The 57,671-nt window shown below is 35.7% G+C and carries 60 protein-coding genes (1 of these 60 running past the window's edge); 21 read left to right on the forward strand and 39 right to left on the reverse strand.

Features of this window, described 5'->3' with window-relative positions; genetic code table 11:
* Positions 1 to 313 precede the first annotated feature (313 nt).
* The gene (locus Q9B79_RS24985) at positions 314 to 670 is read left to right on the forward strand and encodes a YgzB family protein (RefSeq protein WP_000025063.1); all 357 of its coding nucleotides are present in this window, start codon (positions 314 to 316) and stop codon (positions 668 to 670) included.
* A gap of 204 nt (positions 671 to 874) precedes the next feature.
* On the opposite strand, the gene perR is transcribed toward Q9B79_RS24985, so the two are convergent.
* The 6 genes from perR to Q9B79_RS25015 form a co-directional block, all read right to left on the reverse strand.
* Entirely contained in the window at positions 875 to 1,303 is a 429-nt protein-coding gene (perR, locus tag Q9B79_RS24990) for a peroxide-responsive transcriptional repressor PerR (protein WP_000237828.1), read from the reverse strand.
* A 297-nt stretch (positions 1,304 to 1,600) separates the two neighbouring features.
* Positions 1,601 to 2,056, reverse strand: coding sequence for a thioredoxin-dependent thiol peroxidase (gene bcp / locus Q9B79_RS24995; protein WP_306188567.1), 456 nt, complete (start codon positions 2,054 to 2,056; stop codon positions 1,601 to 1,603).
* Positions 2,057 to 2,100: 44 nt separating this feature from the next.
* A complete protein-coding gene (locus Q9B79_RS25000) occupies positions 2,101 to 2,505 on the reverse strand; it encodes a potassium channel family protein (RefSeq protein WP_000964347.1) in 405 nt (134 codons plus the stop codon).
* Positions 2,506 to 2,577: 72 nt separating this feature from the next.
* On the reverse strand, positions 2,578 to 3,363 hold the full coding sequence (locus Q9B79_RS25005; protein WP_016078606.1) for an ABC transporter permease: 786 nt from the start codon (positions 3,361 to 3,363) through the stop codon (positions 2,578 to 2,580).
* Positions 3,364 to 3,367: 4 nt separating this feature from the next.
* A complete protein-coding gene (locus Q9B79_RS25010) occupies positions 3,368 to 4,159 on the reverse strand; it encodes an ABC transporter permease (protein WP_000521523.1) in 792 nt (263 codons plus the stop codon).
* Positions 4,152 to 5,165, reverse strand: coding sequence for an ABC transporter ATP-binding protein (locus tag Q9B79_RS25015; RefSeq protein ID WP_306188570.1), 1,014 nt, complete (start codon positions 5,163 to 5,165; stop codon positions 4,152 to 4,154). The genes Q9B79_RS25010 and Q9B79_RS25015 overlap by 8 nt, the downstream gene beginning before the upstream one ends.
* 121 nt (positions 5,166 to 5,286) lie before the next feature.
* Here Q9B79_RS25015 and hemL point away from each other — a divergent pair, with 121 nt between their 5' ends.
* The 3 genes from hemL to Q9B79_RS25030 all read left to right on the forward strand — a co-directional run bounded on the left by hemL (position 5,287) and on the right by Q9B79_RS25030 (position 12,573).
* A complete protein-coding gene (gene hemL, locus Q9B79_RS25020) occupies positions 5,287 to 6,591 on the forward strand; it encodes a glutamate-1-semialdehyde-2,1-aminomutase (RefSeq protein ID WP_306188572.1) in 1,305 nt (434 codons plus the stop codon).
* Positions 6,592 to 6,787: 196 nt separating this feature from the next.
* A complete protein-coding gene (locus Q9B79_RS25025) occupies positions 6,788 to 11,224 on the forward strand; it encodes a glutamate synthase-related protein (protein WP_306188574.1) in 4,437 nt (1,478 codons plus the stop codon).
* Positions 11,225 to 11,484: 260 nt separating this feature from the next.
* On the forward strand, positions 11,485 to 12,573 hold the full coding sequence (locus Q9B79_RS25030) for an aromatic acid exporter family protein (protein WP_016078602.1): 1,089 nt from the start codon (positions 11,485 to 11,487) through the stop codon (positions 12,571 to 12,573).
* Between the two features lie 13 nt (positions 12,574 to 12,586).
* Here Q9B79_RS25030 and Q9B79_RS25035 read toward each other — a convergent pair whose 3' ends face one another.
* The 4 genes from Q9B79_RS25035 to Q9B79_RS25050 all read right to left on the reverse strand — a co-directional run bounded on the left by Q9B79_RS25035 (position 12,587) and on the right by Q9B79_RS25050 (position 15,904).
* Positions 12,587 to 14,347: an ABC transporter ATP-binding protein gene (locus Q9B79_RS25035; RefSeq protein ID WP_306188577.1), complete on the reverse strand. Its 1,761-nt coding sequence runs from the start codon at positions 14,345 to 14,347 to the stop codon at positions 12,587 to 12,589.
* Positions 14,348 to 14,401: 54 nt separating this feature from the next.
* Complete coding sequence (gene ntdP / locus Q9B79_RS25040; RefSeq protein ID WP_000506628.1) at positions 14,402 to 14,932, reverse strand: nucleoside tri-diphosphate phosphatase; 531 nt, start codon at positions 14,930 to 14,932, stop codon at positions 14,402 to 14,404.
* A 241-nt stretch (positions 14,933 to 15,173) separates the two neighbouring features.
* Positions 15,174 to 15,434, reverse strand: coding sequence for a YgaB family protein (locus tag Q9B79_RS25045; RefSeq protein WP_000997584.1), 261 nt, complete (start codon positions 15,432 to 15,434; stop codon positions 15,174 to 15,176).
* 188 nt (positions 15,435 to 15,622) lie between these two features.
* Positions 15,623 to 15,904: a gamma-type small acid-soluble spore protein gene (locus tag Q9B79_RS25050; RefSeq protein ID WP_000039045.1), complete on the reverse strand. Its 282-nt coding sequence runs from the start codon at positions 15,902 to 15,904 to the stop codon at positions 15,623 to 15,625.
* Between the two features lie 124 nt (positions 15,905 to 16,028).
* Here Q9B79_RS25050 and Q9B79_RS25055 point away from each other — a divergent pair, with 124 nt between their 5' ends.
* A complete protein-coding gene (locus tag Q9B79_RS25055; protein WP_000275446.1) occupies positions 16,029 to 16,253 on the forward strand; it encodes a hypothetical protein in 225 nt (74 codons plus the stop codon).
* A 33-nt stretch (positions 16,254 to 16,286) separates the two neighbouring features.
* On the opposite strand, the gene mutY is transcribed toward Q9B79_RS25055, so the two are convergent.
* Positions 16,287 to 17,384, reverse strand: a complete 1,098-nt coding sequence (gene mutY, locus Q9B79_RS25060) for an A/G-specific adenine glycosylase (RefSeq protein WP_306188581.1) — start codon at positions 17,382 to 17,384, stop codon at positions 16,287 to 16,289.
* Between the two features lie 149 nt (positions 17,385 to 17,533).
* Between mutY and Q9B79_RS25065 the strand changes: the two genes are divergently transcribed.
* Positions 17,534 to 18,514 carry a metal-dependent hydrolase gene (locus Q9B79_RS25065; RefSeq protein WP_000379126.1) on the forward strand — a complete coding sequence of 327 codons (981 nt, stop codon included), beginning with the start codon at positions 17,534 to 17,536 and terminating at the stop codon, positions 18,512 to 18,514.
* A 24-nt stretch (positions 18,515 to 18,538) separates the two neighbouring features.
* Here Q9B79_RS25065 and Q9B79_RS25070 read toward each other — a convergent pair whose 3' ends face one another.
* A complete protein-coding gene (locus Q9B79_RS25070) occupies positions 18,539 to 18,805 on the reverse strand; it encodes a YfhJ family protein (RefSeq protein ID WP_000998158.1) in 267 nt (88 codons plus the stop codon).
* Positions 18,806 to 18,926: 121 nt separating this feature from the next.
* Here Q9B79_RS25070 and Q9B79_RS25075 point away from each other — a divergent pair, with 121 nt between their 5' ends.
* Both Q9B79_RS25075 and Q9B79_RS25080 read left to right on the forward strand, forming a co-directional pair.
* Complete coding sequence (locus Q9B79_RS25075) at positions 18,927 to 19,085, forward strand: small, acid-soluble spore protein K (protein ID WP_000517891.1); 159 nt, start codon at positions 18,927 to 18,929, stop codon at positions 19,083 to 19,085.
* Positions 19,086 to 19,122: 37 nt separating this feature from the next.
* The gene (locus tag Q9B79_RS25080; RefSeq protein WP_000122093.1) at positions 19,123 to 19,275 is read left to right on the forward strand and encodes a YpzG family protein; all 153 of its coding nucleotides are present in this window, start codon (positions 19,123 to 19,125) and stop codon (positions 19,273 to 19,275) included.
* Positions 19,276 to 19,339: 64 nt separating this feature from the next.
* On the opposite strand, the gene Q9B79_RS25085 is transcribed toward Q9B79_RS25080, so the two are convergent.
* Both Q9B79_RS25085 and recX read right to left on the reverse strand, forming a co-directional pair.
* Positions 19,340 to 19,657, reverse strand: coding sequence for a YfhH family protein (locus Q9B79_RS25085; RefSeq protein ID WP_001057032.1), 318 nt, complete (start codon positions 19,655 to 19,657; stop codon positions 19,340 to 19,342).
* 10 nt (positions 19,658 to 19,667) lie between these two features.
* On the reverse strand, positions 19,668 to 20,480 hold the full coding sequence (gene recX, locus Q9B79_RS25090) for a recombination regulator RecX (RefSeq protein ID WP_306188587.1): 813 nt from the start codon (positions 20,478 to 20,480) through the stop codon (positions 19,668 to 19,670).
* An 81-nt stretch (positions 20,481 to 20,561) separates the two neighbouring features.
* On the opposite strand from recX, the gene Q9B79_RS25095 reads away from it, so the two are divergent.
* From Q9B79_RS25095 to Q9B79_RS25110, 4 genes are all read left to right on the forward strand, one after another.
* On the forward strand, positions 20,562 to 21,467 hold the full coding sequence (locus Q9B79_RS25095) for a TIGR01777 family oxidoreductase (RefSeq protein WP_306188589.1): 906 nt from the start codon (positions 20,562 to 20,564) through the stop codon (positions 21,465 to 21,467).
* Between the two features lie 139 nt (positions 21,468 to 21,606).
* Positions 21,607 to 22,737 (forward strand): amidohydrolase, encoded by a 1,131-nt coding sequence (locus Q9B79_RS25100; protein ID WP_306188591.1) that lies wholly within the window; start codon positions 21,607 to 21,609, stop codon positions 22,735 to 22,737.
* A 241-nt stretch (positions 22,738 to 22,978) separates the two neighbouring features.
* Positions 22,979 to 23,536, forward strand: coding sequence for a GNAT family N-acetyltransferase (locus tag Q9B79_RS25105; RefSeq protein WP_000914736.1), 558 nt, complete (start codon positions 22,979 to 22,981; stop codon positions 23,534 to 23,536).
* 110 nt (positions 23,537 to 23,646) lie between these two features.
* Positions 23,647 to 23,766: a YfhE family protein gene (locus Q9B79_RS25110; RefSeq protein ID WP_000358480.1), complete on the forward strand. Its 120-nt coding sequence runs from the start codon at positions 23,647 to 23,649 to the stop codon at positions 23,764 to 23,766.
* A 363-nt stretch (positions 23,767 to 24,129) separates the two neighbouring features.
* Here Q9B79_RS25110 and Q9B79_RS25115 read toward each other — a convergent pair whose 3' ends face one another.
* From Q9B79_RS25115 to Q9B79_RS25175, 12 genes are all read right to left on the reverse strand, one after another.
* Positions 24,130 to 25,296 carry a diglucosyl diacylglycerol synthase gene (locus Q9B79_RS25115; protein WP_306188594.1) on the reverse strand — a complete coding sequence of 389 codons (1,167 nt, stop codon included), beginning with the start codon at positions 25,294 to 25,296 and terminating at the stop codon, positions 24,130 to 24,132.
* A gap of 412 nt (positions 25,297 to 25,708) precedes the next feature.
* Positions 25,709 to 26,440 carry a pyruvate formate-lyase-activating protein gene (gene pflA / locus Q9B79_RS25120; protein WP_306188596.1) on the reverse strand — a complete coding sequence of 244 codons (732 nt, stop codon included), beginning with the start codon at positions 26,438 to 26,440 and terminating at the stop codon, positions 25,709 to 25,711.
* A gap of 69 nt (positions 26,441 to 26,509) precedes the next feature.
* Entirely contained in the window at positions 26,510 to 28,759 is a 2,250-nt protein-coding gene (gene pflB / locus Q9B79_RS25125) for a formate C-acetyltransferase (protein ID WP_306188599.1), read from the reverse strand.
* Between the two features lie 338 nt (positions 28,760 to 29,097).
* Entirely contained in the window at positions 29,098 to 30,645 is a 1,548-nt protein-coding gene (locus Q9B79_RS25135; protein ID WP_306188671.1) for a glycosyltransferase family 2 protein, read from the reverse strand.
* Complete coding sequence (locus tag Q9B79_RS25140) at positions 30,638 to 31,603, reverse strand: NAD-dependent epimerase/dehydratase family protein (RefSeq protein WP_306188600.1); 966 nt, start codon at positions 31,601 to 31,603, stop codon at positions 30,638 to 30,640. Before Q9B79_RS25140 ends, Q9B79_RS25135 begins: the two co-directional genes overlap by 8 nt.
* Positions 31,600 to 32,841 carry a nucleotide sugar dehydrogenase gene (locus tag Q9B79_RS25145; protein WP_306188602.1) on the reverse strand — a complete coding sequence of 414 codons (1,242 nt, stop codon included), beginning with the start codon at positions 32,839 to 32,841 and terminating at the stop codon, positions 31,600 to 31,602. The genes Q9B79_RS25140 and Q9B79_RS25145 overlap by 4 nt, the downstream gene beginning before the upstream one ends.
* Positions 32,834 to 34,378 (reverse strand): glycosyltransferase family 2 protein, encoded by a 1,545-nt coding sequence (locus Q9B79_RS25150; protein ID WP_306188604.1) that lies wholly within the window; start codon positions 34,376 to 34,378, stop codon positions 32,834 to 32,836. Before Q9B79_RS25150 ends, Q9B79_RS25145 begins: the two co-directional genes overlap by 8 nt.
* A 13-nt stretch (positions 34,379 to 34,391) precedes the next feature.
* On the reverse strand, positions 34,392 to 34,586 hold the full coding sequence (locus Q9B79_RS25155; RefSeq protein ID WP_000899469.1) for an LSm family protein: 195 nt from the start codon (positions 34,584 to 34,586) through the stop codon (positions 34,392 to 34,394).
* 16 nt (positions 34,587 to 34,602) lie between these two features.
* Complete coding sequence (locus Q9B79_RS25160) at positions 34,603 to 35,004, reverse strand: LSm family protein (RefSeq protein WP_306188606.1); 402 nt, start codon at positions 35,002 to 35,004, stop codon at positions 34,603 to 34,605.
* A gap of 237 nt (positions 35,005 to 35,241) precedes the next feature.
* Positions 35,242 to 36,486 carry a serine hydrolase domain-containing protein gene (locus Q9B79_RS25165; RefSeq protein WP_306188608.1) on the reverse strand — a complete coding sequence of 415 codons (1,245 nt, stop codon included), beginning with the start codon at positions 36,484 to 36,486 and terminating at the stop codon, positions 35,242 to 35,244.
* Positions 36,487 to 36,737: 251 nt separating this feature from the next.
* The gene (nagE, locus tag Q9B79_RS25170) at positions 36,738 to 38,231 is read right to left on the reverse strand and encodes an N-acetylglucosamine-specific PTS transporter subunit IIBC (RefSeq protein WP_306188611.1); all 1,494 of its coding nucleotides are present in this window, start codon (positions 38,229 to 38,231) and stop codon (positions 36,738 to 36,740) included.
* Positions 38,232 to 38,372: 141 nt separating this feature from the next.
* Positions 38,373 to 38,486, reverse strand: coding sequence for a transcriptional regulator (locus tag Q9B79_RS25175; RefSeq protein ID WP_306188612.1), 114 nt, complete (start codon positions 38,484 to 38,486; stop codon positions 38,373 to 38,375).
* 69 nt (positions 38,487 to 38,555) lie between these two features.
* On the opposite strand from Q9B79_RS25175, the gene glsA reads away from it, so the two are divergent.
* Positions 38,556 to 39,485, forward strand: a complete 930-nt coding sequence (gene glsA / locus Q9B79_RS25180) for a glutaminase A (RefSeq protein WP_001149853.1) — start codon at positions 38,556 to 38,558, stop codon at positions 39,483 to 39,485.
* Positions 39,486 to 39,659: 174 nt separating this feature from the next.
* The gene (locus tag Q9B79_RS25185) at positions 39,660 to 40,001 is read left to right on the forward strand and encodes a DUF3969 family protein (RefSeq protein WP_000766602.1); all 342 of its coding nucleotides are present in this window, start codon (positions 39,660 to 39,662) and stop codon (positions 39,999 to 40,001) included.
* 21 nt (positions 40,002 to 40,022) lie between these two features.
* On the opposite strand, the gene Q9B79_RS25190 is transcribed toward Q9B79_RS25185, so the two are convergent.
* Both Q9B79_RS25190 and ytaF read right to left on the reverse strand, forming a co-directional pair.
* Positions 40,023 to 40,181 carry a hypothetical protein gene (locus tag Q9B79_RS25190; protein WP_000532411.1) on the reverse strand — a complete coding sequence of 53 codons (159 nt, stop codon included), beginning with the start codon at positions 40,179 to 40,181 and terminating at the stop codon, positions 40,023 to 40,025.
* A gap of 115 nt (positions 40,182 to 40,296) precedes the next feature.
* Positions 40,297 to 40,908, reverse strand: coding sequence for a sporulation membrane protein YtaF (gene ytaF, locus Q9B79_RS25195; protein ID WP_306188614.1), 612 nt, complete (start codon positions 40,906 to 40,908; stop codon positions 40,297 to 40,299).
* 129 nt (positions 40,909 to 41,037) lie between these two features.
* Between ytaF and Q9B79_RS25200 the strand changes: the two genes are divergently transcribed.
* Complete coding sequence (locus Q9B79_RS25200; RefSeq protein ID WP_306188615.1) at positions 41,038 to 41,691, forward strand: helix-turn-helix domain-containing protein; 654 nt, start codon at positions 41,038 to 41,040, stop codon at positions 41,689 to 41,691.
* Between the two features lie 99 nt (positions 41,692 to 41,790).
* On the opposite strand, the gene Q9B79_RS25205 is transcribed toward Q9B79_RS25200, so the two are convergent.
* From Q9B79_RS25205 to Q9B79_RS25215, 3 genes are all read right to left on the reverse strand, one after another.
* Complete coding sequence (locus Q9B79_RS25205; protein WP_306188617.1) at positions 41,791 to 43,065, reverse strand: acetylornithine deacetylase; 1,275 nt, start codon at positions 43,063 to 43,065, stop codon at positions 41,791 to 41,793.
* A gap of 106 nt (positions 43,066 to 43,171) precedes the next feature.
* Entirely contained in the window at positions 43,172 to 44,593 is a 1,422-nt protein-coding gene (locus tag Q9B79_RS25210; protein WP_306188619.1) for an amino acid permease, read from the reverse strand.
* Between the two features lie 99 nt (positions 44,594 to 44,692).
* Positions 44,693 to 44,947 (reverse strand): biotin/lipoyl attachment domain-containing protein, encoded by a 255-nt coding sequence (locus Q9B79_RS25215; protein WP_000859494.1) that lies wholly within the window; start codon positions 44,945 to 44,947, stop codon positions 44,693 to 44,695.
* Positions 44,948 to 45,221: 274 nt separating this feature from the next.
* On the opposite strand from Q9B79_RS25215, the gene Q9B79_RS25220 reads away from it, so the two are divergent.
* Both Q9B79_RS25220 and Q9B79_RS25225 read left to right on the forward strand, forming a co-directional pair.
* A complete protein-coding gene (locus Q9B79_RS25220) occupies positions 45,222 to 46,625 on the forward strand; it encodes a sigma-54 interaction domain-containing protein (protein WP_306188621.1) in 1,404 nt (467 codons plus the stop codon).
* Between the two features lie 149 nt (positions 46,626 to 46,774).
* Positions 46,775 to 46,972: a hypothetical protein gene (locus Q9B79_RS25225; RefSeq protein WP_000063917.1), complete on the forward strand. Its 198-nt coding sequence runs from the start codon at positions 46,775 to 46,777 to the stop codon at positions 46,970 to 46,972.
* 52 nt (positions 46,973 to 47,024) lie between these two features.
* Here Q9B79_RS25225 and truA read toward each other — a convergent pair whose 3' ends face one another.
* The 6 genes from truA to Q9B79_RS25255 form a co-directional block, all read right to left on the reverse strand.
* Positions 47,025 to 47,762 carry a tRNA pseudouridine(38-40) synthase TruA gene (gene truA / locus Q9B79_RS25230; RefSeq protein ID WP_306188624.1) on the reverse strand — a complete coding sequence of 246 codons (738 nt, stop codon included), beginning with the start codon at positions 47,760 to 47,762 and terminating at the stop codon, positions 47,025 to 47,027.
* 56 nt (positions 47,763 to 47,818) lie between these two features.
* Positions 47,819 to 49,198: a 23S rRNA (uracil(1939)-C(5))-methyltransferase RlmD gene (rlmD, locus tag Q9B79_RS25235; protein WP_306188626.1), complete on the reverse strand. Its 1,380-nt coding sequence runs from the start codon at positions 49,196 to 49,198 to the stop codon at positions 47,819 to 47,821.
* Between the two features lie 10 nt (positions 49,199 to 49,208).
* Entirely contained in the window at positions 49,209 to 50,072 is an 864-nt protein-coding gene (locus Q9B79_RS25240) for a DNA-3-methyladenine glycosylase family protein (protein WP_306188628.1), read from the reverse strand.
* 59 nt (positions 50,073 to 50,131) lie between these two features.
* Positions 50,132 to 50,914, reverse strand: coding sequence for a delta-lactam-biosynthetic de-N-acetylase (gene pdaA, locus Q9B79_RS25245; protein ID WP_098320112.1), 783 nt, complete (start codon positions 50,912 to 50,914; stop codon positions 50,132 to 50,134).
* Positions 50,915 to 51,040: 126 nt separating this feature from the next.
* Positions 51,041 to 52,561 (reverse strand): class I fumarate hydratase, encoded by a 1,521-nt coding sequence (gene fumA, locus Q9B79_RS25250; protein WP_000413517.1) that lies wholly within the window; start codon positions 52,559 to 52,561, stop codon positions 51,041 to 51,043.
* A gap of 206 nt (positions 52,562 to 52,767) precedes the next feature.
* Entirely contained in the window at positions 52,768 to 52,950 is a 183-nt protein-coding gene (locus Q9B79_RS25255; protein ID WP_000513558.1) for an SE1561 family protein, read from the reverse strand.
* 213 nt (positions 52,951 to 53,163) lie between these two features.
* On the opposite strand from Q9B79_RS25255, the gene yfkAB reads away from it, so the two are divergent.
* Positions 53,164 to 54,291, forward strand: a complete 1,128-nt coding sequence (gene yfkAB / locus Q9B79_RS25260; RefSeq protein ID WP_000156008.1) for a radical SAM/CxCxxxxC motif protein YfkAB — start codon at positions 53,164 to 53,166, stop codon at positions 54,289 to 54,291.
* A 34-nt stretch (positions 54,292 to 54,325) separates the two neighbouring features.
* Here yfkAB and Q9B79_RS25265 read toward each other — a convergent pair whose 3' ends face one another.
* On the reverse strand, positions 54,326 to 55,123 hold the full coding sequence (locus Q9B79_RS25265; RefSeq protein WP_306188634.1) for a YfkD famly protein: 798 nt from the start codon (positions 55,121 to 55,123) through the stop codon (positions 54,326 to 54,328).
* Between the two features lie 81 nt (positions 55,124 to 55,204).
* Positions 55,205 to 56,260 carry a calcium/proton exchanger gene (cax, locus tag Q9B79_RS25270; protein WP_306188636.1) on the reverse strand — a complete coding sequence of 352 codons (1,056 nt, stop codon included), beginning with the start codon at positions 56,258 to 56,260 and terminating at the stop codon, positions 55,205 to 55,207.
* 175 nt (positions 56,261 to 56,435) lie between these two features.
* On the opposite strand from cax, the gene Q9B79_RS25275 reads away from it, so the two are divergent.
* The 3 genes from Q9B79_RS25275 to Q9B79_RS25285 all read left to right on the forward strand — a co-directional run.
* Positions 56,436 to 56,852, forward strand: coding sequence for a pyridoxamine 5'-phosphate oxidase family protein (locus Q9B79_RS25275; protein ID WP_306188637.1), 417 nt, complete (start codon positions 56,436 to 56,438; stop codon positions 56,850 to 56,852).
* A 306-nt stretch (positions 56,853 to 57,158) separates the two neighbouring features.
* Positions 57,159 to 57,305 carry a BH0509 family protein gene (locus Q9B79_RS25280; RefSeq protein WP_000817786.1) on the forward strand — a complete coding sequence of 49 codons (147 nt, stop codon included), beginning with the start codon at positions 57,159 to 57,161 and terminating at the stop codon, positions 57,303 to 57,305.
* 106 nt (positions 57,306 to 57,411) lie between these two features.
* Positions 57,412 to 57,671: the 5' portion of an EamA family transporter gene (locus Q9B79_RS25285; protein WP_306188640.1), read on the forward strand. It continues 169 nt past the right edge of the window; the window shows 260 of its 429 coding nt (coding positions 1-260); its start codon is at positions 57,412 to 57,414; its stop codon lies beyond the right edge, outside the window.

Consider the following 57,671-nt stretch of genomic DNA (forward strand, 5'->3'; position numbering starts at 1 on the left):
CCGCTCATTTGCGACTTCCTTATGTTAACATCTTCGTTTTTCGATGTCAACTAAGTTTTTTAATTTCTTTTTTGTCGTTTTCTGCGTTTCTGCATCAGCGACGGTTATTAATATATCACGCAGTACATACAGGGTCAATACTTTTCACAAAAAAATTTCACATCCCGTTAAAACTTTAAAAACACGTTTCAAAAATCCGTATAATCTCCCTTTACCCTAATCGACTTTTTATATCTTATCACTTTATCACGTTTCTGAACGAATGAAAATTCTAAATTTTATGTTATTATTATGTTATAGGAGTGTGGTGAGAATGAGCATTAAGTATTCAAACAAAATTAATAAAATCCGGACCTTTGCATTAAGTTTAGTATTTATCGGCCTCTTCATTGCATACTTAGGAGTCTTTTTCCGTGAAAACATTATTATTATGACAACATTTATGATGGTTGGCTTCTTAGCTGTAATTGCTAGTACTGTCGTTTACTTTTGGATCGGTATGTTATCTACTAAAACTGTACAAATTATTTGTCCAAGCTGCGATAAACCTACAAAAATGCTCGGTCGTGTCGACGCATGTATGCATTGCAACCAACCTTTAACAATGGATCGAAATCTAGAAGGAAAAGAGTTTGATGAGAAATATAATAAGAAGAGCTATAAATCATAGGCACATATGAGTACAGTAAAGAAAATGTAATCTTACAAAACTAAACATGAAAAGGTGATTTCTTAACCAAGAAATCACCTTTTGTATTTACTCTTAATTAAATCGGATTCTTTACTGTACTAAATCCTCCTGAACCTAACGAAATCCCTATATATAATAAAGAAAGAGGGAGACGTAAACGTCTCCCTCTTTCTTTATTATATATTACGCCTTATGACACTCTGGACAAACGCCATAAATTTCTAAGCGATGACTATTAATAACGAAGCCTGTCGTTTTCGCAGCTTCCTCTTCAAGCTCTTCCAAGCCTCCATAAGGAAAATCAACAATCTTACCACATTTTTCGCAAATCACATGATAATGTTGACTTGTAACATAATCAAATCTACTTGAAGCGTCTCCATAAGTTAATTCCTTTACAAGCCCAACCTCTTTAAATACACGTAAGTTATTATAAACAGTTGCAACACTCATATTTGGAAACTTGCCTTCTAATGCTTTATAAATGTCATCCGCTGTTGGGTGCGTCATTGATTCCACAAGGTACTCTAAAATAGCATGACGCTGTGGAGTAATGCGTACACCCGTATTTTTCAGCATTTCTAGCGCTTCTTTTAATTCTTCTTTGACCACCGTCATGCACCCCGATTCTATACGGATTATTATTTTATAATTCTTATAAAGAGTGTACTCCTTTTCTTATAAATCGTCAATATTTCTACTATAAGTATGTGGTTTATTTTTGTATATAGCCTTATTCTTATGTATCTTCCCCCATTTTCTATACATGTACATAGAAAAAAGTGCGACATAGTCGCACTTGGAATACTATCATCTGAGGAGGTATGCCCTACACTTCACTTTATGTAAGACGATAAAATATGTATAGACACTCGCCTTACTTCTATATATTTTATCTCCACGATGGATTTATTTTATATAAGAAAGAACATCTTCAATATGTCCCTTCACTTTCACTTTGCGCCATTCTTTTACAAGCTCACCGTCTTTATTAATAAGGAATGTAGAGCGCTCAATTCCCATGTACTCTTTCCCAAAGTTCTTTTTCAATTTCCAAACATCATACAATTCCGCTACCTTATGATCTTCATCTACTAAAAGTACAAATGGAAGTTCATGCTTCTCAATAAATTTCAGATGTCTGTTCGCTGAATCAGGACTTACACCAAAAATAACTGTATCTTTCTCTTGAAATAATCCATATGCATCTCGAAAATCACATGCTTCAGTTGTACACCCTGGAGTCATATCTTTCGGATAAAAATATAGAACTACGTTTTTACCACGAAAATCAGCTAAGCGAACTTGTTCCCCGTTACTTCCCTCTAATGTAAATTCTGGAGCCATTTCTCCTACTGTAATCATTGTTATCACTCCTATTCTTTTCTTTTACTATATCAAATGCTATCTTATTTTTCATTGTCTATTACAGACCTCATTACAAAAGCAAACGGTAATGTATATCCAATTAGCGCTTCTGCAATCGCAATCCATCTCCCTATTCCAATCGGAGCTATATCACCGTATCCAACGGACAACAAAGTAACTGCGCTAAAATATAAGCAAATTTCTACCAGTTGAAAAGATTGAGCATGCAAGCTTTCTCCATCTTCTTTCAAAACTGCAAAGCCCATTTCTTCTAATACAACATAACTTAACCCAAACGCAATTAATACCGTTGTATAAATTAGAAACAAGGAGGCTAAATTATACAGCGAAAAGAAACGTCTAGAATCTGAATATGAACTCCATAACAATTGGACACTTCTCAAAATAGCAATTGCTGCAATTAATAGAATAAATCCCCATAACATGTCCTCCACCTCATTTTATATGTATGAGACGACCATTGAATTTATCCCTTAGAAACAAACAAGCCCCTATAATTAATTACCAGCACCACGGTACCTTTTTACCCCTTGATTCCAAAGAGTGATTGCAATCGTAAAACAGATAACACCAACAAATGGTGTTGCAAATGCATAGCTATTCCACTCTGTCTTTCTTAAGAAGTATGCTGCCGGATACACTCCAACAAACGCAAATGGTAGGACAAACGTTAAAATGAAGCGAATCACTCGGTTATAAATATTAACAGGATAGCGACCATAGTTACCTATGTTATACATTAGCGGCATAATTGAACTTTTCGCATCCGACCAAAAACCAAGGCTCGCAAGCGTAACAAATATCCCTCCATATACAAGTGCGCCCCCTCCTACCATTAGTAAGAATAAGAAGAAATCGTACCAGTAAAAAGATAATTGTAACTCCACTGCTGCGTAGCCCATTACAACCATCCCTGTAATCGCTCCAATTAAAGATTCAAGCTCCATTCTTTCTAATATAATTTGAAATAAACTATGAATCGGTCTCGTTAATATACGATCCATTTCTCCTTTAATAATGTAACGATCATTAAAATCCCATATGTTAAAGAAAGCTGAGAAAATGGCAAATGGCACTAAAAAGAAACCATAAATAAAGATTACTTCTTCTCTACTCCATCCTTTTAATGCTTGTGTATGCCCAAACACAACGAGAATAAAAATTAAATTAACAGCCTGTAGTGATAAATCAGAAAGTAATCCAACGATAAAATCGCCCCGATACTCCAATTTTGTTTTTATATATTGGCTTGCATATTGCAAAAATAGTTTTATATATATCATCTCATCATCCCCCTTGTACAATTAGACGTTTTCTCGCCGTTCTCCACATGAGTACAATTGGAATAATAAGTACAATTGCCCAAATTACTTGGAATAATAATGCCTCATACAATTTACTTCCTTGTATACCTTCTGAAAAAATCATACTCGGAATATAACTAATGGCCTGAAACGGTAAAAATACCATTGCCTTTTGGGCCCATAACGGATAAAAACTAATTGGTAACAATAGACCTGAAAATAAATCAATAACAACACGTTTCGCATACATAATTCCACTATTATTAAATAAGAAGAATGTAAGCATTCCCGTCATTAAATTAATTTGTGTATTAATAATAAAACTAAATATTAAAGACAAGAAGAAATATAACCACGTTTGAAAATTCGTTGTAATTTGCAATGAAAATAATAAGGTAACGATAACCATACCCGGAATTGAAAAGAAGGCAAAGCGAAATATTCCTTCACCAAGACCTTGCATCACTTTCATTCCTAAATAGTTATATGGACGAATAAGTTCTACCGCTACACGTCCTTCTTGAATCTCCATCGCAATTTCCCTGTCTATATTATTAAAATAAAAGGCACGTGCCATCCATGCAATTGCGATATACGTAGTCATTTGCGAAATAGATAAACTTTCAATATTCTCTTTTCCGCTATAAATTGCTTGCCATAAAAAATAATACGCGCCGATATTAATTGTATAAATTAAAATCCCGCTATAATAGTTTGTACGATACGCAAGCATCATTAAAAAGCGAATTCGTATCATTTCAATGTACTTACCCATGTTTAATACCTTCTTCATAAATGTTACGAATAATTTCCTCTGTAGACACTTCGTTAATTTTTAAATCTTTAATTTGAAAGGCTTGTACTACTTTAGAAATAAGCATTGAAATAATAACTTCTTCATTCGGGATTTTGGCAATCCACGCGTTTTCCTCTTTCGCTTTCGACCAAACGACATGACTATCTGGCATAACCATTGATAAATCCTGATAGGAAACTGGTGCAACAAACTGAAAATGTATTTCTTTCTCTGCTCCCCACTGCGTACGAAGATTATTTAAAGAACCGTCATACATAATATTTCCTTCATCCAGCATGATAACACGCTCACATAAAGCTTCAATATCAGTAATATCATGAGTTGTTAATAAAATTGTTGTTTTATAACGTTCATTCATTTCTTTTAAAAATTCACGTATTTTCAATTTAACAAGTACATCTAGCCCAATTGTTGGTTCATCTAAAAATAATAACGGCGGATTGTGAATTAATGCTGCCGCTAATTCACAACGCATTCTTTGACCTAAGGATAACTTTCGAACTGGCTTATCCAATAAAGGACCAATATCTAACGTTTCAATCACGTGCTCCATATGTTCTTTATACTGAGCGTCTGATACACCGTACACTTTTTTTAATAAACGAAACGATTCTTGTACAGCAATGTCCCACCAAAGTTGCGAGCGTTGACCGAAAACAACACCAATAGTTCTTACAAATTCTTCTCTCTGCTTATGCGGGTTCATCCCATTTACTAAAATGTTTCCCGATGTCGGAGTCAAAATCCCCGTAAGCATTTTAATTGTCGTTGATTTACCAGCACCGTTCTCACCGATATATCCAACCATTTCACCTTGTTTCACAGTAAAAGATACATCATTTACTGCTGGTACTATTTTATAATTACGATTTAATAAATCGCGAAATGCACCCTTTAAACCTGGACGACTTGAATAGGCTGTAAATTCTTTACGTAACCCTTGCACCTCAATTACCGATTTCATAACCGGACCCCCTTCCTAAATGTCACAACGAATAGTTTACCCAACTGCCTTCTCTATCACAAACAATACGTCTTTTCGAAAAACATGTTAGAATAATACATAGATTTTTGTAAGGAGATGAATGGTAGTGAAATTCACAAAATCAGAAGCATTACATAAAGAAGCTTTAGAACATATCGTTGGCGGCGTTAATAGTCCTTCTCGTTCTTTTAAAGCAGTTGGCGGCGGCGCTCCTGTTGCTATGGAACGTGGAAAAGGCGCTTATTTCTGGGATGTAGACGGAAATAAATATATCGATTATTTAGCAGCATACGGTCCTATTATTACTGGACATGCTCACCCGCACATTACAAAAGCAATTACAACAGCTGCTGAAAATGGTGTACTTTACGGAACACCAACAGCACTAGAAGTAAAATTTGCAAAAATGTTAAAAGAAGCAATACCTGCATTAGATAAAGTCCGTTTCGTAAACTCTGGTACTGAAGCAGTAATGACAACAATTCGTGTCGCTCGTGCTTACACAGGCCGCACAAAAATTATGAAATTCGCTGGTTGTTACCACGGTCATTCTGATTTAGTACTTGTAGCAGCCGGATCTGGTCCTTCTACACTAGGAACTCCTGACTCAGCCGGTGTACCACAAAGTATCGCTCAAGAAGTTATTACCGTTCCATTTAATAATGTAGAAACTTTAAAAGAAGCATTAGATAAATGGGGACATGAAGTAGCAGCTATTCTTGTAGAACCGATTGTTGGAAACTTCGGTATAGTAGAACCGAAACCTGGCTTCCTTGAGAAAGTGAATGAACTTGTTCACGAAGCTGGTGCACTAGTAATTTATGATGAAGTTATTACTGCTTTCCGCTTTATGTACGGTGGTGCTCAAGACTTACTTGGCGTAACACCAGACTTAACAGCTCTTGGTAAAGTTATTGGCGGCGGACTTCCAATCGGCGCTTACGGTGGTAAGAAAGAAATTATGGAACAGGTTGCCCCACTCGGACCTGCATATCAAGCTGGTACAATGGCAGGAAACCCTGCTTCTATGGCATCTGGTATTGCTTGTCTAGAAGTTCTTCAACAAGAAGGGCTTTATGAGAAATTAGATGAACTTGGTGCAATGCTTGAAAAAGGAATTTTAGAGCAAGCTGCCAAACATAATATCGATATTACATTAAACCGTCTAAAAGGTGCTTTAACTGTATACTTCACAACAAATACAATTGAAGATTACGATGCAGCACAAGATACAGACGGTGAAATGTTCGGTAAATTCTTCAAGCTTATGCTTCAAGAAGGAGTTAACTTAGCACCTTCTAAATACGAGGCATGGTTCTTAACGACAGAACATACAAAAGAAGATATTGAATATACAATTGAAGCTGTAGGCAGAGCATTTGCGGCTTTGGCAGACAATAAATAATCCCATCATTAAAAGGAAAAAAGAAAGCACACCTTTCTTTTTTCCTTTTTTCTATTTCATAAATCCCTTATTAATAGTATAATTATTCATAATTATCTGTTTAATTTTCTTATATACCCTTGCTATCTTTGTATACAAGCTGCTTACGCCTTAAATAGTAAGATTATTCAAATTTCAATAAGAGGGGGATTGACGGATGCTCAATAAAACAAATACATGGACACCGTCTTTATTTCGAGATTATAAAAATGCAGAACATGATGCGTGTGGAATCGTTTCCGTTATGGAGAAACGAAAAATTCCTACAAAAGAAAACATTGATCTTTGCATACAATCGCTCGTTAAAATGAATCATAGAGCTGGTTTCATTAATGGTGAAGGCGATGGAATCGGTATTCACATTGATGTACCAAAAGCACTTTGGAGCGAAAAACTAAAAAGTAGCGGATATAATCCAACGATCGTGGATCATCCCCACTTTATCGTTGGACATTTTTTTCTAAATAAAAACGCAAATGTAGTTAATTTAAAAAATCATATTCGTACACAACTAAACAACGAAAACTTTGCAATTCTTTTTGAAAGTGACGATGTAATAAACTCCGATGCACTCGGTCCACTTGGTAAACAAGAAGAACCTTTATTTTGGCAAGTTGCTCTTATCGCTGAAAATGAAGTTAAAAATATTGAGCAAACATTATTTTCAGTAACGATAAAAATAGAGAAAAACGAAGCGATTCATGTTGCTTCCTTAAGTCGTGATCATGTTGTATATAAAGTTCTCGGTGCTGGTGATACGCTTGTGGCCTATTACAATGATTTACAACACCCGCTGATCGCTTCCACTATGACACTGGGACATAATCGCTATTCTACAAATACATTATCTAATTTTTTTCGTGTACAACCATTTAGCATTCTCGGACATAATGGTGAAATTAACACGATTGCCAAGTTACGCGATCAAGCTGACATGATTCATGTTCCACTTACTGCTGGGGGCAGCGACTCCCAAGATTTAAACCGCACCTTAGAAACTCTACTTGTTCAATACGACTACAGTTTATTTGAAGCAATGGATATACTATTCCCACCCATTATTAATGAAATTAAACTTTATGAACCACATTTACAAGATTTATATACGTATATACGTGAAGCATGGGGCCATTTTGCACAAGGTCCAGCTGGTATTATTTCACGCTATAAAGATGAAGCTGTTTTCAGCGTCGATTCCCTTGGACTACGACCAGTTTGGAAAGTAGAGACAGAGAGTTCTTATATTTTCTCTTCTGAACCTGGAGTTGTATCTCCAACTGAATATGTAGCTGAACCGAAACCACTCGCTCCTGGAGAAAAAGTCGGTCTAAAGTGGAATGAACAAGATGAGCTTGTTCTTTATGAATATGACAAATACCAAGATCAAGTATACGACCGTTTTAAAAAGCGAGTTAATACTAAAGATTATCATTTAAACTTATCTACCCCTGAAACGAAAGAAATCCAAGGATTATGTGATTCTATGCAAGTTGAAACGAAGCAATACGTTGCTTTCGGATGGGATCGTGAACATATTCAGCTTCTTGAACAGATGGCAACAAAAGGCGTTGAGCCAATTCGCTCACTTGGTCATGACTCACCACTCGCTGCACTCGATACTGATAGACGAAATATCGCTGACTTCATTAAGGAGAGTGTAGCTGTTGTTACAAATCCAGCAATCGATCGTGATCGAGAAGTTGAACACTTCTCCACACGAACGATACTTGGCGAACGTCCAAGTTTATTTGCTGGTGCTAAACAGCCATTTGTAGTTGAGATGCTTTCCCCAATTATTTTAGAAGGAAGCGTAGCACAATCTATTGCAGAGGAATTACACACAATTACGTACGAGCAACTTATACAGCTATTCAATACTCATAGCTCTATCGCTACAATCTCTACTACATTCAGTCAGGCAGAAACTTTACAATGTGCCTTAAATCGAATTAGTTCTGAAGCAATAACAGCTGTGAACGATGGAGCTTCCCTATTATTAATAGACGATGCTGATGCTCATCTAAATGGACAATTATGGATTGATCCGCATTTAGTTACCGCTAAAGTACATCAAATATTAAGTGAAAATAAATTACGCCGAAACTGCTCTCTCGTTATACGTTCTGGTGCCCTTCGCTCCTTACACGATATCGTCACACTGTATGGATTAGGAGCAGATAGTATTAATCCATATTTATTATTTGCAACCGTAAATGATGGGACGAAAACACCTATTACGAATTTATATCATGCACTTAATAAAGGGCTAGAGAAAGTCATTTCAACAATCGGAATTCATGAATTACGCGGTTACGGTCGCCTCTATTCTTCTATCGGATTACATGAAGAAATCGCAAACATATTACAAATTACGAATTTCTTCGGTTCAAATAATTTAGCTTTCTCGCTTGAGTCACTTGCTGAAGATGCACAAATGCGAGCAGATGATTATAACAATCCTAAAGTTAGAATGCGAAAATCTTTTCATATATTCCCGCGAATTTGGAAAGCAATCGGTGATGTCGCAAAAGGAAACTCTTATGATGATTACCGTGAAAAATTAAGTGAATTAGAAGAAAACAATCCAATCGCGATTAGACATCTTATTCAAACGAAAGAAACAAAACATGTCGTTCCGGCTGAAGAAGTGTCCATCAGTATTCAAAATCATGATTTACCATTTATTATTAGCTCCATGTCATTCGGTTCTCAAAATGAAATTGCCTTTCGTGCATATGCAGAAGCGGCCGATCAGCTAAATATGATTAGCTTGAACGGTGAAGGCGGCGAAATTAAAGACATGATTGGAAAATATCCACATACACGTGGACAACAAGTTGCATCTGGGCGATTTGGTGTAAACGCCGAACTACTAAATTCATCAAACCTAATTGAAATAAAAATCGGGCAAGGTGCAAAGCCTGGTGAAGGTGGGCATTTACCAGGGTCAAAAGTAACAGCCAAAATCGCTGAAGCACGTAACGCTACAATTGGCTCAGATTTAATTTCACCTTCTAACAACCATGATATTTATTCCATTGAAGATTTAGCTCAAATGATTACAGAAATTAAAACGGCCAATCAACTTGCGAAAGTAGCTGTAAAAGTTCCTGTCGTCCCTAACATTGGAACAATTGCTGTTGGTATCGCAAAAGCTGGTGCTGATTTTATTAACATTAGCGGATTTGATGGTGGTACAGGTGCCGCACGTATTCACGCATTGCAACATGTAGGGCTTCCTGTAGAAATTGGTGTGAAAGCCGCTCACAATGCTTTATTAGAAGCAAATATGAGACATAAAGTAGAAATTTGGGCTGACGGTGGTATTCGAAGTGTGAATGATGCCTTAAAAATCATGCTTCTTGGGGCAAACCGCATTGGATTTGGTACATTATCCATGATTGCAATTGGCTGTACAACTTGCCGTGGATGTCATCTAGATACTTGTCACGTTGGAATCGCAACACAAATTGAATCTGAAGCTCAGGCGAAAGAACACGGATTACGCCGCTTCGTCCCACGTGAATTAGAAAGCGCCGTCGCTGGATTATTACATTTATTCACTACTTTTGGCGTAGAACTAAAACGATTAACAGGAAATCTTGGTTATACAAATTTACAAGAAATTGTTGGGCGTTCCGATTTATTAGAACAAGTTCGAGGCGAAAATTTATTAGACTTATGTAATTTACTACAAACGATAGAACATCCATCTGTCACAAAAACAGAAGACGTACCAGAAAAACAATTTGAAACAGTTCATTCCCCTCATTCGAAAGAATTAGTAGGAGTTGGCGTAGAACAACGCGTTATGGGCGGTCTAGAATCTTGCTATCGCGTTCGTAGTAAATTATATGAAGACACGAAGCTTGAACCACTTACATTAAAGTATACGAATGGCTCTATTCCTGGAAATGGATTAGGTGCTTACAATAGTGAGAACTTATTTATACACGTAAATGGCGGTGCACAAGATGGCATTGGTAAAACCTCCTTTGGTGGTGGTATTTATATAACGAAAGCAAAAGGAAAAGACGGCATATATTATAACGGTTCTGTCGGAAAAGGTTTTGGATACGGTGCACAAAAAGGAGCGCTATACGTTCAAGGTAACGCCGATGCTCGCGCTGGCATTCGCCTCTCTGGAGCAGACATGATAATTGGAGGGCGCATGACAAAGCCACTCCGTGAAAAAGAGCAAGGAAATATAGGAGCATACTCTAATATTAAAGGTTTCGCTTTTGAATATATGACAAATGGGCGCGCGCTTGTTTTAGGGGATCCTGGTCCATGGATTTGTGCTGGTATGACTGGCGGTGTTGTTTATTTACGTCATGATTCAAGCTTAGGTTTAACAGAACAGGCCTTAAAAAGAAGAATCGCAAAAGGGGCAAATGTTACATTGCAACCAATTAGTAAAAATGGTGTGCAAGATGTGACTGAATTATTGCTAGATTATATTCGTGTATTAAATGAACATGAGCAATACGAGGAAGTCGCTTTATTAACACCGTTACTCGATGATATGCAACAACAATTTTTTGAAATTATCCCGAAAAAAGAACAGGCTGATCCATCTATCTCAACTGAGTGATACGCCTAACTTTCATTTTCAAGAATAAAATTGACGAAGTACACTTCTCATAGTAATCTATAGTAACAATTTGAAACCTGCTGAAATTCAGCAGGTTTTTTTACTAAAAATTGATGTTTAAAAAGAATTAGGAAAAATTATAAAATGAATCTCAATTTCTTATTAACGTCACTAAAATATCACTTGCTAACATATTGTAATGAATGTATAGTATCATGTTGTACATTCATTATGACAAGAGAAAGGATCTTATTAAGGGTATGAAACTTGGTGCTCGCATTTTAAAAACGGGTATTGCCATCACATTAGCTTTATTTGCTTGTATTTTACTTCAATTACCGAGTCCGGTATTTGCAGGAATCTCAGCTATATTCGCTGTTCAACCGTCTGTATACCGTTCGTATTTAACTGCACTTGAACAAATTCAAGCAAACGTCATTGGTGCGGTATTCGCTATCGCATTCGCTACTGCTTTTGGACATAATCCTTTTATTATTGGATTAACATGTATATTAGTAATTGCACTTACACTGCAATTACGATTAGAAAACACAATATCAATTGCTTTAGTAACAGTTATCGCCATTATGGAGTATCAAGGCGAAGATTTCTTTAGTTTTGCCTTACTTCGCTTTGCAACAATTATGATTGGAATTATCGCGGCTTCACTTGTAAATTTAGTTTTTATGCCGCCAAAATACGAAACAAAGCTATATCATCGTATCGTTGATAATACAGAAGAAATTGTAAAATGGATTCGAATGAATAGCAGGCAAGCTTCTGATTTTACAACACTAAAAACTGATATTGATCGTATGAAAGAAAAAATGATCAAACTAAACCACTACTATTTGCTGTATAAAGAAGAAAGAAGCTACACGAAAAAAGTACAGTTCGCAAAAATTCGTAAGCTTGTTTTATTCAGACAAATGTTAGCGACGACAAGCCGCGCTTTAAGTACGTTAAAATCATTACATCGTACTGAAAATGAACTGCGCTATATGCCAGAAGAATTTCAAGAATCTATCCAGAATGAACTTGATTCATTAACGCATTATCATGAACAAGTTTTATTAAAATTTATTGGTAAAGCAAAAAAACAACAATCCGTTGAAATGCTTGATGAAGTCGAAACAGGTAAACAAGAATTAATTGATATCTTTATGGATTATCAAAACAAAGATGATGAGGAAGCGTATAAAACATGGCTACACCTCTTCCCTCTTATTTCTGCCATTATTAACTATAGTGAAGAAGTAGAGCATTTAGATTTACTTGTGGATAGCTTCTACACATACCATAAACCAGAAGCAGAACTCAAAATCGACGATAAAAAAGAAGACGAATAAAAAACAGCTCCTTTTACGCTAAAGGAGCTGTTTCTGTTATATTTTGAAGTTGATATAAATTGTAATAAAACCCTCTTTTTTTCATTAATTCTTCATGAGAACCTGTTTCTTTAATTTCACCATCTTCAATATAAATAATCGTATCCACATGTGTAATTGTCGCTAATCGATGCGCGATTATAATTGTCGTCCGATCAGCAGCTAACGTCTGAAGTGCCTCTTGAATATATCGTTCATTTTCTAAATCTAAAGCGGAAGTCGCCTCATCTAATATAAGTAACGAGGGATTCTTTAGAAACACTCGTGCAATCGCTACACGTTGCCTTTGTCCACCAGATAGCTTTACACCCCGTTCCCCAACGACAGTATCATAACCATCAGGTAACTCTATAATAAAATCATGAATTTGCGCAGCTTTGGCAGCTGCAATTACTTCTTCCTCTGTAGCCTTCGGATTTCCGTATAAAATATTTGCCCCGATTGTATCGCTAAATAACAAATTATCTTGCAGTACAATTCCAATATGACTACGTAAATTTCTCATATCATACTTTCTGACATCTATCCCATCTACATAAACTGCACCTGAAGAAACATCATAGAAACGAGGGATTAAACTAGCAAGAGATGACTTCCCTCCCCCACTCGCTCCTACAAGCGCAACCTTCTCTCCAGGCGACATTGTTAATGAAAGGTTATGTAATATCTCTTTTTCATCCGAATTGTAACGAAAAGATACATTATCAAATATCACTTCACCATTTAATTTCTTCGCTTGTACCGCACTTGGGACATTCACAATATCATATTTTTCATCTAACAGTTCAAACACTCTATCCATCGATGCGAAAGACTGCGTTAATGTTGTAGAAGAATTAACAAGGCGGCGGAGTGGACTATATAAACTATCCATATACCCAACAAAAGCAACCATAGTCCCTAATGTTAATTGCCCCTGAATCACTTCATATGCTGCAAAACCAATTACAAGTAATGGTCCTAAATCTGTTAACGTATTTACCGCTGAAAATGTTCTCGCAGTCCAACTCGTATGCGTTAACGCTTTCGTCAAAAATTCATTATTTCTTTTTTCAAACTGCTTTCCCTCATACTCTTCTAATGCAAAGCTACGTGTCACTTGCATCCCTTGAATACGTTCATGTAAATATCCTTGCATCGTTGCTAACGCTTGTGAACGTTCTTTCGTCAATTTTCGAAGACGTCCGAAAAAATATTTCACTGCTACCACATAAATAGGTAAAATTAATAGCGCAACAAATGTTAATTTTATATTCATAGAAAACATAACAATAATAGCGATAGCAATCGTTGCCGTATCTAACCAAACATTCATCAAACCAGTAATTACAAAGTCCTTCGTTTGTTCTACATCATGAATGACACGTGAAATAATCTCGCCTGTTTTTGTATTCGAATAATAGCGTAAACTCAACTTTTGTAAATGACCAAAAATATGCTTTCGCAAATCATATAGGATTGTATTTGCGATACGCTGCGCGAAATATTGACGATAATATTCAATTGGCGGTCTTAACACTGCAAAAATAAAAAAAGCAATCCCAATCGCTGTTACTAGTTGGGACGTTTTATCTTGAAGTGAACCCCCGCCCTGAATTACATCATCAATAATGTATTTTAATAACCACGGCATAATAAGCGGGATGCCGAATTTAACTAGACCAATCATAATCGTAATAGCAATAAGCCATCGATATGGTTTAACAAATTGCAAATATCTTTTTATACCTTGCACCTAATCCCCCCTCTAATAGGACAAACCTGCCGGGAAATCCCCTGCAGGTTTGTTTTAATTTCTGTACATTAAATATCTCTCATACCACATATCTACAAAGTCCGGCGCGAATGGCCCTTTTCTTTGATGAATCCATTGTGTTAATTGTGCTACATTTCGTTTTAAAATCGTATCAATCACAGGTGGATATTGCATAATTTGACTATGTTTTTCATACTCATCTTCATCTAAAAGCGTATATGTCATATCTGGATACACTTTAATATCTAAATCATAATCAATATACTTTAACGCTTCAGAATCATATGCAAAAGGTGAGCTTAAATTACAATAATAATATACTCCCTCTTCCCTTAACATTCCAATCACATTAAACCAATAGTTTGCATGAAAATAACAAATTGCTGGTTCACGCGTAATCCATGTGCGACCATCTGATTCTGTCACTACTGTACGATCATTCGCTCCGATTACAAGGCTTTGTGTCCCTTTTAAGATTGTTGTCTCTTCCCACATTCTATGAATGGAGCCATTATGTTTATAACTATGTATTTGTACTTTTTCTCCTTCTTTGGGAAATCCCATATATGCTCCCTTCTTTCAACTGCAAATGCCCTTTGAACTGCATTCACTTTTTTTCTATTATAACTTTTTTGTCGAAATTTTAAAACTAAAGCGACAAGACTCCATTTCTCACACTGAATACAATATCTTTAATCTTCTTAGGAGACGAGATTTTATTTACAAACGAGGAAATGAGAATAAAAAAAGTCCTTCCTTATTTCCATGTAAAGAAGGACCTTTCACTTGAAGGTAACGGCATGCCTTATCCTAAATTTGAAATCATTTTTTCAGTTTCAAAAGATTGAATTACACTATTTGTTTGCTCTTCAAATTTCTCATGTAATAACTTGAGTGCTACTTCTGTTCTATATATTTCTTGGCGTATAAAATGTAATTCCTTTTTATCACACGTATCCTTTTCGCTCATTTCAATTTGCTGATACTTCTCTAGATGAGCTTGTAACTTCAACAACTCATCCATCGTTTCCAATTGCTCTCCCACCAACTTATCAAAGTCGTTCATTACTTACCCCCTTTTAGATTTATTGATCAGTTATTATTCCTCATTACATATTTCTAATCTTTAACTTCCTTCTCCTTTGACTACATTTGTTGACTTATTAGAAGTTATGTCGTTCGCTTTATTTTCATTACCATGACCAAAGCACAAAGAAAACACTTCTCCCGAATTAGAGAAGTGTTTTTCTTTCATTACTGATTTGAACTAGAAGATTGTGATTGTTTTGCAGCTGATTGTGCATTTTGTTTTTTCACAGCATGCACGTCTGTTTCAGTTGCAAATTCAGTACCATAACTAGCGTTTGCACTTTGTGCACCAGAAGCTTGTGCTTTCTTTGCTTCTGATTGTGCATTTGCTTGTTTTACTGCTTGCACATCTGTTTCAGTTGAAAACTCTGTACCATAACTAGCATTTGTACTTTGAATGCTAGCGCCAGAAGTTGCCTTGTTATAACCTTGTTGTTTTTTACTCATCTTTCTCACCTCCACAACCAATAATGTAACCAATTCACTTAGAAGCTATCCGTGATTTTCTTTTTTTAATCTCCGTATATATCTCTTATCACTCATTCAAACTATAGGAAATGGAGGTGGAAATATGTATATAGGACGCGATATGACTGAACTGACGATGGTCTCAAAAAATGAGTGGAAAGAAGATGAATTAGCTTATTTTCATCATTCATTACAACAGATTCTTCCGTACTTAAATGCAGAAGGTCAAAGTATTTATAAAGAAATTGTAAAAGAAATTGAAACAAGAGGCGGCTTACAAGAAGGTGAGGCTAGTTGGACTCATGGGACAAAAATTTCTTACGATTAAAAAAGTGTTCCCAATCTAGGGAACACTTTTTATTTATTGTATTGTAATCTTCTCAACACAACTTTCATAAATCTTACGATGTGATTTCGAGAAAGGCAACTGTTCAAAAGCTTCTTTCGATACAAATTTCAATGTATCTGTTTCAACAATATGACCAGTTACTTTTCCGTAAAATACAAATATATCCCAAGTGCGATGGGTAAACGTATGTTGCACATTCATTGCGTATTCTTCAATAGAAATTGAAAGCTCAAATTTTTCTTTCATATAATCTATAAGCTGTTCCTTCTGATTACGAATCCCTTCGCCAAGTTCAACATTCGGAAACTCCCACATATTAGCTAATAAACCGGTACTTGGACGTTTATTAATGACGTAACGACCATCTTCCGTTTGAAGCACTCCTGCAACAATCGGTACCATCGTAGGGGCCTTTGCTTTACTTTTGACTGGTAATTCCTTTTGAACACCTTCAGCATATCCCCTGCAATGCTCACGTACAGGACAAAGTAAGCATGCTGGATTTTTAGGAATACAAATTAGTGCTCCTAATTCCATCAAACCTTGGTTAAAATAAGATGGATTTTCAGCCGAAATAATTTCACGCACGATTTCTTCAAACACTTTTCTAGTTTTCGGTTTTGCAATGTCATCCCATACGGATAAAATACGGGATAATACACGCATAACATTTCCGTCAACTGCTGGCTCTGGTATACCATATGCGATACTTAAAATAGCACCTTTTGTATATGGTCCGACTCCCTTTAACTTTTCAATTTTCTTTACATCACTCGGTACAATTCCGCCGTATACTTCTTTTACTTCCTTTACGGCCGCATGTAAGTTTCGTGCTCTAGAATAATACCCTAAACCTTCCCATGCTTTTAACACTTCTTCATCATCAGCATTTGCCAAAGCTTCTAGAGTAGGAAACTTCCCCATAAAATTCGCGTAATATGGTTTTACAGCTTCCACTCTAGTTTGCTGCAACATAATTTCCGAAACCCAAACACGGTATGGATCTTTATTTTTACGCCACGGTAAGTCGCGTTGCTCTTTTTCAAACCAACCAATTAAATCATTTTGAAACTGCTCTATGTTAAAATTATTTAATATTTCAAGTGTCAAACTTGATCCCCCTCATTTTTTTGCATATAAGTACTATTATAAAGATTTTAGGAAAAAATTTAAGTAAGATGACATAGGAAATAGAAGGCAAAGGACTTGAGGTATCGAATAAAAAGAGTTACATTAATAAAAAACGGAGGTGGATTTCTATGGACACAGCCACTCACCTTGTTATGGGCGTTACTCTAGGCAGCTTGGCCACGTTAGATCCAGCCATAGCACAAAGTGATATTGGGCCACAAGCAGTTATGCTCGCTACAATTGCTGGTTCCAATATTCCTGATATCGATACAGTTTTAAAATTGCGTAATAACGCTAAATATATAAGAAATCATCGTGGGATTACTCATTCCATTCCTGCAGTGATTCTTTGGTCATTCCTTATAAGTGGCATCTCTTTCGCCTTCTTTTCAGACGCTCCATATTTGCATCTACTACTTTGGTCATTTATTGCCGTCTTTCTTCATGTCTTTGTAGATATTTTCAATGCCTACGGTACACAGGCATTACGACCCTTCACAAAAAAATGGGTAGCGCTAGGTATCATTAATACATTCGATACCGTCATTTTCTTCATCCATATACTCGCAATTGCTTGTATGCTCGTAGGTTCCCATAAAGGGTATACTGCCTTAGCAGCGTATATATTGATGATTGTTTACTATATCGGACGGATTATGATGCATAGAAATATAAGAAGCGTTGTACAAAAACGTTTCAAACATGTTGAGAAGATAATTATTTCTCCTTCTTATCGATTTTATCATTATCATTTAGCAATCGTTACAACCAATTATTACTACGTTGCTAGATGGCATCGCGGTAACATCATGATATATGATAAATTCGACCGGGTACCGTTCCCAGACAATACTATTATGCGCGCTGCTAAACAAGATGAAAACATCTCAGCATTTTTATCTTTCTCCCCTGTGTATCGCTGGGACATTTTCGATTATGATCATTATTACGAAGTTCGATTCATTGATTTGCGTTATCGTAGTAAAGATTATTATCCATTCGTTGCGATCGTTCAACTCGATCATAATTTAAATATTATTAGTTCCTATACAGGATGGATCTTTAGTGAAGAAAAACTTCGAAAAAAACTGGAGTTACTTCCACATTAAAAAAAGCGACTTAAGTCGCTTTTTTTAATGTTTCAAATGATCTTCTTGATTGATTAAATGGCTATATTTCGGATTATTTGTACGCATTTCATGAAGGCGTACTCCATGATTATTAATCCATGATCGCACCACTTGTTCAGTCATTTCTTCTCCTTGATAACGACCTGATTTCGCATAAGTTGTTTGAAAATCTTCCCACAGTAATTCGACCCACGCACGAGCTTGCGCGTAAGAAAGTTTGTCATTTTTGTCTAATAGTTCTTTCGTTAATGCTTCATAAATATCATTCATGTTCTAATCTCCTTTACCTAATTATCCCTTCATTTCTAAAGGATAGTTTCTTCTATTTTGCACATTCTATAATTGATACTTCTTCAAGAGGTATCAACTGATGATGAGGAGGGCGTTCGCAATGGGTAAACAAGCCGAGTTTTGGTCTGAGTCAAAAAACAACAGCAAAATCGACGGTCAACCGAAAGCGAAATCACGCTTTGCTTCGAAACGACCTAACGGCACAATTAACACGCACCCACAAGAACGTATGCGTGCTGCAAATCAGCAGGAAGAGTAGTACAAAGTAAATCAACTTCCTACACGAGGTGATAAAGATGAGCTACCGTGATCGCTTAGATAGTCGTTCTGAATTATTTAACCATACGTGGACTCGTCCGAAACATGCAAAAGCGCAAGTTAACGGACAGACGCAACAAACCCAGTCTCTCATTATACTGGCGAATGAATGTAAAAAACGCCAATTTTAGAATCTCCTATCTCCTGTAACGCCTACCAAAGATGAAAACCAGAGAGATAATCGCTCTCTGGTTTTTATTTTTCTTGTAATAAAGAAATCGGTATTCCAATCTCTTCATTATCATTTTGCTTATGTCCCCAAGCAAATACCCCATTGAAATACGTAATTTCAAATAATATACCAGGTTCTTCTACTAATTCATACGTCTCACCGATATGGAATTTGTTTATGTCAGTCATATAAGCGCGGGCCATTGCTATCTTTCGCATTAATACATCGAACTCATTTACAATTCCAAGTTGCTCAGCTTTTATCGCTTGCTCTTTCAAAAGCCCAATTTCTTCCCTTAGCTCATATGGTGTCATTTCACTGTAGCGCTTTGGCATATTCATCTTATTCTCCTCATCCCTCTTCGCGTTTCATTTGCAAAAATACCTCTATTTCATCGATAGAGAATCCTTTTCGATATAACGCTTGTTTCATCTTATTTTCGAATGTCCATCCATCATGCTTCTTATATTTCTCATAATATTTATTCCCATGATAGTGTAACGCTTCTTGTTGCTTTTCGTCATCTTTTTCGTCTTTCAATTCTTCCAAACAAATTTGAATCACATCTCTAGAATATCCTTTACGAACAAGCATTTCATCTAACTTTAGCTTCATTTGTAAAAAGGAATGCTTTTGATAAGATTTTTTCTTCTTTTCTATAAGAATTAAAGCATTCTCAATTTGCTTTTCCTTCGGATATTCTTGTAAACTATGCGTAATAATTAAATCCTGAACACCTTTATTTAACAACTCTCTTTTAATAACAGTGGGACCTTTTCGATTCACATTGCTTTGCGTTCTCGTATATAAAATAGCATACTCTTTATCATTAATATATCGATCATGTAATAACTTCGAAACGACTTCAGAGATGATGGCCTGTCCCACTTCTTTTTTTCGTAAAAAATCTTCTATTTCTTGTTTCGTTCTCATTTGATAGGATAAATAGGAGATTGCTTGTAAATATGCTTTTTGTACCTCTTCATTGTACAAAATATTTCCTAACGCTATTTCATCAATTTCTAAGCCCTTTTGTAATCCGTGTTTTATTAAAATTACTTCATTCACACTAAATCCGTACTCTTCACCTTGACCTTTATCAATATAAATATTAAATCGTTCTTTCGATCGTTTTTGTACTTCTATTTTTGTAATGACAGCCATACTCTCACCTCTCTATTATTTTAACATAGCCGAGGAACATTTTTTCTTTTCAAGAATATATATAATGAGGAGGAAATACTTGTGAAAATCGCAATTTCTGGTGGTACCGGCTTTATCGGTAAATACCTTTCTACTTTTTTCATTCAAAAAGGACATACGGTTTACATTCTCACTCGAAACAAAACTACTGAAACTTCCCACCCTAATCTTCACTACGTACAATGGACACCGAATTTACAAACCTTCCCCCTCTCTTCTATCGATGTAGTTATTAATCTAGCAGGAGAATCTATTAATAGTAGATGGACAAAGAAACAAAAGAAAGCCATTTTAAACAGTAGGATTCAAACGACAAAAGGGCTCATTAAACACTTGCAGACACTCAACATAAAACCGCACACATTTATTAACGCAAGCGCTATTGGATACTATGGAACGTCTGAAACCGAGTCTTTTACAGAACAGCATGAGACTCCTGGAGATGACTTTTTAGCAAATACAGTATGTTCATGGGAACAAGAAGCATCTAAAGCTCGTTCTCTCGGAATGCGAACAGTATACGCAAGATTCGGAGTCGTATTAAGTGCAGATGGAGGAGCTCTTCCCAAAATGCTACTCCCCTATCAATTCTATATCGGAGGTACAATTGGATCTGGAAACCAATGGTTATCATGGATTCATATAGATGATGTCGTTCGCCTGATTGATTTCATCATACAAAAAGAAGAAATTGATGGACCTCTTAATCTCACAGCTCCCTTACCTATAAGAATGAAGGAATTTGGAGAAACCATTGCGGCTATAATGAAAAAACCTCATTGGTTACCTGTCCCTTCCTTTATACTTCACGCTTTACTTGGTGAGATGAGCATACTTGTACTAGAAGGACAACATGTATTACCTAGTAAAGCAATTGAGCATGGGTATCAATACACATTTCCGGCAATAGACCATGCATTACAAAATATACTTTCGCATACAATGTAGTACTTCTAAAACACAGTTTTACAGGGGCCCTTTCAAAACTTTTATTTTGTAGAATCCGGAGCATTATTGTACAAATAATCTTTCCGTTACTTTCCCTTAAATTCCATTAATATTTTAAAGTAACAGAAATGAGGTACCTATGAAAATATTGCTTAAACAAGCCATTGTCTATCCTATTACATCCCAAAAATTTCAAGGGGATGTACTCGTTATAGGAGAACGAATTGCCAAGGTCAAGCCTATCATTCAACCTACTCAAGATATGACAGTTATAGACGCGCGTGCTCTTCATCTTTTACCCGGATTTATTGATGTCCATACTCATCTTGGTCTCTATGATGAAGGCACTGGTTGGGCTGGCAATGATGCAAATGAAACATCTGAAGTTTCAACACCACATATCCGTTCTTTGGACGGAATCCACCCTTTTGATATTGCATTTCAAGATGCTGTACAAAATGGCATCACAACTGTTCACGTTATGCCAGGAAGTCAAAACATTATCGGTGGTACGACTTGTGTAATAAAAACAGCTGGAACTTGTATTGATCATATGATTATTCAAGAACCTGCAGGCTTAAAGATTGCCTTTGGAGAAAATCCTAAAAAGGTCCATAGTAATGGAACAAAAGAATCCATAACACGTATGGGAATTATGGGATTACTTCGGGAATCATTCTATGAAGCACAGCACTACGGGCATGAAGCTGATTTTCGAATGCTTCCTATCTTAAAAGCATTACGTCGCGAAATACCCGTACGTATCCACGCTCACCGAGCAGATGATATTAGTTCTGCTCTACGTTTTGCAACAGAATTTAATCTCGATTTACGTATTGAACATTGTACAGAAGGACACTTTATTGTTGAAGAACTTTCGAAACACAATTTGAAGGTTTCAGTTGGCCCCACGCTTACACGCCGTTCTAAAATTGAACTCAAAAACAAAACATGGGATACTTACCATATATTATCCAAAAATGGAGTGGAAGTTTCCATCACAACGGATCACCCTTATACACCCATTCAATATTTAAATGTTTGTGCTGCTGTCGCAGTAAGGGAAGGATTAGACGAACAAACTGCACTAGAAGGAATCACTATTTTTCCAGCACGAAATTTACGTTTAGAGGATAGAATTGGAAGCATTGAGGTTGGAAAAGACGCTGATCTCGTGTTATGGACCCATCATCCTTTCCATTATTTAGCCAAGCCTGTACTAACCATGATTGATGGAAAAATAATTTACAAAAAAAATAAAAAAAACTAGTTTATTTTTTTGACTAGATAAAGTATTATACGATTATAAACTGAATGAAACCATAATCAATTTGTGTCGTGATTATCATTTTCAAATTGATGAATGGGGAAGGCAAATGGTGCGCCACCAGCGTTAGAAACTGGTTCTAGTGGGTTCGATTCCCACCCCGAAATTTTTTAAAGATTGATATAAAAATTTCGAGGGTGGGGTGTTTTTTCGTCATGCTACCCTCGTGTGAGGAGGAGTTAGTATGTTAAAAAAACGCGACTTACACGACAGCCACGTTCTATACGAGTTAATGGTGGATCCAGCTGTCTTCCCTTTTGTGCGTCAAAAGGCTTATTCTTATGAGGAATATTTATTTTTAACGAAACAAACGATTGAAGCTGAAGAGCGTGGGGAATTAATTTCACGCACAATTTTAGATGAATGGGGTAACCCTATCGGAACAATTACTTTATTTGATGTGCAAGAAAAAGCCGGATTCCTTGGAACATGGCTTGGCAAACCATATCATGGAAAAGGCTATAATAAATTGGCAAAAGATTCATTTTTTAGTGAACTTTTTTACGAATTAGATATTGAAACAATCTTTATGCGTATTCGCAAAATAAATATTCGTTCTATTAAAGCTGCAGAAAAATTACAATACGTAAATCTAGCAAACGAAACAAGAAAAGCCGTTTATGATGAAATTAACGCGAATGAAGAAGTATATAACTTATATGAAATTCCAAAAGATCAATATACACTTGCTACAATGCGAGATACAACGTTCCAAGATGCTCATCACTTAAAAGAGGCATAATCTAAATTTTTAGAAAAGATAATTAACCATTAACATTTTGACATATACGTATATCACCCGGTGTCTTTGGAAACGATAGATAGTGACTTTAGGACACGAGGTGATTTGTAATGGATAAAAAGAAACGTGACAAAGCAAAAAATGCATTATCTAGTACACAAGAAGTTCTCTACCAACGAGAGTTTCGTAAAGCAGATCGCGCAGCGGGTTATCGCTCGAAAAGTATTTAAAGTGAGAATGAATAATTAGAAGTTCTCCCCCCTAATTATTCATTCTCATTACATATTTTTTCTACGTGATAGAGTAGAAAAAAGGTTCCTTATTTATAAGGAACCTTTTTTCTGTGGGTAACGTTATCCACAGAATTGATGGAATTGTGAATAAATTATACAAACCCTTCACAAGTTTGTATTTTGTAACGCATAGCAAATGTTAGAATTGTGGATATTTTTCTAAAAAATGTGGACAATGTGGATATAGTTGTTAATATTCCGACTTTACTGTTTAATGAAAGCGTTATCTCCATGTGGATAAGTCTTTCTCTCAGAAAACAATAAAAAACCCTCTTTAAATATTCAAAAGAGGGTTTCATATTAAGTAAATGATTGTGCAAGAGCAGGTGATTTAATAGGTATATGATTCGGCTTTACATGATTTTCTGCCAAAATTGTATCCACAATATGGCCAGCTGGCTCCGGACGATAAATGCTTTTCATTGCTTCTTTCATTTGAAGAAGCTTCATATCATCTTGTAATAACGCCTCTGTCTTTGCAAAAACCTCACTATCATCACGAATGACAACTGCCGCTCCTTTTCTTTCAAAGTACATCGCATTTTCATTTTCTTGTCCTGGAACAGGTTTATATAAAATGACAGGTACTTGCAATGCTGCCGCTTCACTTAGCGTGATACCGCCTGGCTTCGTAATCATACAAGAAGTAACACGGAATAATTCATCAATATTTTCAACATAACCGAATACTTTTAATGCATCAGGATTATTTTCCTGTAATCCTAATAAATCCTGTTTTAATGCTTCATTTTTCCCACAAACGACAACTACTTGTAAATCAGGTACTGACATAAATGATTGGCATAGTTCTTTTACACTCCCTAATACCCCATGAGCACCTGCTACAATTAGTAAAATCTTTTTATTCTCACATAACTGATATTTATTATATATAATGTCTGGATTGATCTTTAACTCAAAACTATTACGAATCGGAATTCCAGTTTCAACAATTTGTTCCGCAGGCACACCAATATCAACCATAACTTTTTTCACGTGATCAGTTGCTACAAAATAACGATCTACTTCCCGATGAATCCATATTTTGTGCACACAAAAATCCGTTAATACGTTATACACAGGTATTTCAATTCCTGTTTGCTTTTTCAATTCTGGTACAGCTATAATCGGAAAGGTATTAATAACAATATCCGGTTTCTCTGCTTGTAAAAGTAATTTCAAACGTTTTCTTCCAAAATTCGCATACCAAGATGCTATTTTTTTATCATAAATTTTTTCTACGCCATAATAAAACAACCGGTATAATTCTTTTCCTATTGTATAACTTTTTAAATATAAATATTTTGTAATATCGGTTATAACTGGATGTGATTCTCCGAACAAATCGCATACAATTACATCTTTAATTCCTTTTTGGCGAAATGTTTGTTCTAATGTTTTCGCTACTTGCACATGACCGTTACCGTAATGTGCAGTTAATATTAAAACCTTGGGGTTTTTTATCAAACAAATCCACTCCTAGCTTATTGTTTCTCCATATTGCATATACGACAATAGGAAAAACATTTTCCTTAAAAATTACATAAACAGACTCTAATATTTCTCTTTCAGCTATGTACCTGTCGTGGATATGCAAAGCATATAAGATTGACCCCTTAATCCTATCTGTGCTCATATCTTTACATTATACTTTCCTATAAGAGCTTTCGCAATAACTTACAAATGTTCTCTATTACATGATACTCACTCTTTTACTTCTTAATTCTTTTTACTATTTTGATTTCCCTTTACAATTATGTAAATTTCTCCACTTATCCCTTACAAAAATATGGATATTCTATTTTCAGTATACTCTTTTCTATATATATACTCTAGGTTTTATTGTACAGAAAGCAAAAAGCCTAATCCAATATTTGGATTAGACTACTTGTAAAATATGTCTTGCTTCTTCTACATTTTTTTCAGTAGGTGGTTCTACATTCGCTAGTGGATACTTATGCCCAAGCGCTTCCCATTTATATACACCAAGCTTATGGTATGGTAACACTTCAACTTTCTGAACATTAGACAAGCTTTGAATAAAACTAGATAGTTTTTTTAGATCCTCTTCATTATCAGTAATACCAGGAACTAATACGTGTCGTACCCAAATCGGTTTGTTTTTATCCGATAAGTAACGAGCAAATTGTAAAATATGTTCATTTGGTTTTCCTGTTAATTTACGATGTTTCTTTGAATCAATATGTTTCAAATCTAATAAAACTAAATCTGTGTACTCCATTAAAATATCTAGCTTATTTTGGAATTCTGGTTCTTCAGAATAACAACCACCCGAAGAGTCAATTGTTGTATGAATTCCAACTTCCTTACATTTCTTAAATAATTCAATTAAGAAATCTAGCTGTAATAATGGTTCCCCACCACTAACTGTTATACCGCCTCCGGAAGCTTCAATAAAAGGAAGGTAACATGTCACATCCTGCATTACTTCTTCGACTGTTATTTCTTTTCCTTTACCAATCTCCCACGTATCAGCATTATGACAATATTGACAACGTAATAAACACCCTTGTGTAAATATGACATAACGAATTCCTGGGCCATCAACAGTACCACAAGACTCTACAGAATGAATTCTTCCTTTTACCATGTTACTTCCTCCTTTATTGAAACAGCCTCCCTCTGCTATTTATAAAATGCAGAGGGACACCTTTTTCACTTACATGCTTTCATGCATTGTACGGTTAATTACGTCGATTTGTTGTTCACGAGTTAATTTAATAAAGTTTACAGCGTAACCAGATACGCGAATTGTTAATTGTGGATATTTTTCAGGATGTTCCATTGCATCCATTAATGTTTCACGGTTAAATACGTTAATATTTAAGTGATGTCCTTCTTTTACTGCATAACCATCAAGCATTGATACTAAGTTACGTATTTGTACATCATCTTCTTTACCAAGTGCTTTTGGAATAATAGAGAATGTATTAGAAATACCATCTTGTGCGTCTTCATATGGTAATTTAGCTACAGATAATAATGAAGCTAATGCACCTTTTGTATCACGTCCATGCATTGGATTCGCACCTGGTGCAAATGGTTCTCCAGTACGGCGACCATCTGGAGTGTTACCAGTTTTCTTACCGTATACAACGTTAGATGTGATTGTTAAGATTGACATTGTATGAACAGAATTTCTATATGTTTTATGTTTACGAAGTTTATTCATAAATGTTTTTACAAGATTTACAGCAATTTCATCTACACGGTCATCATTGTTACCGTATTTAGGGAAATCTCCTTCGATTTCAAAGTCAACTGCGATTCCGTTTTCATCGCGAATTGGTTTTACTTTTGCGTGTTTAATTGCACTTAAAGAGTCTGCTACTACAGATAGACCCGCGATACCTGTTGCCATTGTACGAAGAACATTTGTATCATGAAGTGCCATTTCAATACGTTCGTAGCTATATTTATCATGCATGTAATGAATAACATTTAATGTGTTTAAATACAGTCCCGCTAACCATTCCATCGTCATATCAAACTTATGCATAACTTCTTCATAATCTAATACTTCAGAAGTAATCGGTGCGTACTCAGGACCAACTTGAGCTTTAGATTTTTCATCTTTACCACCGTTAATCGCATATAATAATGCTTTTGCTAAGTTTGCACGTGCGCCGAAGAATTGCATTTGTTTCCCAATTCTCATTGCAGATACACAGCAAGCAATTCCGTAGTCATCGCCATAGTCAGCACGCATAATGTCATCATTTTCATATTGAATTGCTGATGTTTTTATAGACATTTTCGCACAGTAGTTTTTAAAGTTTTGTGGTAATTGTTTAGACCAAAGAACTGTTAAGTTTGGTTCTGGAGCTGGTCCTAAATTATCTAATGTATGCAAGAAACGGAATGAGTTCTTTGTTACTAATGGACGACCATCTAATGCCATACCACCGATAGACTCAGTTACCCATGTTGGGTCACCAGAGAATAATTCATTATAATCAGGTGTTCTTGCAAATTTCACAAGACGTAATTTCATAATGAAGTGATCCACAATTTCTTGTACTTCTTCTTCTGTTAAAGTACCAGTTGCTAAATCTCTTTCAATGTAAATATCTAAGAATGTAGAAGTACGTCCAAGACTCATTGCAGCTCCGTTCTGCTCTTTAATTGCTGCAAGATATGCGAAGTATAACCATTGGAATGCTTCTTGCGTGTTTGTTGCTGGCTTAGAAATATCAAAACCATGAGAAGCAGCCATTTGTTTTAGCTCTTGAAGTGCACGCATTTGCTCAGATAACTCTTCGCGTAAACGCATTGTCTCTTCGCTCATTACACCACCAGTTAAATTTAAATCAGCTTTTTTCGCTTCCATTAAATGATCTACCCCATATAACGCTACACGACGGTAGTCACCGATAATACGTCCGCGTCCGTATGCATCTGGAAGACCAGTAATAACACCTGATTTACGCGCAGCTCTCATTTCTGGTGTATAAGCATCGAACACACCTTGGTTATGAGTTTTTCTCCAATCTCTAAAAATACGACTAAGTTCTTTATCCATTTCGTATCCATAAGATTCACAAGCTTGTTCCGCCATACGAATACCACCATATGGTTGTAAAGAACGTTTAAATGGTTTATCAGTTTGGAAACCGACTACTTTTTCAATATCTTTATTTAAATATCCTGGTTCATGTGATGTAATAGAAGAAACGATTTTTGTATCCATATCAAGAACGCCACCGTTTTCACGTTCTTTCGTTGTTAAATCCATTACTTGATCCCAAAGTTGTTTTGTTGCTTCAGTTGCTCCCGCTAAGAAAGATTCATCTCCTTCGTAAACGTTTACATTATTTAAAATGAAATCGCGAACATCAATCTCTGCTTTCCATTTTTCACCTTTAAAGTTTTCCCATGCGTTTTTAACATTTTCTAATACTTGAGTCATCCTAATCTCCTCCATTTTTGATTAGTACAGGACTAAGATTTTTTATATAACAGCTTACACACTTAGAATACTACTTTTTTACGAAAGTGAACGAAACAGTTGTGACATGTTTGTGAAATATTGAGCAAACCACTATATGTATAGTGTTAACTTCACTTAAAAGTCTTTATAATTAACCCTTTCCTTAATTGTATTTTTTTGGTATTCTTATATATGAGTCCTATTTTGTAATATAAGAACAATACCCATTGTAGAGCTGTAATACTCTTATCTCCTAATCTGTTATAGTTTTTATAACAGAACAAAAAAGTGTACATATGTTGTACACTTTTTTGTTACTACTCTAAAACATCTCTATTTCTATTCCCATCATAGAATCCGCCACGATTACCTTCTAATACAATTAATTGCTCTAATCCTTCTATATGATCACCTATAATTCGCAAAACAGCTGGAGGATGACCTATTTTTGCAAAATGTTCACTGGGACGAATACGGTTCATCTGATCGACCTCTACACGACTTACACATGCAATTTCGAAACCTAACAGAATCGCTTTCACTTGAGCTACACAAGGTGATAGTAAAGATCTATAACCGATTTCTTTCAAGCATTTACGGCTAAACGCATTCGGTACAGCAATAAGAGAACCTATCCCTAGATCTTTTCTATCACAAGCTAAATTTAACGCATATTTAAACGCAGTTACAAGATGAAGCGGTACTCTTAAATCTAAATAATGATTTAGATCATTTAATGCGACATCCATTCCATCTGCAATAGCTTTTGCGAAAGGATATAGTTCCCTAGCCGGGATAACAAAATCACCGTCTATAAACAACACAATTTCACCTTTTGCAAAGTAAGTTCCAAGTGAACGCCCTACATCGTTTCCAAGTGCTTCTTTATATATAATTGTTGTTGCTCCCTTTTCTTTTGCAATCGTTGCGGTTTGATCAGACGAGCCATTTACTACAACGATAATTTCAACAGGCTCAATTTTTCGAAGTTCATCTATAACATTTCCAATTGTTTTCTCTTCATCTTGTACAGGAATAATGACTGATAATTGCCTTCCTTTATACAATTTAGATGTAACGCCCCATCCTTGATAAAGATCTTCGAAATCTAAAGTATGATAGACACTATCTCTTTTCCTATTTCCATCATAATATCCGCCGCGCTCATCACTACCTACTATTCGCTCCGCTACAGCTTCTATATGATCGCCTATCATCCGTTTTTCAGATTGCGAAAGACCCGTGCCATATGCAGCATGCTCAGTCGGTCGAAATTTATTCGGTGTAATAACGTCAATTGCACAATGTCGACTAATTCTCCATTCACTTTGAACTAGGCGTAAATGAGCCACAATAGGATTAACAAAACTTTCATATCCAATACTTTGAACGACTTCTTTCGTCAACGCATGAGGTGCATCTAATAAAGAATCAATTTTTAATTCTTCACGCTCTAACATTGCATTTAATATTTGGCGCCATACTGTAATAGAATTGGGTTTTTGCCTTTTTAAAAATAGTGCATCCAAGTTATTTAAAACGATGTCGGCCTGACCATGTAAAATCGGATTCAGGAATAATTGTAATTTTGAAGTTTGAATAGCAAAATCACCATCTATAAATAGTAATACATCACCTATCGCATGTTTTGCGCCAACCGCACGGCCAACATCGTTCCCTAGTAGCTCCGTATGCTTGATTACTTTACACCCTAAACGATCAGCAACCTCTTCTGTACCATCGTTACAACCGTTTGCTACTACAATAATCTCTATTGGATTTAATCCTTTTGCCGATTGGATAACATCTGAAATCGTTTCAGCTTCATTACATACAGGTATAATGACCGATAGTGACTTAGCCATTATTTTCTTCACGGAACCACTTAATAGTTTCTTTCAATCCTTCTTCCCACGTTACTTCTGCTTGAAACTGAACAAGTTCTCTTAATTTCGCAACATCCGGTCTTCTATTTGGAATTTCTTCAAAGCCATGTGGGTATACCTCTTCAAAAGGAACTTGGACAATTTTCGAAGAAGATTTCGTTAGTTTTTTAATTACTTCTGCTACTTCTTTTATACTCTTTTCATTCTCAGAACCTATGTTAATAATTTCACCATTTACCTTTTCATTCATCGCTCGAATCGTTGCCTCTACCGCATCACTTACATACGTAAAACAACGTGTCTGCTCTCCATCTCCATATACGAGAATATCTTCTCCTTGCAAAGCCGCACTAATAAATCGTGGGATTACCCCTGCATACGGACCATCTTTCGCTCTTGGACCATAAATATTAAAATAACGAACAATCGTTACCGGTAAACCTTCTAATGCGTATCCTAAACATAATGTTTCTTCTAATGTTTTACACACTGCATAACTCCAGCGTATTTTAGAAGTTGCCCCGTATAATCGATCTCCCTCTTCAGAAAAGGGTGGCTTTGCCTTACCATATACTTCTGAAGTAGAAGCAAAGACCACTTTCTTTTTTTCTTTTAGCGCTGCTTGTAAAATATTTCTCGTTCCATCAAAATTTGTTTCAATAAGCTCTATACTCTTTTCCATTGTCGTTTTCACGCCTAAAATTGCTGCTAAATGAAACACTACATCATGTTGGTTTACTAATTCATAAATAGAATTTTTATCTAAAACACTTATTGGAATAACTCGAATTTCTTTCATTAACTCATCATGATATTTATTTTTCCCTTTATAGAAGTTATCAACGATCGTAACTCCATAGCCTCTTTTCACCAGCTCTTCAGCTAAATGTGAACCAATAAATCCTGCTCCACCTGTAATTAAACATTTCTTACTCATACACTCACCTTCTTTATAATTCCACGTGTATCTATTACTCGCTTCATTCCTTTAAAAAGCTTCCAATCGATATTAGAGTGATCAGTTAAAATTAAAATACAACCCGCTTGTTTAACGACTTGTTCATCCAAAGAAACAGATTGGTACACCTTATCTTCAAACTTTGCAGAAGAAATATATGGATCGTGATATTCGATTTCATATCCTTCTTTTAGTAACAATTCAATAATTGGTAAAGCCGGTGATTCTCTCAAATCATTTACATCTTTCTTATACGCAATCCCTACAATTAAAACTGATGCAGGTGATTGCACCATACCTTTTACTTTCCGGACTATTTTCTCTGGCATTTCTTCATTAATCACATGTGCAGCCTCAATTAATTGACTAATTTCCCCATTTCTCTTTATTCTCCATTGGAAATATAAAGGATCTACTGGAATACAATGTCCTCCTATTCCTGGTCCTGGCCAATATGGGGTAAATCCAAACGGTTTTGTAGATGCGGCTTCAAGCGCCTCATAAAAATCAATTCCTAAACTTTCACATAATGTGTTTAACTCATTTACTAATGAAATATTGACTAGGCGCTGAATATTTTCAAATAACTTACACATTTCCGCTACTTTCGGAGAACTAACTGGAACAACTACATCAAATGTAGTGCTATACAACTCCTGAACTTTTTGTTTACACTTTTCTGTTTGTCCACTAATAACTTTTGGAATCGTTTGAACAGAATAGTGACTATTAGCCGGATCAATTCTCTCAGGGGAATATCCGATATAAAAATCTTCTCCTACCTTTTTACCTGTTTGAGAAATAATAGGAATGATAACTTCCTCGAGTGTACCTGGATATGTGGAGCTTTCAAAAATGAAGGTTTGTCCTTTTTGAAGGTTTTGTTGTATATAATGTGAGGCTGAAATGAGGGCACTTAAGTCTGGTTCTCTTTGTTCATTAATTGGAGTCGGGACAGTAACAATAACATAATCACTATTTTGAAAACCAGCAATGCCTTGATCCGGTGTGTTCACTATTAATTTTTTTTTCATCAATAAACTTTGTAAATCTTTGGAAGAAACATCCGGAATATAACTTTCTCCTTTTATAATTGATTCTATTTTTCTAATATCTTTATCTAACCCAAGTACTGTATGCCCTCTCTCTGCAAAATGGACTGCTAAAGGAAGGCCAACATACCCTAAGCCAATAATAGCTACTTTACTACTATTCATTTGTATTCTCTTCTTCCCTTCTCAATTGTTGAATGATATCTCTATCTCTATCTCCATCCGTAAAGCCACCACGTTCGTCTGTACATTGTAATAAATACGCAATCGCCTCAACTTGATCACCGAAAATACGATCAAATGCTGAAATACGCCCATTTACAAATTCGTGTTGCTCTGGACGTACTCGATTTGTTTTTATAACATCTACTAACTCTACTGCTGTAACAGAGAATCCTTCTAAAATAGCTTTCATCTGAGCTAATGGCGGAATCACAAGAGAATCATAACCAATTTTCTCTATTACTTTTTTATGCATAGCGTGTGGTACTGCCGTTAATGAGTTATTCCATAAATCTGGTCGCTTCGCTATCAAATTCACAAAATATTTTCCCATGCTAATTGGATCTGCTGGATGAAACATATCTAATAAACACTGTAAATCATTTAATGCCACATCACTTCCATCTTCAATAGCGCGCAAAAATAGAATTAAATTTGTTGCTGGAATAACAAAATCACCATCAACAAATAAACAAATATCTGCCGTAGCATGCATGGCCCCTATCGCCCGTGCTACATTATGCCCAAGCGCTTCCTCCAACTCAACAACAATAACATTCTCTAGCTTTACTTGTTTAATGGTCTTTACGGCAGCTCCATTCACAACAACTATAATTTCATCTACACCTGCTTTTTTCACTTCTTGTATAACAGACCTTATAGTTGTTTTCTCTTCTGATACCGGGATAATGGCACTATATTTCGCTTTTTTCTTTTGTAATAAAACTGGTTTATACTTTCCTACAAACTCCCTATCTTTATTGCCTTCTGAAAAACCACCGCGATTACCGTATGTTTCGATTACGTATTGTAAAGCTCGCAAATGATCACCCATAATACGACTAGTCGCTTTCGGATAAGGAGACCCAGGTGATGTGCCCGTATGGACAGGACGGACTTTATTTGTGTAAATGACATCAACTGAAGCCATATCAGAAATATCTACTCCTCTAGACATCGCCATCGCTTGAAATAGTGCTGGATCCGCTAAATTCCACCACCCCAGTTTTTCAATCACTTCACGACTTATCGCATGTGGTATTGCAATTAAAGATCCTACAACAAACTCTTTTTTGTTTAAATAACGGTTTAACATATATTTTCCAACCGTCGTATAATGTGGTCTCACCTTCAAATAAACGGACCATGTTAAATTATTTAAAACAATCTCATGTCCTTGCTGTATTCCTTTAATAAAATTGTATAATTCTTCACTTTTCATGACGATATCCCCATCTAAAAATAAAACAATTTCACCTTTTGCTTCTCTAGCACCAATTGCCCGTCCCACATCATTACCAAGAGAATATCTATAATAAATCACACGGCAATTATGCTGTAACGCTATTTCTTTCGTACCATCTGTCGATCCATTATCTACTATGATAATTTCATACGGTTCCAACTTCCTTACTTCTACTAAAACTTTTGATAAAGTACTTGCTTCATTATGCACAGGAATCACAACTGACACTCTCATACTTGTATCACTCTTACCCTTCCAAGCGAACATAAGCAATAATAGGAATACGTACAACTACATCTTCTGGTGGTCCATACGAAGGAGAAGTACGAACAATTACCGCCCCATCCGTTACAGATAAAAGAACGCCTGCAATGATTTCTACAGCTGTCACAACTTGTACTAGTTCACCAACATGGTTACGTAATTCATCAGTAAATAACATATTTAACTCTCCTTTCTTACGCTTCTTTAATTGATATAATACTTGTAAATGGTAATAAAACTTCTGTTCCTATTCCTTCTTGCAGTGTTAAAAAATCATCCCCAACTGCTACAATCACACCCGTTAACTGTCCAACCGTCACAGTAATTTCTACGTTTTTTCCCAAATACCGCTCTGCAATTTCTTTAAAAGGTGACGTATTACATTCTTTTAAAATGTTACAAATAATAGATTGAAATCTACTTGATTCAATAACTTCTTCAGTAGCTTGCTTAGAGTTTCTTTGAATAAATCTCGCAAAGTTTTGTGAAAATAAAAGTCTTTCCACAGCAGGTAATAACTTATTATCTAAAAAATAATCTAATTGCCTATTAAACAATCTCGATAACTTTTTCCAATACTTACCGAACAGACACATATATTTCTCCTCCTACTATTTTTAAATTCTAAAAATACATTCATACATCTTAATGTATACAGAGCAGGCTTTTTTTGTGATAGGTAAGACATACATTTTTCAAAGAAACTATCTTTTCTAATTACACAAAAAAGATAGATGGTATCCCATCTATCTTTTTATGTACTTTAATTTTTAATTGTAACAATGGCAGGTACACTTCCTCAATAAAAAAAGACTATCCAAAAGGATAGTCCCTTACACTTCAATATTTCGCAACATCGTGTAAATGTCGTTATTCACTTTACCGAACGATTTAATGTTATTTTGAATGTTAGATAATAAAACGACATACACACTTCCGTTTTTGCTAAATCCATTTAAACAATTCCATCCTGGCATTACACCGTGATTAGAATAACTTCCCGGGTCTACATACCAACCAAATCCGTAATCCTTTTTCACGGCCGTAAACATTTGATCATAACTCTCTTTTGAAATCAGCTTTCCAGAGAAGAGTGCTTCATTAAATAGATATAAATCATGTGCACTTGTATATATATCACCACAACCATATAGTTGTGACATACTTGGAATATTAGGTGTTGTCATATTGTTATTTACTATTTTATAGCCTGTCGATGGAAACCTTGTTTGCTCTAACGCTTTACCGAAACCAGAATGTTTCATACCAGCAGTAGCAAAAATATGTTGTTTAATATAGTCTTCTAACGGTTGTCCACTTACTTTCTCAGCGATGTAGGCGAGTATCGAATAGTTAGAATCGGAATATTTCCATTTCTCTCCTGGACCCCCAACACGCTTTTGCTTTCCTATTCGTTTTATCAATTCTTCATGAGAAATATCCTCTGTTCCCTGCTCATACTCTGGAATTCCTGATGTATGTGTTAGTAAATGTTTTAACTGGATACTATTACCCTGAGGGAAATCTGGAATATATTTTGCAACCGTATCTTCTACGTGTAATTTATTTTGATCTTTTAATTGCATAATAGCAGTCGCTACAAATGCCTTTGAAATAGAACCAATATAAAAAGTTGTCTCTGAATTATTCGGTACTTGTTTCTCTTTGTTCGCCATACCGTACCCTTTATTCAAAAGAACTTTTCCGTTCTTCACAATAACAGCTGTCCCGCTAAATCCTGCGTTTTGTAAATATTGATCTAATTGAGCGTTTTCATTAATTTCTTGAGGTGGTCCCTCAGCAGGCTTTTCCACAGCTTGTGCTTGCTTCACTTGTTCTTCCTGCTCTTTTTGTTTTTGTGCTTCTTGTTTCTTTTTTTCTTCTTCTTTCTTTTTCAGCTCTTCTTGTTTCTTCATTTCTGCCGCTGCTTTTAAAGTTTCTTCTTTCTTATTATGCGCAACAATTTTTGTATACATGAAATATACAAGTGAAAATAGTAAGACGAGAATGATTGTTCTTTTTATGTATACAATCGGCCGACGTGCTTTCCCATTCGCATTATTTTTTTCCTGATCCATGATTGCTTTTTTCCCCTTACTCACCAATAATTTACTCCCTCTACTAAAGATTTTTTTAGCAGATTATGGATACTCTATTCGATATCATCCCTACTTTATCACGCACTGCACATATTACCAACCTATATGCATAAAAAAGAAAAAGAAAATTTACAAAAGTAAGATTGCTGTTAAATTTTTAACATAAAAAAGAGGATATCCCCTAAAAACTGATGTTATCAATCTTTTTGGATATCCTCTTATCTAATTATTTATACGTGTTTTTTCATATCATCGGCAACAGATTCAACATTTGTACCTACGATAACTTGAACACTCGTGTTACTTAATTTCATAACACCTTTCGCACCAGCACGTTTTAATGCTGCTTCGTTTACTTGACCAGCATCTTTCACTTGTAAGCGTAGACGTGTTGCACAGTTATCAATAACTGTTAAGTTTTCTTTTCCACCTAAAGCTGCTACGTAAGTTTCACCAATTGAACCTGCAACTGGAGCTTCTTCGCCTTCAGCTACTTCCTCTTCATCTTCACGACCAGGAGTTTTTAGGTCGAACTTCTTAATTAAGAAGTAGAATACTACAAAGTAAATTGCTGCGTAAATTAAACCGATTCCTGCTAGTAACAATGGTTTTGTTGCAATACCGAAGTTTAAGAAGTAATCGATTGCCCCGGCACTAAATGAGAAACCATCGTGAATGCCAAGTGTTGTTGTAATGAATAGAGACAGACCTGTTAATACAGCATGAATACCATATAATACTGGTGATAAGAACATGAATGAGAATTCAATTGGCTCTGTAATACCAGTTAAGAATGAAGTTAATGCTAGACCACCTAACATACCTGTAACCATTTTACGTTTTTCTGGTTTAGCAGCGGCAATCATTGCGAAACATGCTGCTGGTAAACCGAACATCATAATTGGGAAGAAACCAGTCATGAACATACCTGCTGATGGATCTTTTGCAAAGAAGCGTGCAATATCACCATGAACGATATCTCCAGCTGCATTTGTAAAGTCACCAAGTACGAACCAGAAGTATGTGTTCATTACATGGTGTAAACCGATTGGAATTAATAAACGGTTTAATAATCCGAATAAACCAGCACCAACTGAACCTAAGTTCACGATACCATGTGCTACTGCATCAATACCACTTTGAATTGTTGGCCAAATTTGACCGAATACTAACCCTAAAAGAAGCATTACGATTGAAGTAATAATTGGTACGAAACGTTTTCCTGCAAAGAATCCTAACCATTCTGGCAGTTTAATCTTATGGAATTTGTTGTATAGTAAACCTGCAACAACCCCTGCAATAATACCACCGAGTATGGCCATATTAATTTTTGGCGTTAACGCCGCTGCTTTTGAAACCTTTGTCATTGTATCTGCTAATTTAGTTGGGTCTACTGAACCGACTAAATCTTGAACACTTTTTAATTTATCATTTAACTCTGCTGCTGAATATGTCTTACTTAGAGCATTCGTTGTATTTTGTAAAACAAGATATCCGATTGCTCCGGCAAGTCCAGCTGCTCCACTACCGTCAACAGACAAACCGATTGCAACACCAATTGCAAAAATAAGTGCTAAATTATCAAAAATTGCTGCACCGGCCTGTGCCATAACAGGAATGTTAAATACGTCTTCTTGTCCTAAACGAAGCAATAATCCTGCTGCTGGTAGTACGGCGATTGGAAGCATTAACGCTTTACCAATACGTTGTAGAAACTGCAACATTTTAATTCCCCCTATCAAATTTATGAAATCGTTATCATTATAAGTACGCCTTAGAAAACGCTTTCTATTTACATAACCATAATAACATATAGTTGTATAGATGTGTAGTTTTTATTTTTGAATTTTTTATGGATAAATCTCCTATTTCCAAACTGTTATATAAAAGGAAAATTCTCCTTTTTCACTACAGAATACTCGAAACGAAAGACCTGCTATAGAACATGTAACTTTCGTTTTATCATTCCACTTTTTCATGTTATTATTTATTTCCGAGCATATCGGGAAAAGTAAACTTAGTTAATTCGAAATAGGAGCGTTGGTACTATGCAGTGCATTGAAACAAACAACTTACAACAGTTGTTGGAACAAGTAAAACCATATACAAAAAAAGGAAAGCTTGCTACTTATATCCCCGAACTAGGAAATGCAAATCCAGATGATTTAGGGATTGCCATTTTCCATAAAGAAACAGAGTACATCCATGCTGGCAACTCACAAACACTATTTACTCTTCAAAGTATTTCAAAAGTAATTACACTTGCACTTGCCCTTTTAGATCGTGGTGAAGAATATGTATTTTCTAAAGTTGGAATGGAACCAACTGGTGATCCATTTAATTCTATTATTAAGTTAGAAACGACAAGCCCTTCTAAACCACTTAATCCAATGATTAATGCAGGGGCACTAGCTATTACAAGCATGTTAGCAGGAAAAGATAATGAAGAAAAAATGGAGCGCATCCTTCATTTCGTACGTGAAATCACAGATAATCCTACTATTAATTATTCTTCTAAAGTTGCCAATTCAGAATTAGAGACAGCTTACTTAAACCGTTCACTTTGCTACTATATGAAACAAAACGGCATTATCGATTGTGACATCGAAGAACTTATGGATTTATACACTCGTCAATGTGCAGTTGAAGTAAACTGTATCGATTTAGCACGTATCGGCTTAATTTTTGCGATGGATGGCTATGATCCATATAAGAAAAAACAAATTATCCCTAAACACATTACAAAAATCTGTAAAACATTTATGGTCACATGCGGTATGTATAACGAGTCTGGCGAATTTGCGATTCGCGTTGGTATCCCAGCAAAAAGTGGTGTAGCTGGTGGTATTTTCGGCTGCGTAAAAGGAGAAATGGGAATTGGTATTTTCGGACCAGCTTTAGATGCAAACGGAAACAGTATCGCTGGTTTTAAAATTCTTGAACTTCTTTCTGCTCAAGAAGGTTGGAGCATTTTTTAATTGAGAGTTATCCTGCTATACTAGCAGGATTTTTTCATTCCATAAAAACCTTAACTTTATCAGCTACCAATCCCCTACAAAAACAGTACTGAAAGTTTCTCTATATCATGCATATTTGTTCCCCCACCCTGAATAGTATAGTACAACCTAGCGCTATATGTGGAGGTGTGAAGGATGAAACTAATATTTCAGATGGAAAAACAGCCTGTTCTTGAAAAAACAATTCTTCTCTTTATATTGAGTATTGTGGAAAGCTTGAAGTTAAAAGTGGTTTCACTCGATGAAGCTCACCGATACATATTCAATTTAGAAGTACTTGAGCTATTAATGGACCGGAACATCGATGATCAAGTACTTGAACTTATTCATTTCGGAATGGGACTTGAAGACATTCATCATGTACTTCCTGAAGAACTTGAACATACGATTGAAGAATTAAAGTGGCTTTGCATTCAAGTGTTAAGTGAATACAGCATGCACGAAGAATCTGAACAACTAATTGAAGATATACGCTAAAAAGCACCTATGTAGGTGCTTTTAATGTTTTTTTAAACTATTTTTATACGTCTCAATATTTACTGGTAGTTCTTCCTCTTCTAAAGTATGTTCATTTACATCTTTATGAATGAACGCACCTTTAGGTGGTTGATGGTCATGCCCTTTTTTCTTATGATCAAATGCTTTTCCGCGCCCCATACGGATCCCCCTTTCTTTAAAAGAAATCCGTATTAGTATGGGGAAAAGTACGTCGACATATGCAACCCTTTGCCGTATTTCCAAGGAAATACTCGAACATTGTTTTCTGTTCTCCTTACAACAACTGATCGATCCCAATAAGAATTAATAACACTCCTGCGATAACTGTAGCCCATTTCCCTAAGTATTCTGCTAAAAATCGTTTCCCTACATACGCAAAACCACTAATACAAATAAAACTAAACACCCCAGAAATAGTTGCTGTAAGCCACAAATTCAAGTTTGTTACCCCAGCATCAAATCCACCCGCAATATTATTAATTGATAATGCAACTCCTAAAACAATTGCTTCTGAAAAACTAATTGTTTTAGACCCATCAAAATCTGCTTTTTCGGGATCACGTAAAATCCCCATAAGTACACCATCATCTTTAGAGTCTACAGCCTCTTTTTTACTTAAGAAAGGCTGACATAAAATAAACACTCCAATTATTCCCAAAACAATAGCCCCAATCAAGTTTGCTGTAAACTCTGAAATAAATAACGCAATCCAGTTCCCAAAAAAGCCAGCTAATAAAGTAAATAAAAATCCAAAAAATGCGATAATAAAATTGTTAAACCAAGAAATACGGATTTTACGAATGCCATATGCAATCCCAACACCTGCATTATCTAAATTAGAAGCAATCCCGATTAAAAAAATTGAAAATAGACCTGCCGTACTCATAAACAGCCACCCCTTTTTCTCACTTTTCCATGCATCTTATGAAAATGTTGAGCAACTGTGCCTGTCTGTTTCATATACATGTAATAAATGCTCAACATTTTTTCAACAACAAAAAGGAGTGCCTTCGTTATGCCTAAAGAAAATCCAAATGAGCGGCTTAGTACATTAATAAAAAAACTTTTAAAAGAACGTGCCTTATCTATGCGCCAACTCGGAATGCTGACAAATATTGATCCCGCAACAATCTCAAGAATTATGAATGGGAAACAACCGCCAAAGCAAAAGCATCTACAAAAATTCGCAGAATGTCTCCAAGTTCCACCCCAATTGTTATTTGATGAAATGTATCCTGATTCTCCTCACATTAATAAAGAAAAGACGGATATGTACACATCTCTTGATACAATTCAGCAAACGCTGCAATCCTCTAACTTATTCGATTTCGACTACACAACAACTCGCGTAAAACAAGAACTTGAAAACTATGAACGATATGCTCAAACAGCAGAAGGTGAAAAACGTATCCATGAAAGTTTCGCGAGCAAATTAGAACAAATTGATAGTGCTGGTCCTTTCATTGAACAATTAACGGATATGTATCAACAATTTTGCAATGAAACTAATCCAAGAGAAGAGCGTGCAGTTCTTGGAGGAGCGTTACTGTATTTCATTTTATCGACAGATATTATTCCCGATTACCTCTTTCCAATTGGCTATTTAGATGATGCAATTGCTGTTGAATTAGCGAAAGAGAAATTAATCGAACTAAAACGAAAGACATAGAAAAACAAAGAACTATTTCAGTTGTTTCGGTTCAACTCTGAAATAGTTCACTAAAAAATCGTACAAGTATACATACCTGTACGATTTCAACATACTAATCTATTTTTTTGTATGACACCATTCATATATAAATGCTGTTATTACTTTTGTAAATTCAATTAACTGTTCTACTTCAACTTTCTCATTTATTGAATGAGCTTCTTCTAATGTACCTGGTCCATAAATAACGGCTGGAATATGAAATTCACTAAACCAACCACCATCTGTTACCGTTGCAGACATATCTACAATTGCATGTTTAGATAGAATTGATTCGTGTACTGAGCTAAGAGTTTTTACTGCTGCATGTTCACTATCTACTTCTAAAGAAGGAAAAATTTCGCCACGATCCACAATCATTGATTCTCCGCCCCACTTAAATTGTGGTGGATTTTCACTTAACCATGGATCGGCAGCCGCTACTTTCCCAATATACTCTTCAATTTCTTTTATTATTTGTTCATGTGTTTCATTCGGATAGAAGTGCACTGTTATCCATAATTGGCACTCATCCGCAATAAACGCTGCATGTCGTCCGCCCTCAATAACAGCTGGATTAATTGTTGTTGTTCCAGATGGATAGCCTTCATATGTTTTCATAACCGCCCAATGACGCTCTAATTCTTGTAAACTTTGCACAATTTTCATCATTTTTTCAATCGCACTCGCTCCGAATAAACGTCCTCCAGCATGAATCATTTGCCTGCGTGTTGCATCATGAAACGTCTGAGGGCTTTTCACCGTAATCCATCCAGTAATTACGCCGCCCTGTCCTTGCATATGTAAATCACTCGTATCCACTACGACTGCAAAATCAGCATCATAACCTCTTTTGCAGCATTGAAGTGTACCTGCCTCTCCAACTTCTTCCCCAATTACTGATTGAAAGATTAAATCTCCAGGTAATTCAATGCCAGCTTCTTGTAAAAGCTGAATAGCAAATAGCGCTCCAGCCAGTCCACCTTTCATATCTGCCGCACCACGTCCAACTAACCAACCATCTTTTATAAACGGCTCAAACGGATTAGTCTCCCACACCTCATCTGTTGACACTTCAGCTACATCCATATGTCCATTAATAATAAGACTCTTATGTGTGTCACTTTCTATCCCTTTTTTCACCCCAACAATGTTCGGATCATTCGGATATACATCCCATTTATCAACACTAAAATTTCGTTTTCTTAGAAAATCTGCAACAAATTCTTGTGCCTTATTTGTGTTTCTCGCCGGCGGTGCTGGTGTTTCAAAACGGATTAAATTCTTTGTAAGCTCTAGTAATTCATCTTTTCGTAAATCAACCTGTTCTAATAGCTGTGACACTTCTTGATTCATCACTAATTCCCCTTTGCATACTATAGTTTCCAGCTTTATTCTCACAAAAAAAGAGACTGTTTACAAATCTTACAGTCTCTTTTTTTAGCATAAGTTTCTAATATATTTATAAACTTTCTGCTTCTGTTGTATTTACTTTTTCAACATGTTCTATCTTGCTTCCCTTATTTCTTGTCGCACGGTAAAACAGTAAACAAACAATCATAAATGGAATTCCACAATATAACGCCATTCTTTGCTCTGGGATAAAAGCCATAGCAACTATAACTGTTATATTTAATGTTAATGCCAGAAGTGGTACAAATGGATATAGTGGTGTTTTAAATTTCAAGTCTTTCACATCCCCGCCCTGCTTCACATATGACCTTCTAGCTAATAAGTTAGATAGAGCAATAGATGCCCAAACTAATATCGCTCCGAACCCGGCAATAGAAAGTAGCCATAAATAAACTGTATCTTCCGCATAAATACCTGATAGTAATGAAAGACAACCTACAATTGTACTTACAATCAACGCATAAATAGGAACACCATTTTTAGATAACTTACCAAAAATCGGACTAATCATTCCTTGATTGGACATAGACCATAGCATACGAGAAGTTGCATATAATCCTGAATTCGCAACGGATAGTACTGCTGTAATGATAACGAAATTGATAATATCGGCTGCATAAGGAATACCAATTTTATCAAATACAACTACGAATGGACTTTCTATCACTCCTGCTTGTTGCCATGGGAATAATCCTGCAAGAATGAAAATAGATAATACAAAGAACACAAGTATACGCCAAACTGTATTATTAATTGCCTTCGGGATTGTTTTTTCTGGATTTTCACTCTCCCCAGCTGCAATACCAACCAGCTCTGTTCCTTGGAAGGAAAAATTAACAGCAATCATCGTAATTAAAATAGCGGATAATCCATTTGGAAACAACCCACCATAATCAGTAAAGCTAGAAAACATTGGTGCTGGTTCATTTCCTTTCATATCTAGAAAACCAAACATTGCTGCCCCGCCCAAAATAATAAATGCAATGATTGTAATGACTTTAATACTTGCAAACCAAAATTCAACTTCTGCAAAACTTCTTGAAGATAACGCGTTAATAGCAAAAAGTAGTACCGCAAACACTACGCACCAAATCCAAGACGGTACATCAGGAAACCATCGTTTCATTAAAATACTAACTGCAATTAGTTCAATACCTATTGTAGCCGACCAATTTAGCCACGACATCCATCCGACTACATAACCCGCTGCAGGGGAAATATGCTTCGTAGCATACGTTTGATAAGATCCTGCGTCAGGCATCGCAACAGCTAATTCTCCGAGACAGAGCATCGTTAAATACATAACAAATCCTCCAACAAGATACGCTACAATCGCTCCTCCAGGCCCAGCTTCATGAATTGTATACCCCGATCCTAAAAAAAGACCGGTACCAATAACTCCTCCAAGTGCAATCATAAATATGTGCCTGCTTTTCAATTCCCTTTTTAATCCTTGGTTTTGATCCATCATACAAATCCCCCCTTTTCCCTTCGGAAACCCATTTCATGTAAGCGTTTTTAAAATTATTTATACGAAAAATAATTATTGAAAAGAGCAAAATACATAGTATTAATCACTACCTGTTATTAAAAGATCATCCCTCACTGTTATTAATAGCTTTTGATCAGCGATGGCTTGTCCTTCTACTACTTCTAATGATTCGATATACCCACTGATTCCTACCTTAATTTCTACTTTCTGTTTATCTATTGTTTCAATTAACGCTAATTTCTCCCATTCGTATACGTAGGAACTTTCCGTAACAAATAACTTCTCTACTTTCCCGTAACAAGGGCTATACACGCCTTCTATAACCGTCTTCACTTTATAAACTCCCCCTTCTTATTAATTGGTACTGAAACGTTGCATATCCCTCCTTTAGAGATTTCAACTATTATTTATGCAAAATGCGTACCAATCTTCAATTCCTACTTAAAATGAAGGTTCCTAACAAAAAAATCTTCATAACCGCAAAATTTTTCTATCATGTAAGAAGTTTTAAAAGAAAAATAGCAAAAAAATTTTGCGATTTTATAAGAATTTTAATAAAATTATAAAAAGTCAGTCTTCATAGGGTGAAATGAGGAGAAGATAATCTATGCGTACAGAAGAAATTAATTTAAAACAGATCATTGAAATGAATATGCTATATGAAACTTTACTCAATGAGCTCGATATCGGGATTCATATTATTAATGAGGAAAGTAAAACGATTATCTACAACCGCAAAATGATGGAAATTGAATCAATGGAACGCTCAGATGTATTATATAAAAGTCCTTTAGAAGTATTTGCATTTGAAGAAAATAAAAATAGTACTCTTATAGAGGCATTAAAATTAGGAAAAACAAACAAAAATATAAAACAAACGTATTTTAACAATAAAGGGCAAGAAATTACAACGATTAATAATACTTTTCCTATAATAAAAAACGGAAAAATTAAAGGTGCGATTGAAATTTCAACAGAGATTAACCATTCCAAACAAACAATGAAAACAAGCCTTTCTCGAAAACAAAATAATAAGTTTACCTTTGATCACATAATCGGTGATTCTAGTGCTATTCAATCCGTCATTACAGAAGCTAAAAGAATCATTCGTACATCCTCCTCCATACTTCTCGTAGGGGAAACAGGGACCGGTAAAGAACTATTTGCACAAAGTATCCATAACGAAAGTCAGCGTTCAGGCAAACCATTTATTTCACAAAACTGTGCCGCTATACCTGATACACTCATGGAAAGCTTATTATTTGGTACGAACCGAGGTGCATTTACAGGAGCTATCGATAAAGCTGGTTTATTTGAAGAAGCGAACGGAGGAACTTTGTTATTAGATGAGATCAACTCATTAAGTACAGCACTTCAAGCGAAGTTACTGCGAGCTATACAAGAAAAAACAATACGAAGAATCGGAGGCACACAAGAAAAAGAAATTGACGTTCGCATTATAGCAACTATTAATGAAGACCCTCTTGAAGCTATTACACACAATCGATTACGAGAAGACTTATATTATCGATTAAGCGTCGTTACTTTATGTCTTCCGCCTTTACGTGAACGAAAAGAAGATATCCCGGCTCTTGTTCAGCACTTTATCGAAAAATACAACATTCAATTTGGACTTAGTGTAACAGATGTAGATGTGCATGTAAGAGAATTTTTGTATGTATATGATTGGCCTGGAAACGTAAGAGAATTGGAACATATCATTGAAGGTTCAATGAATTTAGTTGAAGATGAAAACATCATTACAGCGTTTCATCTTCCCACTCGCTTTCGCGAACGAATAAAAAAAGAACTCAATATGCAACCTCTCCTAACTAATAACGATACTGATACACCTAAAACGTTAAAGCACACAATAGAAGAAATGGAAAAAAACTACATCAATCAAATTCTGAAAGAGTATCACGGTAATATTTCACAAGCTGCAAAGTTTTTGGGGTTAAGTAGGCAAAACTTACAATATCGAATTAAAAAATTGCATTTACACATATGAAATGAAACTTGAATGAGTCGATTACTAACTCTCACCTATTCGACTTTTATTACTTATTCATATAGCAGAAATCTGCTTTAAAGTACAAACAAACATTTGGTAAAATATGCTACAATAAACATATAACATACTAGAAAGGAACGATATATATGAGTAATGATAACAAATTAAAGTTATTACAATACTTAGCCTTCTTCCCTACCATTGTATGTATGATGTTACTAGTTGATATAAACGCCTATCCTTATGCAAAACTATTAGCAACAATTAGCGGCTCCTTTGCAGCTATTATGCTTGCTGCTTTTTGGAATTTGAAGATACGTATGAAGAAAGAAAGATCTTCTTAACTCCAAACCATAAAAAAAATCGAGCCTACACAGCTCGATTTTTTTATTACTATTAAAACTCAACATTCTCCAAATACAAACCACTCGCCTCAGCAAGGCAATTAATTTGATTGCGTTGTTTCGCCTCTAAAATATGCGGAATTGCTTCTGCATCTAATTGTCCTAATCCAACTTCAATTAATGCTCCAACAATTTTTCGGACCATGTTATGAAGGAATCCGTTACCACTTACTCTAATTTGTACAAATCCTGCTTCTTCCATCACTTCAAGTGTATATACTTCTCGCACCATAGACTTTTTCTTTGATTTTGCATTTGAAAAGGCAGTAAAGTCATGTGAACCAACTAAATGTTTCGCAGCTTCTTTCATGCTTTTCACATTTAATTTTTTACTCACATGCATGCTATATTTACGCATAAATGGATTTGTGTGCTCTTCATTCCAAATTTTATACAGATATGTTTTTGCTTTAGAATTGTAACGAGCATGGAAGCGATCATGTACTTCTTCCACATCCGTAATGCTAATATCATTTGGTAAATATTGATTTAAATATTTTTTCACTTTATGTTCCACTAACTTCTCATCACTTTGAAAGTTAGCAACTTGATTCAATGCATGTACACCAGCGTCTGTTCTACTACAACCGATAATTTCAATTTCTTTTCCGACCATTTCAGAGATGACACTTTCAATTTTCCCTTGAATCGTATTATCGTTATTCCCGAGACGTTGCCATCCTTTAAAACGTGCACCGTCGTACTGAATCGTTAATTTATAATTGTACATTTCATTCTCCTTCATAGAAAATATTCCCTCATATCGTGAGGGAATATGAATATACTTTACTTTCTAACAAGCTTCACTACATTTTCTACATGAGCTGTATGCGGGAACATATCAACTGGTTGTATATATTCCACTTCATAGCTCTTCATTAATGCTTGTACATCACGAGCTAATGAAGAAGGATTACAAGACACGTAAACAACTTGTTTTGGCTTCACTTTTAAAATTGTTTCCAGTAATTTATCATCGCAACCTGTACGTGGTGGATCAACAACAATTACATCTGGACGCCATCCTTCTTTTACCCATTTCGGTAACCATTGTTCAGCTTTACCTGCTTCATATTTCGTATTTGTAAATCCGTGACGCTTCGCATTCTTTCTTGCATCCGCAATCGCTTCTGGAATTACATCCATACCACGTACTTCCGCTGCATCATTTGCAAGCCAAAGACCGATTGTACCAACGCCACAATACGCATCTACAATTTTCTCATTGCCTGTTAAAGCAGCGGCTTTTTTCGCTTCATTGTATAAAACAACCGTTTGTTCTGGATTCAACTGGAAGAATGCACGTGCTGATAATTCAAATGATAGATCACCAAGTGTTTCTTGAATTACTTCTTTTCCAGCTAATTTAAATGTTTTATCACCGAAAATAACAGATGTTTTACGCCAGTTTACATTTTGCATAATTGATTTAACAGCTGGCATCTGTTTTTGTACTTCTGCGATAAATTGCTCCTTATTTGGCAATTCTTCTTTTGTTGTAATAAGTGTAACTTGTACTTCCCCTGTTTGCACTGCCGTACGTGTCACAATTGTACGTACTAAACCTTTTTGCTTTTTCTCATTATAAATAGAAACATTTAACTTTTCTAATATACGTCTTACAACTTTTGTTGCCTCATTCGTTGCTTTATGTTGAATCATACAATGAGCAATATCAATTAACTGATGTGAGTTTTGTTTATACAGCCCTGTAATAACCTTTTCGTCTTTACGTCCCACTTGTAATTGACTCTTATTACGATAATGCCATGGATTTTCCATACCAAGCGTTGGACGGATTTTTTCTTCTAAACTGTTGTTCATATACTTCTGAAATGCTTGTACAACGATATCACGTTTTTGATTTAATTGTTCTTTATAATCTAAATGTTGCAGCTGACAACCGCCGCACTCTTCATATACCGGACATGGTGCTTTCACACGATGTGGTGAAGCTTTACGAACCTTTTTCACTTTCGCTTCAGCGAAGCCACGCTGAATTTTCGTTGTTTCAGCAACAACTTCTTCTCCTGGTAATGCCCCTGGAATGAAAACAACTTGTCTCTTAAAATAACCAACGCCTTCTCCGTTAATCCCAAGACGTTTAATTGTCACAGGAAACGTTTGACCAACTTCCAACTTACTCTCATGTTGCTTTTGTATCATTATTACACCTCTACTCTATACTTTTCCATAAATATAACGCTGCATAACTGCAGTATGGTTCACACTCTTGTTTCACTTTTTCTAAAAATGCATCATCAGGTTTATTATCTAATTGAAATACACCTTGTACTGCACGCTGAATCCCAATGTCCGCTTTCGGGAACATATTTTTCCGTCCAAGCCCAAACATTAAAAAATTTTGCACTGTCCATGTACCAATCCCCCTAATTGGTAACAATTGTGCTGAAACCTCTTCTTCCGCCCTGGTTTCTATACTCTCTAAATTTAATGTGCCGCTGACAATACTTCGACCTAATCCTACTATATATTCAGCCTTTCGTTGACTAAACTTCTGCTCTCTCAATTCCTCTATTGAAATGTTTGCTACTCTTTCTGGAGTTGGGAAAAAGAATACACCGTTCTTCTCTGTTCCATATCGCTTCACAAACTGTTCTGTTAACACAGTAGCAAATTTCAAATTTATTTGTTGATGAATGATACAGCGAAGAAGACAAGCAAAATAATCAAATTCTAAAATAATTGGAGTATAAGCATATGTTTCAAATAGTGGACGTAATGATGTGTTTAAAAAATGATTTTGTATATCTTGAAACGGTTCATTCCAATGAAAAATGGCCCTCATTCGTTTCATGACTTTCTCTGGATCTCCTGTCTGACTAGAAATCCAAAACTGTGGATTTTGAACAGTACCAATCCCTTGCAAGCGAACAACAATCTGTTCCTCGTCTATACAAATCGGGACATAAATAACTTTCTCATCTAATTGAATGACGTTAAGAGGATCAAAAGATAAACGTTTTAATACTTCTTCAAAATGATACGGATACTCTAACGTAACATGCTCGCTCCACATACGTTTCCCCATCCTTTTTACACATCATTATAGCATGAGAAAACCGCAAGCATACATGCTTACGGTTGATTGCTTTTTACTAAGTCATCTAGACTTTTAAAATGATACCCTTTCTCGCGCAAATCATCAATGATTTTCGCAAGTGCTTCTGCATTATCTTTTGATATTGCATGCAGTAATAAAATAGATCCTGGATGAATCATCGTCATAACATTATTATGGGCATATTGCCATCCTCTTTGCTCATCCACTTTCCAATCCAAAAATGCAAGTGACCAAAATACATTATAGTAGCCCATTTCTTTCGTAAGAGCTAACGTTCTTTCACTAAATACGCCGCGCGGAGGACGTACATATTTCACTTCTTTTTGCCCGGTTACTTTCTTAATTTCTTCCGTTACACTCGTTAATTCTTGACGAAGTTTCTCATCATTTACCGCTGTGAAATCAGGATGGCTCCAAGAATGGTTTCCAATAATGTGTCCTTCATCTTTCATTCTTAACAATAAATCTTTTTGTGTTTTAATGTAATGCCCCGTTACAAAGAAAGTTGCTGGTACTTTTTTCTCTTTTAATACGTCTAAGATTTTCCCTGTGTATCCATTCTCATACCCATTATCAAATGTTAAATAAATATCTTTTTTCTTCGTATCCCCTAAATAAAAGCCGCCATTTTTTTGTAGCAAATCTGTATATAACTTTCCTGCATCTGGTACGGTTTCATTTTTAGGGCGCGGGATTCCCCAGTTATGTGGAGTATTTGTATAAGCTAGTGCCGAAACTGGAACAAGTGCCATCATAATTGAAAAAATGAGACCGATATATAACCATTTATGTTTCATAAATAGTCTCCTTTCCATATATAATCGTACTCGTAGTTTCTGTTGCTACGCATTCTTTCATGCTGAACATGTTTTTCTATATATACCAAAAAAATGCATCTCGAATCGTTCGAGATGCATTTTTGTTTACTTAAATACTGGCTCTTTAAAGCTAGCTAATTTTTCAAGTGATGTTTTATCAACATCTGCATGTAAGCTATTACCGTGAGAATCCATTGTTACAACTGCTTTAAATCCATCGATACGTAAATGCCACATTGCCTCTGGAATACCAAATTGTAAGAAATCAACATCTTTCACTTCTTTAATACATTCAGCATAATATTGCGCTGCACCACCGATTGCGTTTAAATATACACCACCGTGTTCTTCTAAAGCTGCTAATGTTTTCGCACCCATGCCGCCTTTTCCAATGACAGCTCTAATACCGAATTTCTTCATAATATCACCTTGGTACGGTTCTTCACGAATACTTGTCGTTGGACCTGCCGCTTTAATTTGCCAATTGTCATTTTCATCTTTCACAACAACTGGACCACAGTGGTAAATAATTTGTCCATTTAAATCTACTGGACAATCGTTATCCATTAAATGCTTATGAATTGCGTCACGACCTGTATACATCATGCCATTAATTGTTACAACATCACCAACGCGAAGTTCACGAATTTGCTCTTCTGTAATTGGCGCTTGTAATACAATTTCACGCTGCTCCGTTTTTTCTTGTACTTCTTGCTCCAGTGTATCTTCACCTTCTTGATATAACCAATCCATAATTTCACCTGTTTCAGGATGGATTGTTACACCAAGGCGACGGTATGCCCAGCAATTATACGCCACAGATACGTAGAAACTAGCTGGCAGACGGTTATACACGCCAATTTTACAGCCAAGTAAAGTTGTTTCTCCGCCAAATCCCATCGTACCAATGCCAAGCTTATTCGCATTTTCTAATACGTACTCTTCAAGTTGTTGTAACTCTGGGATTGGATTGACATCATCTAATGTACGGAATAATTGATTTTTTGCTAATTCGTAACCTGATGTGCGGTCTCCCCCGATACCAACACCAATTACACCTGCACTACATCCTTGACCTTGTGCTTGATATACCGCATGAAGAAGGCATTTACGAATCCCTTCTAAATCACGGCCAGCTCGTCCAAGTCCTTCTAGTTCACACGGTAAGCTATACTGAATATTTTTATTCTCACAGCCACCACCCTTTAGGATTAAACGTGCATCAATATAATCTTTTTCCCATTGTTCAAACTTAATAACCGGTGTACCTGGTCCTAAATTATTTCCACTATTGTCTCCAAAAAGAGAATCAACAGAATTTGGACGAAGTTTACCATCTTTTGTCGCCCGCTCAAGCGCATTATAGATAGCTTCCTTCAACTTTAATTGATTCACACCAACTGGTGTATAAATTTTAAACGTTGGCATCCCTGTATCTTGGCAAATTGGCGAGATGTTATCATCAGCCATTTTAATATTATTTGTAATTGTGCCAAGTGCCATCGCAGAACGAGTCCCTGCATTTTCTCGCTCTTTCGCTTGTTGAATCGCGCGACGAACATCTTTCGGTAAGTTCGTTGACGTTTCAACAATTAGTTGATACATGCTTTCTTGAAGCTTTTCCATTGTTACTTCCCCCTCAATTGTGAACGCTACCAAAACGTTATGAGCTGAAAATTCCATTATTATGCTCTGCAGCTTTTTATTTGTTTCACGCTATTCAAGCATACATGAAATTTTTCACAACTTGATTATACCTCTTTTTCTATCGTCCTTCTATTATCCGCACAGAAAAAGGCTACCAAATTGGAATTGGCAGCCTTTTTAATATATTATTCGTCTTTTTTAAATTGCTCACATTTTAATTCTAATTCATCTAGCATTGCAAGAAGACGATCTACATCTTCTAATTCTACTTCTTCAGGTTCAATTGTATCAATTACTTCAATGAACATATTTAAACGTTCTTTTAAATATACTAATTGTGTGTCTTTATCTTGAATTGCTTTTCCCATGAAGGCACTCTCCTTTTAATTCGAGTTGCTTTTATTATACCGCAAAAATGATTGCTATGGGTATGTAAATTCATCAATATTGTCACAGTCATTCATTTAAATGTAAGCCCTATCTCTTTTTTCACAAAAAAGTTTCACTTTATAAAAAGCGCATATTCTTCTATTATAGAGGATGGACAAATTGTTATTTCAATAGTCAAAGGAGTATTTCATATGACGATATCACAAAAAATGAAGCCGATTACTCCTTCTTACGATCCATGGGAAGCGTATATGGACCTTGAAGAGTACGGCAAACTACTATTAACAAATGTTGAGTTTACAACAACGACGTTATGCAATATGCGCTGTGAGCATTGCGCTGTTGGTTACACGTTACAGCCGAAAGACCCGAATCCGCTTCCGATGGATCTTTTATTAAAACGATTAGATGAGATTCCTCATTTACGTTCTTTAAGTATTACTGGCGGAGAACCTATGCTTTCAAAAAAATCCGTCGACAACTATGTAACACCACTCTTAAAATACGCCCACGAACGAGGTGTTCGCACTCAAATCAACTCAAACTTAACTATAGATTTAGCACGTTACGAACAAATTATTCCCTATTTAGACGTATTGCATATATCTCATAACTGGGGAACAATTGACGACTTTGTTGAAGGCGGATTTGCAATGATGGAGCGTAAACCTACGTATGAACAGCGTGCAAAATTATTTGAACGCATGATCACAAATAGTAAAGCTCTATCAGATGCAGGTGTACTCGTATCAGCCGAAACGATGCTAAATAAACGAACTCTACCACATATTGAACATATTCATCGTCAAATCGTTGATGAAATGGGATGTAAACGTCATGAGGTTCACCCAATGTATCCAAGTGACTTCGCGAGTAATCTAGAGATTTTAACAAAAGCTGAAATTCGTGATGCAATTGAGCATTTACTAGAAATTCGCGATGAAAATGTATGGATGTTATTTGGAACTTTACCTTTCTATGCTTGTAGCGATGATGAGCGAGACATTGCTACATTCAAAAAATTACAAGAGAGCAAAAACGTCACTGTTCGTAACGATCCAGATGGCCGTTCTCGTTTAAATGTAAATATTTTTGATGGAAATATTATTGTAACAGACTTTGGTGATGTTCCACTTCTAGGTAACATACAAACAAATACGTTACAAGAAGCGTATGAAAAATGGAGCGCTTCAAAAACAGCAAAATCATTAAGCTGTCACTGTCCTGCAGTAAAATGTCTTGGACCAAATGTTCTTGTAAAAAACAGCTACTATCCAACCGAAGATTTCTTATCAAAAACAGCAAATATTACATTATAAAAAAACGTCAGCTTATAAGCTGACGTTTTTTATATTATTGCGAATGAGAAGAAGAAATGAATTTAAAATACAAATGATCATGAATTGGGATAGCAGCACCGATTCCTTGAGAAGTAATATTTTTTACAACAAGCCTTTTTTGATTTCCTTTTAATACAAGGTATACTTCTCCAAATGTTACTTTTCCTTTTTCATTTACTGCTGGTGTATAAGCATATAAATATCCAAGTTGACTCGGACTAATATTATACACGCGCTCATGCCCTGTACCATAACCAATAGTCGTTTTAAATGAAAGCGGCAATTGTACTTTTTCAAGTGCTTTGAGAAGCATCATTTTCTTCACATCTGCAGCATCTTTCATATCTGCTGTTAAATCGCCTTCAACCGTCTTTTGTGTTTCTTGCTTATAGCGTAGTGGATATAGGCGATCTCCTCCACGATTATCGTAAACATTGCGATTTACTTGTTTATATTCCCAATTAACCGATGTATCAATCGATTCATAATGTAAAGCCCATTGCCCTAAATAAATCTTTGCTCGGTACCCTACCGCAAGCGGCGCATTCGAAATTGTCGTTTCATTAAACATTCGAATTAAGTCCGGATTTTCAATTTTAATATTTGCTGTTTTTAATAATTCTTGAGCAAACTTACTCGGCTGTAAACGCGGTAAATCTTGCGCATCATTTGGAAATGTATTGTCTTTAGAAATATTTAAAACAGATGAAGGCATTTTTGTTTCTACCGTTGTCTTTGCAAAGCCACTGTTAGGAAATAATAAAATAAACGAGACCATAGTTAAAAGACATATGCTGTATACTCGTTTCACCTGTCTGGCTCCTTCCTACGTAAAGGTATATATACTACTTCGTTTATTGTTTTCTCTGAGCACAATTGTTATGCCTATTTTTCATAATAAATAAAAACCAATTCCCATAATGACATACGCTGCTAATAAAGTACCGCCCTCAAACCAGTTTGTATCTCCATCATTTGAAATCGCAATCGTTAAGAAAACAGCTGTAATCATAGAAACAAGTTCTGGTATTGTAAATACTAAAGGCATCCTTTGTGCGAAAAACATAGAAAGCAGTACTAATACGGGAGCAACAAACATGGCAATTTGTAATGTAGAACCTATCGCAATTTCAACTGCAATATTTACTTTATTTTTATACGCCATAATAATTGCAGATGCATGTTCCGCTGCGTTCCCAACAATTGCAACGATAATAACCCCTATAAACAATTCTGACCAACCAAATGATTTTGCAACTGTCTCAAATGTATGCACGAGCGCCTCTGACACATAAGCTACCGCAATTGTCGCTATTGCTAAAATAAGTAGTGCTTTCCCTTTCGACCACTCGGGTTCTTCCTCATGAGCGACTTCATCACTTTTATGTTGATATACACCGCGGTGTGTAACTAACTTAAATAGCAATGCAGCAAGGTACATAATAATCATAATAATTGAAACACCAATACTTAATTGATATGTCTTTCCAGCGTCCATCTTCATTGAAAAAATCTCTGGAATAACAAAAGCTACTACAACAGCAAATATTAATAAAGCTGAATTATGCCTCGCATCATACACATTAAAACTTTGCCTTTTGTATTTAAGCCCTCCTATAAAGAAGGATAACCCTCCTACTAATAATAAATTTCCAAGTACAGAACCTGTTAAAGAGGCCAACACCACTTCAATTAATCCCGCCTGAAGTGCAAAAATCGAAATGATTAGTTCAACAGCATTACCGAAAGTAGCATTTAATAATCCGCCTATTCTAGGACCCGATACAATCGCCAAACTTTCTGTCGCTCTCCCCATAAAACCCGCTAGTGCGATAATCGTAATGCAATATACAGCGAACATAATTGTTTGAGGCCAATGAAGCGTTTTTCCAAGTACAGAAAGTGGTACCCCGATCAGTGCTACGATAAGAAATATTTTATTAAACATGCTTTTCATCCTTCCATCGTATGTATTTCTCCTCGATATTATTATTATTCTTCTCCTAACTTGTCCGATTTCATCACAATTACGTTTAAAAAATCGTGTTGATGAAAAGAGTATGAAAGATACTTCATTTTATTTAGACGGGGAAAATTACAAATTATGAAAAGGGGCTAAAAACATGCATTTAAAAGAAAAAATTGAAATGATTATTTGTGGTCAACGAACTGGTGTATTATCTACTGTACGTGAAAATAAACCTCATAGCGCTTTTATGATGTTTTTCCATGAAGATTTTGTACTATATGTTGCAACAGATCGAAAATCAAAAAAGATAACAGATATTGAAAACAATCCAAATGTACATGTACTACTTGGCCGCGAAGGAAAAAAATTAGATGAAGATTATATTGAAATGGAAGGCTTAGCCTCTATCGAAGAAGACTCCACATTAAAAAACAAGTTTTGGAATAATAGCTTAAAACGTTGGTTGCTCGGTCCTGAAGACCCTAATTACGTATTAATAAAAATCAATCCTGACACAATTTATTACATCGATGGTGCTGGTACGACGGAGCCCGAGTTTTTACGACTATAAAGTGAAACTTTAATCAGTGGGGGGTTTTCTTCATCCCCACTGATTATTAGTTGAACCAATCGGACTTTTATGGGCAGTTGATCCCCCACCTAACTTCTTTGCTTTCGCTGAATTTTGAGGTGGGGGTCTTACTGCCCATTAAAGCGGGATAAAATAAAACAAGCCCCCCTTAGGTGGGCTTGTTTTGTCGAAAAGTTCTTCTGAAAAAAACAATAAAATAGGTGGAACTTTCTAAAGATTCTGTTATATAATAGAAGTAACTTAAATAAACTGTATTAAAACAGATTGAGAGGAGAAATAAAATTGATGAAAAGAGAAGAACGCAAAAACATGATTGAGTTTATTGAAAAGAAAAAAGGGATTGAGCGTGACGAATTATTGTTTATGACAGATGATGAGGTAGAACATATTTATAATGTAACGTACTTTCTATATGAAGAAATTGCAGAGTAGTATAATAATCCCCACCTTATTAAAAATATAAGGTGGGGATTATTTCGTTATTAATACATGAGAATGATTTTCATGTATAATAATGTAAGATTGGAGGAATTTTACTATGAGTTCATGGCTCTTATTCGCACTATTATCAGCAATTGCTGCTGCCCTTGTATCTATTTTTGGAAAGATTGGTTTAGATGAAATCGATGCCAACGTCGCAACAACGGTTCGTTCTATTATTATGGCATTATTTATGGTAGGCGTTATTATTATACAAGGTAAATTTCAAAATATTGGCGACGTACTGCTAAATAAAAAAGCACTGCTCTTTATCACATTAAGCGGGGTTGCAGGTGCTTCATCATGGCTATTTTATTT

Source organism: Bacillus sp. MHSD_36 (genome assembly GCF_030757775.1).
GTDB lineage: Bacteria > Bacillota > Bacilli > Bacillales > Bacillaceae_G > Bacillus_A.

Excerpts from the sequence above, each read along its gene's own strand:
- ntdP (WP_000506628.1), bottom strand. The coding sequence starts at position 14,932 with ATGGGATTTCCCAAAGAAGGAGAAAAAGTACAAATACATAGTTATAAA.
- Q9B79_RS25075 (WP_000517891.1), top strand. The coding sequence starts at position 18,927 with ATGGGTAAACAAGCCGAGTTTTGGTCTGAGTCAAAAAACAACAGCAAA.
- Q9B79_RS25255 (WP_000513558.1), bottom strand. The coding sequence starts at position 52,950 with ATGGGAAAAGCAATTCAAGATAAAGACACACAATTAGTATATTTAAAA.
- Q9B79_RS25165 (WP_306188608.1), bottom strand. The coding sequence starts at position 36,486 with ATGGATCAGGAAAAAAATAATGCGAATGGGAAAGCACGTCGGCCGATT.
- pflA (WP_306188596.1), bottom strand. The coding sequence starts at position 26,440 with ATGGTAAAAGGAAGAATTCATTCTGTAGAGTCTTGTGGTACTGTTGAT.
- Q9B79_RS25100 (WP_306188591.1), top strand. The coding sequence starts at position 21,607 with ATGAAAATATTGCTTAAACAAGCCATTGTCTATCCTATTACATCCCAA.
- Q9B79_RS25160 (WP_306188606.1), bottom strand. The coding sequence starts at position 35,004 with ATGTGTCTGTTCGGTAAGTATTGGAAAAAGTTATCGAGATTGTTTAAT.
- Q9B79_RS25150 (WP_306188604.1), bottom strand. The coding sequence starts at position 34,378 with ATGAGAGTGTCAGTTGTGATTCCTGTGCATAATGAAGCAAGTACTTTA.
- truA (WP_306188624.1), bottom strand. The coding sequence starts at position 47,762 with ATGTACAATTATAAATTAACGATTCAGTACGACGGTGCACGTTTTAAA.
- Q9B79_RS25190 (WP_000532411.1), bottom strand. The coding sequence starts at position 40,181 with ATGGGGCGCGGAAAAGCATTTGATCATAAGAAAAAAGGGCATGACCAT.
- pflB (WP_306188599.1), bottom strand. The coding sequence starts at position 28,759 with ATGACTCAAGTATTAGAAAATGTTAAAAACGCATGGGAAAACTTTAAA.
- Q9B79_RS25240 (WP_306188628.1), bottom strand. The coding sequence starts at position 50,072 with ATGTGGAGCGAGCATGTTACGTTAGAGTATCCGTATCATTTTGAAGAA.
- Q9B79_RS25225 (WP_000063917.1), top strand. The coding sequence starts at position 46,775 with ATGAGTAATGATAACAAATTAAAGTTATTACAATACTTAGCCTTCTTC.
- Q9B79_RS25025 (WP_306188574.1), top strand. The coding sequence starts at position 6,788 with ATGCTCAATAAAACAAATACATGGACACCGTCTTTATTTCGAGATTAT.
- Q9B79_RS25200 (WP_306188615.1), top strand. The coding sequence starts at position 41,038 with ATGCCTAAAGAAAATCCAAATGAGCGGCTTAGTACATTAATAAAAAAA.
- Q9B79_RS25085 (WP_001057032.1), bottom strand. The coding sequence starts at position 19,657 with ATGAATATGCCAAAGCGCTACAGTGAAATGACACCATATGAGCTAAGG.
- ytaF (WP_306188614.1), bottom strand. The coding sequence starts at position 40,908 with ATGAGTACGGCAGGTCTATTTTCAATTTTTTTAATCGGGATTGCTTCT.
- Q9B79_RS25110 (WP_000358480.1), top strand. The coding sequence starts at position 23,647 with ATGGATAAAAAGAAACGTGACAAAGCAAAAAATGCATTATCTAGTACA.
- Q9B79_RS25140 (WP_306188600.1), bottom strand. The coding sequence starts at position 31,603 with ATGAGTAAGAAATGTTTAATTACAGGTGGAGCAGGATTTATTGGTTCA.
- Q9B79_RS25135 (WP_306188671.1), bottom strand. The coding sequence starts at position 30,645 with ATGGCTAAGTCACTATCGGTCATTATACCTGTATGTAATGAAGCTGAA.
- Q9B79_RS25045 (WP_000997584.1), bottom strand. The coding sequence starts at position 15,434 with ATGAACGACTTTGATAAGTTGGTGGGAGAGCAATTGGAAACGATGGAT.
- Q9B79_RS25015 (WP_306188570.1), bottom strand. The coding sequence starts at position 5,165 with ATGAAATCGGTAATTGAGGTGCAAGGGTTACGTAAAGAATTTACAGCC.
- Q9B79_RS25280 (WP_000817786.1), top strand. The coding sequence starts at position 57,159 with ATGAAAAGAGAAGAACGCAAAAACATGATTGAGTTTATTGAAAAGAAA.
- Q9B79_RS25000 (WP_000964347.1), bottom strand. The coding sequence starts at position 2,505 with ATGTTATGGGGATTTATTCTATTAATTGCAGCAATTGCTATTTTGAGA.
- cax (WP_306188636.1), bottom strand. The coding sequence starts at position 56,260 with ATGTTTAATAAAATATTTCTTATCGTAGCACTGATCGGGGTACCACTT.
- yfkAB (WP_000156008.1), top strand. The coding sequence starts at position 53,164 with ATGACGATATCACAAAAAATGAAGCCGATTACTCCTTCTTACGATCCA.
- Q9B79_RS25220 (WP_306188621.1), top strand. The coding sequence starts at position 45,222 with ATGCGTACAGAAGAAATTAATTTAAAACAGATCATTGAAATGAATATG.
- Q9B79_RS25210 (WP_306188619.1), bottom strand. The coding sequence starts at position 44,593 with ATGATGGATCAAAACCAAGGATTAAAAAGGGAATTGAAAAGCAGGCAC.
- Q9B79_RS25185 (WP_000766602.1), top strand. The coding sequence starts at position 39,660 with ATGAAACTAATATTTCAGATGGAAAAACAGCCTGTTCTTGAAAAAACA.
- Q9B79_RS25005 (WP_016078606.1), bottom strand. The coding sequence starts at position 3,363 with ATGATATATATAAAACTATTTTTGCAATATGCAAGCCAATATATAAAA.
- Q9B79_RS25080 (WP_000122093.1), top strand. The coding sequence starts at position 19,123 with ATGAGCTACCGTGATCGCTTAGATAGTCGTTCTGAATTATTTAACCAT.
- recX (WP_306188587.1), bottom strand. The coding sequence starts at position 20,480 with ATGGCTGTCATTACAAAAATAGAAGTACAAAAACGATCGAAAGAACGA.
- glsA (WP_001149853.1), top strand. The coding sequence starts at position 38,556 with ATGCAGTGCATTGAAACAAACAACTTACAACAGTTGTTGGAACAAGTA.
- pdaA (WP_098320112.1), bottom strand. The coding sequence starts at position 50,914 with ATGAAACATAAATGGTTATATATCGGTCTCATTTTTTCAATTATGATG.
- Q9B79_RS25070 (WP_000998158.1), bottom strand. The coding sequence starts at position 18,805 with ATGAATGATATTTATGAAGCATTAACGAAAGAACTATTAGACAAAAAT.
- Q9B79_RS24985 (WP_000025063.1), top strand. The coding sequence starts at position 314 with ATGAGCATTAAGTATTCAAACAAAATTAATAAAATCCGGACCTTTGCA.
- fumA (WP_000413517.1), bottom strand. The coding sequence starts at position 52,561 with ATGGAAAAGCTTCAAGAAAGCATGTATCAACTAATTGTTGAAACGTCA.
- Q9B79_RS25205 (WP_306188617.1), bottom strand. The coding sequence starts at position 43,065 with ATGAATCAAGAAGTGTCACAGCTATTAGAACAGGTTGATTTACGAAAA.
- Q9B79_RS25155 (WP_000899469.1), bottom strand. The coding sequence starts at position 34,586 with ATGTTATTTACTGATGAATTACGTAACCATGTTGGTGAACTAGTACAA.
- Q9B79_RS25275 (WP_306188637.1), top strand. The coding sequence starts at position 56,436 with ATGCATTTAAAAGAAAAAATTGAAATGATTATTTGTGGTCAACGAACT.
- Q9B79_RS25145 (WP_306188602.1), bottom strand. The coding sequence starts at position 32,841 with ATGAATAGTAGTAAAGTAGCTATTATTGGCTTAGGGTATGTTGGCCTT.
- Q9B79_RS25055 (WP_000275446.1), top strand. The coding sequence starts at position 16,029 with ATGTATATAGGACGCGATATGACTGAACTGACGATGGTCTCAAAAAAT.
- Q9B79_RS25175 (WP_306188612.1), bottom strand. The coding sequence starts at position 38,486 with ATGAAAAAGTGGAATGATAAAACGAAAGTTACATGTTCTATAGCAGGT.
- Q9B79_RS25105 (WP_000914736.1), top strand. The coding sequence starts at position 22,979 with ATGTTAAAAAAACGCGACTTACACGACAGCCACGTTCTATACGAGTTA.
- bcp (WP_306188567.1), bottom strand. The coding sequence starts at position 2,056 with ATGATTACAGTAGGAGAAATGGCTCCAGAATTTACATTAGAGGGAAGT.
- Q9B79_RS25030 (WP_016078602.1), top strand. The coding sequence starts at position 11,485 with ATGAAACTTGGTGCTCGCATTTTAAAAACGGGTATTGCCATCACATTA.
- Q9B79_RS25010 (WP_000521523.1), bottom strand. The coding sequence starts at position 4,159 with ATGGGTAAGTACATTGAAATGATACGAATTCGCTTTTTAATGATGCTT.
- Q9B79_RS25050 (WP_000039045.1), bottom strand. The coding sequence starts at position 15,904 with ATGAGTAAAAAACAACAAGGTTATAACAAGGCAACTTCTGGCGCTAGC.
- rlmD (WP_306188626.1), bottom strand. The coding sequence starts at position 49,198 with ATGATACAAAAGCAACATGAGAGTAAGTTGGAAGTTGGTCAAACGTTT.
- Q9B79_RS25065 (WP_000379126.1), top strand. The coding sequence starts at position 17,534 with ATGGACACAGCCACTCACCTTGTTATGGGCGTTACTCTAGGCAGCTTG.
- hemL (WP_306188572.1), top strand. The coding sequence starts at position 5,287 with ATGGTAGTGAAATTCACAAAATCAGAAGCATTACATAAAGAAGCTTTA.
- nagE (WP_306188611.1), bottom strand. The coding sequence starts at position 38,231 with ATGTTGCAGTTTCTACAACGTATTGGTAAAGCGTTAATGCTTCCAATC.